The sequence below is a fragment of the Paraburkholderia sp. RL17-337-BIB-A genome, assembly GCF_046025895.1.
GTDB lineage: Bacteria > Pseudomonadota > Gammaproteobacteria > Burkholderiales > Burkholderiaceae > Paraburkholderia > Paraburkholderia fungorum_C.
Genome location: NZ_JARESY010000001.1, coordinates 1838894 through 1896564, shown reverse-complemented (window position 1 = coordinate 1896564; position 57671 = coordinate 1838894). Strand labels below are relative to the sequence as shown.

The 57671-nt window shown below is 62.4% G+C and carries 46 protein-coding genes (2 of these 46 running past the window's edge); 23 read left to right on the top strand and 23 right to left on the bottom strand.

The genetic code is table 11. The annotated features are described in order from the left end of the window. From P0D84_RS08530 to P0D84_RS08505, 6 genes are all read right to left on the bottom strand, one after another. Positions 1–616, bottom strand: the 5' portion of a protein-coding gene (locus tag P0D84_RS08530; protein ID WP_408334815.1) for a LacI family DNA-binding transcriptional regulator. The gene continues 629 nt to the left of window position 1, outside the view; only the first 616 of its 1245 coding nucleotides appear in the window; the start codon lies at positions 614–616; its stop codon lies off the left edge, out of view. Further along, positions 613–1578: a 2-hydroxyacid dehydrogenase gene (locus tag P0D84_RS08525; RefSeq protein ID WP_408334812.1), complete on the bottom strand. Its 966-nt coding sequence runs from the start codon at positions 1576–1578 to the stop codon at positions 613–615. Before P0D84_RS08525 ends, P0D84_RS08530 begins: the two co-directional genes overlap by 4 nt. A gap of 4 nt (positions 1579–1582) precedes the next feature. Continuing rightward, positions 1583–2875, bottom strand: a complete 1293-nt coding sequence (locus tag P0D84_RS08520) for an MFS transporter (RefSeq protein ID WP_408334809.1) — start codon at positions 2873–2875, stop codon at positions 1583–1585. A gap of 388 nt (positions 2876–3263) precedes the next feature. Then, the gene (locus P0D84_RS08515; RefSeq protein ID WP_408334806.1) at positions 3264–4247 is read right to left on the bottom strand and encodes a sugar kinase; all 984 of its coding nucleotides are present in this window, start codon (positions 4245–4247) and stop codon (positions 3264–3266) included. A gap of 264 nt (positions 4248–4511) precedes the next feature. Then, positions 4512–5285, bottom strand: a complete 774-nt coding sequence (locus P0D84_RS08510; RefSeq protein WP_408339730.1) for a sugar phosphate isomerase/epimerase family protein — start codon at positions 5283–5285, stop codon at positions 4512–4514. A gap of 245 nt (positions 5286–5530) precedes the next feature. Then, positions 5531–6523 (bottom strand): LysR family transcriptional regulator, encoded by a 993-nt coding sequence (locus tag P0D84_RS08505; protein WP_408334803.1) that lies wholly within the window; start codon positions 6521–6523, stop codon positions 5531–5533. Between the two features lie 120 nt (positions 6524–6643). Between P0D84_RS08505 and P0D84_RS08500 the strand changes: the two genes are divergently transcribed. The 8 genes from P0D84_RS08500 (at position 6644) to P0D84_RS08465 (ending at position 14327) form a co-directional block, all read left to right on the top strand. Further along, positions 6644–7744, top strand: coding sequence for a YeiH family protein (locus tag P0D84_RS08500; RefSeq protein ID WP_408334800.1), 1101 nt, complete (start codon positions 6644–6646; stop codon positions 7742–7744). Between the two features lie 145 nt (positions 7745–7889). Further along, positions 7890–8627, top strand: a complete 738-nt coding sequence (locus tag P0D84_RS08495) for a glutathione S-transferase (RefSeq protein WP_408334797.1) — start codon at positions 7890–7892, stop codon at positions 8625–8627. A gap of 111 nt (positions 8628–8738) precedes the next feature. Then, positions 8739–10472, top strand: coding sequence for a ClcB-like voltage-gated chloride channel protein (locus P0D84_RS08490; protein WP_408334794.1), 1734 nt, complete (start codon positions 8739–8741; stop codon positions 10470–10472). Between the two features lie 218 nt (positions 10473–10690). Continuing rightward, entirely contained in the window at positions 10691–12028 is a 1338-nt protein-coding gene (locus P0D84_RS08485; RefSeq protein ID WP_408334791.1) for a C45 family autoproteolytic acyltransferase/hydrolase, read from the top strand. Between the two features lie 386 nt (positions 12029–12414). Continuing rightward, on the top strand, positions 12415–12669 hold the full coding sequence (locus P0D84_RS08480; RefSeq protein ID WP_408334788.1) for a hypothetical protein: 255 nt from the start codon (positions 12415–12417) through the stop codon (positions 12667–12669). 24 nt (positions 12670–12693) lie between these two features. Then, positions 12694–12933: a DUF2795 domain-containing protein gene (locus P0D84_RS08475; protein ID WP_408334785.1), complete on the top strand. Its 240-nt coding sequence runs from the start codon at positions 12694–12696 to the stop codon at positions 12931–12933. Between the two features lie 14 nt (positions 12934–12947). Then, on the top strand, positions 12948–13811 hold the full coding sequence (locus tag P0D84_RS08470) for an AraC family transcriptional regulator (protein ID WP_408334782.1): 864 nt from the start codon (positions 12948–12950) through the stop codon (positions 13809–13811). Positions 13812–13937: 126 nt separating this feature from the next. Then, on the top strand, positions 13938–14327 hold the full coding sequence (locus P0D84_RS08465) for a cupin domain-containing protein (protein WP_408334779.1): 390 nt from the start codon (positions 13938–13940) through the stop codon (positions 14325–14327). A gap of 37 nt (positions 14328–14364) precedes the next feature. Here the strand turns inward: P0D84_RS08465 and gvmR are convergent, their stop codons facing one another. Next, positions 14365–15411, bottom strand: a complete 1047-nt coding sequence (gene gvmR, locus P0D84_RS08460) for a transcriptional regulator GvmR (protein WP_408334776.1) — start codon at positions 15409–15411, stop codon at positions 14365–14367. A 253-nt stretch (positions 15412–15664) separates the two neighbouring features. On the opposite strand from gvmR, the gene P0D84_RS08455 reads away from it, so the two are divergent. Further along, entirely contained in the window at positions 15665–15877 is a 213-nt protein-coding gene (locus P0D84_RS08455) for a hypothetical protein (RefSeq protein WP_408334773.1), read from the top strand. Positions 15878–15893: 16 nt separating this feature from the next. Here the strand turns inward: P0D84_RS08455 and P0D84_RS08450 are convergent, their stop codons facing one another. Beyond that, positions 15894–16511, bottom strand: coding sequence for a TetR/AcrR family transcriptional regulator (locus tag P0D84_RS08450; RefSeq protein WP_408334770.1), 618 nt, complete (start codon positions 16509–16511; stop codon positions 15894–15896). Positions 16512–16730: 219 nt separating this feature from the next. On the opposite strand from P0D84_RS08450, the gene P0D84_RS08445 reads away from it, so the two are divergent. From P0D84_RS08445 to P0D84_RS08435, 3 genes are read left to right on the top strand one after another with little or no spacing between them, the layout of a single operon-like run. After that, complete coding sequence (locus P0D84_RS08445) at positions 16731–17930, top strand: efflux RND transporter periplasmic adaptor subunit (RefSeq protein ID WP_408334767.1); 1200 nt, start codon at positions 16731–16733, stop codon at positions 17928–17930. Further along, positions 17927–21070 carry an efflux RND transporter permease subunit gene (locus tag P0D84_RS08440; RefSeq protein WP_408334764.1) on the top strand — a complete coding sequence of 1048 codons (3144 nt, stop codon included), beginning with the start codon at positions 17927–17929 and terminating at the stop codon, positions 21068–21070. The genes P0D84_RS08445 and P0D84_RS08440 overlap by 4 nt, the downstream gene beginning before the upstream one ends. A 4-nt stretch (positions 21071–21074) precedes the next feature. Beyond that, positions 21075–22589, top strand: a complete 1515-nt coding sequence (locus tag P0D84_RS08435) for an efflux transporter outer membrane subunit (protein ID WP_408334761.1) — start codon at positions 21075–21077, stop codon at positions 22587–22589. 1620 nt (positions 22590–24209) lie between these two features. On the opposite strand, the gene P0D84_RS08430 is transcribed toward P0D84_RS08435, so the two are convergent. Both P0D84_RS08430 and P0D84_RS08425 read right to left on the bottom strand, forming a co-directional pair. After that, entirely contained in the window at positions 24210–25088 is an 879-nt protein-coding gene (locus P0D84_RS08430; RefSeq protein WP_459252210.1) for a lipid A biosynthesis lauroyl acyltransferase, read from the bottom strand. 426 nt (positions 25089–25514) lie between these two features. Then, positions 25515–28016 (bottom strand): penicillin-binding protein 1A, encoded by a 2502-nt coding sequence (locus tag P0D84_RS08425; protein WP_408334759.1) that lies wholly within the window; start codon positions 28014–28016, stop codon positions 25515–25517. Positions 28017–28512: 496 nt separating this feature from the next. On the opposite strand from P0D84_RS08425, the gene P0D84_RS08420 reads away from it, so the two are divergent. From P0D84_RS08420 to P0D84_RS08410, 3 genes are all read left to right on the top strand, one after another. Continuing rightward, positions 28513–29127, top strand: a complete 615-nt coding sequence (locus P0D84_RS08420) for a hypothetical protein (protein ID WP_408334756.1) — start codon at positions 28513–28515, stop codon at positions 29125–29127. 460 nt (positions 29128–29587) lie between these two features. Further along, positions 29588–30268, top strand: coding sequence for a PspA/IM30 family protein (locus P0D84_RS08415; RefSeq protein ID WP_408334753.1), 681 nt, complete (start codon positions 29588–29590; stop codon positions 30266–30268). A gap of 160 nt (positions 30269–30428) precedes the next feature. Continuing rightward, the gene (locus P0D84_RS08410) at positions 30429–31610 is read left to right on the top strand and encodes a tetratricopeptide repeat protein (RefSeq protein WP_408334750.1); all 1182 of its coding nucleotides are present in this window, start codon (positions 30429–30431) and stop codon (positions 31608–31610) included. Positions 31611–31730: 120 nt separating this feature from the next. On the opposite strand, the gene P0D84_RS08405 is transcribed toward P0D84_RS08410, so the two are convergent. Further along, positions 31731–32411 carry a TetR family transcriptional regulator gene (locus P0D84_RS08405; RefSeq protein WP_408334747.1) on the bottom strand — a complete coding sequence of 227 codons (681 nt, stop codon included), beginning with the start codon at positions 32409–32411 and terminating at the stop codon, positions 31731–31733. 145 nt (positions 32412–32556) lie between these two features. Between P0D84_RS08405 and P0D84_RS08400 the strand changes: the two genes are divergently transcribed. The 3 genes from P0D84_RS08400 to P0D84_RS08390 all read left to right on the top strand — a co-directional run bounded on the left by P0D84_RS08400 (position 32557) and on the right by P0D84_RS08390 (position 37133). Next, on the top strand, positions 32557–34047 hold the full coding sequence (locus P0D84_RS08400; protein ID WP_408334744.1) for a flavin-containing monooxygenase: 1491 nt from the start codon (positions 32557–32559) through the stop codon (positions 34045–34047). 164 nt (positions 34048–34211) lie between these two features. Beyond that, positions 34212–35201: an alpha/beta fold hydrolase gene (locus P0D84_RS08395; RefSeq protein ID WP_408334741.1), complete on the top strand. Its 990-nt coding sequence runs from the start codon at positions 34212–34214 to the stop codon at positions 35199–35201. Between the two features lie 528 nt (positions 35202–35729). Continuing rightward, positions 35730–37133, top strand: a complete 1404-nt coding sequence (locus tag P0D84_RS08390) for a methyl-accepting chemotaxis protein (protein WP_408334738.1) — start codon at positions 35730–35732, stop codon at positions 37131–37133. A gap of 208 nt (positions 37134–37341) precedes the next feature. Here P0D84_RS08390 and P0D84_RS08385 read toward each other — a convergent pair. The 5 genes from P0D84_RS08385 to P0D84_RS08365 form a co-directional block, all read right to left on the bottom strand. Beyond that, positions 37342–38477 (bottom strand): IS3 family transposase gene (locus P0D84_RS08385; RefSeq protein WP_408333544.1). Its coding sequence is split into 2 segments (ribosomal slippage): positions 37342–38219 and positions 38219–38477, totalling 1137 coding nucleotides; the frame shifts between segments, so codons are not numbered across the junction. A 1090-nt stretch (positions 38478–39567) separates the two neighbouring features. Next, positions 39568–40386, bottom strand: a complete 819-nt coding sequence (locus P0D84_RS08380) for an ABC transporter permease subunit (protein ID WP_408339726.1) — start codon at positions 40384–40386, stop codon at positions 39568–39570. Then, positions 40386–41315, bottom strand: a complete 930-nt coding sequence (locus P0D84_RS08375) for an ABC transporter permease subunit (protein WP_408334735.1) — start codon at positions 41313–41315, stop codon at positions 40386–40388. Before P0D84_RS08375 ends, P0D84_RS08380 begins: the two co-directional genes overlap by 1 nt. Further along, positions 41312–42478, bottom strand: coding sequence for an ABC transporter ATP-binding protein (locus tag P0D84_RS08370; RefSeq protein ID WP_408334732.1), 1167 nt, complete (start codon positions 42476–42478; stop codon positions 41312–41314). Before P0D84_RS08370 ends, P0D84_RS08375 begins: the two co-directional genes overlap by 4 nt. Positions 42479–42570: 92 nt before the next feature. Then, entirely contained in the window at positions 42571–43671 is a 1101-nt protein-coding gene (locus tag P0D84_RS08365) for a polyamine ABC transporter substrate-binding protein (RefSeq protein WP_408334729.1), read from the bottom strand. 493 nt (positions 43672–44164) lie between these two features. Between P0D84_RS08365 and P0D84_RS08360 the strand changes: the two genes are divergently transcribed. The 3 genes from P0D84_RS08360 to P0D84_RS08350 all read left to right on the top strand — a co-directional run bounded on the left by P0D84_RS08360 (position 44165) and on the right by P0D84_RS08350 (position 47407). After that, positions 44165–45469, top strand: a complete 1305-nt coding sequence (locus P0D84_RS08360; RefSeq protein ID WP_408334726.1) for an Nramp family divalent metal transporter — start codon at positions 44165–44167, stop codon at positions 45467–45469. Positions 45470–45703: 234 nt separating this feature from the next. Continuing rightward, positions 45704–47032: a phospholipase A gene (locus P0D84_RS08355; RefSeq protein ID WP_408334723.1), complete on the top strand. Its 1329-nt coding sequence runs from the start codon at positions 45704–45706 to the stop codon at positions 47030–47032. A gap of 171 nt (positions 47033–47203) precedes the next feature. After that, a complete protein-coding gene (locus tag P0D84_RS08350; RefSeq protein ID WP_408223405.1) occupies positions 47204–47407 on the top strand; it encodes a DUF1289 domain-containing protein in 204 nt (67 codons plus the stop codon). Positions 47408–47535: 128 nt separating this feature from the next. On the opposite strand, the gene P0D84_RS08345 is transcribed toward P0D84_RS08350, so the two are convergent. The 3 genes from P0D84_RS08345 to P0D84_RS08335 all read right to left on the bottom strand — a co-directional run bounded on the left by P0D84_RS08345 (position 47536) and on the right by P0D84_RS08335 (position 51236). Beyond that, positions 47536–48195, bottom strand: coding sequence for an OmpW/AlkL family protein (locus P0D84_RS08345; protein WP_408334720.1), 660 nt, complete (start codon positions 48193–48195; stop codon positions 47536–47538). Between the two features lie 70 nt (positions 48196–48265). Further along, positions 48266–49456, bottom strand: a complete 1191-nt coding sequence (locus P0D84_RS08340; RefSeq protein ID WP_408334717.1) for an NAD(P)H-dependent flavin oxidoreductase — start codon at positions 49454–49456, stop codon at positions 48266–48268. Positions 49457–49643: 187 nt separating this feature from the next. Beyond that, positions 49644–51236: an ABC-F family ATPase gene (locus tag P0D84_RS08335; protein ID WP_408339724.1), complete on the bottom strand. Its 1593-nt coding sequence runs from the start codon at positions 51234–51236 to the stop codon at positions 49644–49646. Positions 51237–51651: 415 nt separating this feature from the next. Here P0D84_RS08335 and P0D84_RS08330 point away from each other — a divergent pair, with 415 nt between their 5' ends. Beyond that, the gene (locus P0D84_RS08330; protein ID WP_074283352.1) at positions 51652–51858 is read left to right on the top strand and encodes a dodecin; all 207 of its coding nucleotides are present in this window, start codon (positions 51652–51654) and stop codon (positions 51856–51858) included. 206 nt (positions 51859–52064) lie between these two features. Here the strand turns inward: P0D84_RS08330 and P0D84_RS08325 are convergent, their stop codons facing one another. The 4 genes from P0D84_RS08325 to P0D84_RS08310 all read right to left on the bottom strand — a co-directional run bounded on the left by P0D84_RS08325 (position 52065) and on the right by P0D84_RS08310 (position 56988). Next, positions 52065–53159 carry a BMP family ABC transporter substrate-binding protein gene (locus P0D84_RS08325; RefSeq protein WP_408334714.1) on the bottom strand — a complete coding sequence of 365 codons (1095 nt, stop codon included), beginning with the start codon at positions 53157–53159 and terminating at the stop codon, positions 52065–52067. Positions 53160–53238: 79 nt separating this feature from the next. Beyond that, on the bottom strand, positions 53239–54168 hold the full coding sequence (locus P0D84_RS08320; RefSeq protein WP_408334711.1) for an ABC transporter permease: 930 nt from the start codon (positions 54166–54168) through the stop codon (positions 53239–53241). A 39-nt stretch (positions 54169–54207) separates the two neighbouring features. After that, positions 54208–55305 carry an ABC transporter permease gene (locus tag P0D84_RS08315; protein ID WP_408334708.1) on the bottom strand — a complete coding sequence of 366 codons (1098 nt, stop codon included), beginning with the start codon at positions 55303–55305 and terminating at the stop codon, positions 54208–54210. A gap of 81 nt (positions 55306–55386) precedes the next feature. Then, complete coding sequence (locus P0D84_RS08310) at positions 55387–56988, bottom strand: ABC transporter ATP-binding protein (RefSeq protein ID WP_408334705.1); 1602 nt, start codon at positions 56986–56988, stop codon at positions 55387–55389. 249 nt (positions 56989–57237) lie between these two features. On the opposite strand from P0D84_RS08310, the gene P0D84_RS08305 reads away from it, so the two are divergent. Continuing rightward, a protein-coding gene (locus P0D84_RS08305) for a LysR substrate-binding domain-containing protein (RefSeq protein WP_007181594.1) crosses the window boundary here: on the top strand, positions 57238–57671 show its 5' end (the start). The gene runs 499 nt beyond the window's last position; 434 of the gene's 933 nt are visible here — the first part of the coding sequence; it begins with the start codon at positions 57238–57240; its stop codon lies off the right edge, out of view.

Sequence of the window (57671 nt, the reverse complement as noted above, 5' to 3'; positions counted from 1 at the left end):
GCAGTTGCCGCGAACTGACCTGCTCGAAGGGCTGCACCACAAACCAGATATCGTCAAAGCCGTTTTCGAGCAGATGCCGCGTACCAAGTTCAGCCGCCGCCCGGTTGTCCAGTCCGACCATGTCGGCGACGAGCCCCTCCACCGAACGGTCGACCAGCACCGCCGGAATTCCGCCGCCCCCTACCGGCCGCAGCGTTTCCTCACGCACGCCGAGCGCGTTGACGATCACGCCTTCCACGCGATACGTGGTCAGCAGTTGCAGATAGCGCCGCTCCATTTCGACTTCATTGGCCGCATGGCAGATCAGCGGCATCAGCCCGAGCGCGTGACAAGCGGCTTCCACGCCTTGCAGCACTTCCACGGTATAGGGGTTGGTCAAGTCGGCGAGCAGCATGCCGATCAGGCGGTTGCGGCCGCGCTTGAGGCCGCGCGCCATCTGGTTCGGCTGATAGTCGAGCCGCTCGATGGCCGCCTCGATGCGTGCCCGCAACTCAGGCGACAGCACGCTCATCTCGCCATTCAGATAGCGCGAGATGCTGGTCTTGCCGGTGCCGGCTTCGCGCGCGACGTCGGTAATCGTCGCGCGGCGCGGGGCGGCAAGCGGCGTCGTGCTCATTTCTTCAACACGTCGCGGTTGACGATGTTGGTCGCGAGCGTGCCCTCGAGGGCTGCGACGAGGTTCTCCGCCGCATTGCGCGCCATCGCATGGCGGGTCTCGTGCGTCGCCGAGCCGATATGCGGCAGCGCGACCACGTTCGCCATTTTCAGCAGTGGCGAATCGGCCGGCAGCGGCTCGGTGTCGAACACGTCCAGACCCGCGCCGTGAATCGTGCCGTTTTGCAGCGCTTCGATCAGCGCCTTTTCATCGACCGTCGCACCGCGCGATGCGTTGATCAGAATCGCGCTCTTCTTCATCGATTCAAGCTCTGCCGCGCCGATCATGTGCTTCGTCTCGGGCGTGAGCGGCACTTGCAGGCAGACGAAGTCGGCGCTGGCGAGCAGCTCCGCCAACTCGACGCGGCGCGCGCCGTAAGCCTGTTCCGCCTGCGGGTTCGCGCTGCGGTTCGTGTACAGCACCTTCATGTTGAAGCCGAGCGCCGCGCGCCGCGCGACCGCGCCGCCAATCCGCCCCAACCCGACGATGCCGAGCGTCTTGCCCTGCACCTCGACGCCGAACTGCTCAGGCCCGACACCGTGCTTCCACTGTCCCGCCTTCACCCACTCGGCGAGCTCCACAACCCGCCGCGCCGCGGCCAGAATCAGCGAGAACACCGTATCCGCGGTGGACTCGGTGAGCACGTCCGGCGTGTGCGCGAGCACGATGCCGCGGCGCGTGAGATCGGCGACGTCGAACTGATCGAAGCCCACCGAGATGGTCGACAGCGCCTTCAGCCGGCTCGCGCCTTCGAGCATCGCCGGCGTGATTTTCACGCTCGAACCGATGCCGCCGTCCGCATCCTTCAAGGCGGCGACGAACGTGTCATGTTGCGCGGGGTCGACCTGCACGACTTGCGCATGCTGTTGCAGATACGCGAGCACATCCTCGGGCAACGACTTCCAGGCGACGATCTTCTTCATCAGTTCATTTTCCTTGCAACGGTGTAGCGAGTGAGGCGGCCTTCGTTTGCGGCTGCGTTTGTTGCGGCTTGACGATCAGCGTCAGAATCACCGCGGCGACCAGCGCCACGCTCATGAACGCATACGATGCCGCGGGCGAGCCGGTCGCGCCATTCAGATAGCCGACCACATACGAGCCGACGAACGAACCGAGCGCGCCCATGCTGTTGATCAGCGCCATCGCGCCGCCCGCGACGTTCTTCGGCAGCAGCTCCGGCACGATCGCGAAGAACGGGCCGTAAGGCGCATACATCGCACCGCCGGCGATCACCAGCAGCGCGTACGAGATCCAGAAGTGCGTGGAGCCGAGCGCGTACGAGGCGGCGAAGGCCACCGCGCCGACCAGCAGAAACGGCCACACGAACACTTTGCGGCGGTTGAGTTTATCCGATGCCCACGAAGCTGCAAGCATGGCGATCGTCGCGACCAGGTACGGCAGCGCCGAGAGCCAGCCGGTTTCGACCATACCGAGTGTCGAACCGTTCTTCAGGATCGACGGCAGCCACAGTACGAAACCATACACGCCGATGCTCCAGCAAAAATATTGCGCGCACAATTTGATCACGGCGGGCGTGCGGAATGCTTCGCTGTAATTGCGCACCGGTTTGATCGCGGCCTGTTCGGCGCGCAACGTCCCGGCGAGATCGTCCTTCTGCTGCTGCGTCAGCCACGACACCTGCTGCGGCTTGTCCTGCACGATGAACCACCAGCACACCGCCCACAGGATCGCGGGCACGCCTTCAGCGATGAACATGGGACGCCAGCCAAACGAGTGCACCAGATAGCCCGACACCACCGACATCCACAGCACCGTCACCGGATTGCCGAGAATCAGGAAGGTGTTGGCGCGCGAGCGCTCGCTTTTGGTGAACCAGTTGCTGATAAAAATCAGCATCGCCGGCATCACCGCGGCTTCGACCACGCCGAGCACGAAGCGGATCACCATCAGCGACGGGATATTACTGACCATGCCGGTCAGCGCCGCGCAGCCGCCCCACAGAATCAGGCTCCAGAACACGAGCTTTTTCACGCTGCGGCGTTCCGCGTAAATCGCGCCGGGAATCTGAAAGAAGAAATAGCCGAGGAAGAACAATGCGCCGATCAACGACGACAAGCCTTTGCTGATACCGAGATCCTGGTTGATGCCGGCGGCCGACGCGAACCCGAAGTTCGCACGGTCGAGATAAGCGAGGCTGTACGTGATGAATACGATCGGCATGATCGTCCACCAGCGGCGAATCGCGAGCGATGAAGTCATGGGAGTCTCCTTTGTCGACCAGAGTTGGTGCTTTAGCTGTCGACCAGAGTTAGCGCTTTGGCTGTCGACCGGAGTTAGCGCTTTAGCGCTTACTCCGGTCCCATGCAAAGCACTTAGTCTGGTCCCATTCAAGATAGTTGCTAACGGCTTCCCGAAGCAATGATGGGCGGTCATGGGGCGCTATTCGAGCGCTCTTGCTGTTATCGAACTGGCCGAAGCTGATGGGCTGCTGCTTGCGTTACTTGCGCTGCTTGCTCTACTTGCTCTACTTGCTCTACTTGCTCTACTTGCTCTACTTGCTCTACTTGCTCTACTTGCTCTACTTGCTCTACTTGCTCTACTTGCGCCGGATGCGTTGAATACGACATTCGGCACGGCGTACACGCGCTCAGGCTGCAGCGGCAACCGGCGTCACGTCGGCGCGTTCGAGCGCGTCGAGTTCCGCGCGACTCGGCAGGCCTTCCGAATCGCCGATCACCTGGATCGCCAGTGCGCCGATGCGGTTGCCACGCGCCACCGCCTGCGACAGCGTCCTGCCTTCGAGCAACGCGCTGACCACGCCGACGGCAAAGCCATCGCCCGCGCCGACCGTGTCCACCACCTTCGCGACCGGCTGGCCGGCGATCACGGCGGCATCGTCGGCGGTGCGGAAATACGCGCCTTGCGCACCGAGCTTGATGACCACGCCGCGCGCGCCCTGGTCCAGGTAAAACCTGGCGATGTCGTCCGGCTGCGTGTAGCCGGTCAGGATCTCGCCTTCGCCGATGCCGGGCAGCACCCAGTCGGCCAATGCGGCGAGGGCGTTCAAGCCTTCGACCATCGCGCCGCGCGAGGGCCACAGCGTCGGGCGCAGATTCGGGTCGAACGAAATCGTCTTGCCGGCAGCACGCATTTCTCGCGCCAGATGGAACGCGAGTTCGCGCGAGCTGGCCGAGATCGCCGGCGCCACGCCGGTCAGATGCAAGTGACGCGCCGGCAGCACGTAATCGGCGACGTAGTCGGCCAACGACAGGTGGCTCGCCGCCGAGCCTTTGCGGAAGTACTCGACGGCCGGATCGCTGCCGTCGTCGTTCTTCGACTTCAGTTGAAAGCCGGTCGGGTAGCATTCGTCGGTGGTGACGCAGCGCTGGTCGATGCCTTCTTTCGTCAGCGTGTCGCGCACGTACTGGCCGAATGAATCGCGGCCGACGCGGCTCATCCAGCCCACCTTGAAACCCAGTCGCGACAGGCCGATCGCCACGTTCAGATCGGCCCCCGCGACGCGCTTGGTGAACTGCCCGACGCCGGCGAGCGCGCCGGTTTCGGCAGCCACGAACATGGCCATCGCTTCGCCGTAGGTGATGACGTCGAGTGCCGCGGTTGTGTTGCTCATGCTTCGCTCCTGCGGGTTCCGGTGAGCTGCTTGTGTTGCTTTTTGCTGCTTGCGTTGCTTGTACTGCGTTGCTTGTACTGCGTTGCTTGTACTGCGTCGCTTGTGCTGCGTCGCTTGAGCGGCGCTGTGCACGCTGCCTTGCATGTGCTGTGTCGCTCGCGCTTCTCTGCGTGTGCTTCCGCCCGTTCCGTGTACTTCCTTCTCCAGACGAGCCTCTTGCCACGCAATTTTTTGGGTACTGCTCTCTCAGGTCCTACGCGGCGCTTACGCGCCGGCCAGCCACGCGACGTAGTGCGCCGCGTCCGCATCGATACGACTTGCATCGAACGGAAATTCAATGCCGCGCGGCACGTCGCGCGGCAGCTTGTCGAGCACCGCCATGAAGTGCGGGTCGTCAACGGCCGGGGCGGCCGGAAAGCGTCGTGCGCCCTCGCCCACCGCCGTCTTGCAATGGATGTATTCGACGTGCGCAGCCAGCGGCCCGGCGGCGTCGAGCGGCACGACATCGCGCCATGCCCAGTTGCCGATGTCGAAGGTCATACCGAGCGCGTCGGCGTGGCCCTCGCGCGCCAACGCGTCGAACAATCCGACGAATTGCGCGAGCGAACCGCCTTCGGCCAGTTGACCGTTTTCGACGACGAGCCGCACGTCGGCGCAGCGCATGTAATCGGCGATCACCGCGGCCTTGGCGCCGGAGCCGAACCCGCCGAGTTGCAGTTTCACGAAGCGTGCGCCCAGCGCGATCGCTTCTTCAATCGAGACACGCAATGCGTCGCCGTCGAGCTCGCCATCCGTGGTGTACAGCGACGCAGGCGTCGAGTAGACCGTCCACAGCCCCAGTTCCGCAATCTGCTTGCCGAGCGCGCGCAATGCCTGCGGCGTGGCGTCGGCTTCGTCCGCAAACAATTCGCGGCGAATTTCGAAGCCCATCGCGCCGGCCCGTTTGCTCGCGGCGGCCCACTTCAGATGACCTTCCTTGCGGACCGCATCGATCCCGAAGGCGCTTGCGACGATCACCACCTCAGCTGCATCAACCATGTCGAATTTACTCAAACCTGTCTCAGCATCGGCATTTGGAACCGGTTCCAAACACGTTTCGAAAAAAAGCGCCGAAGCGCTCCGATGCCCGAATAGTGCGCCGAGCCACGTGGCATGCACCATAGTGGAAATCCCCAGGCGGACTTGGCATGAAGCGGAAATTGCGCACGTTGGCTGCGGGCCGCCTTGGTCTCCCGGCCAAGTTCGCCGCTGAACCAGCTCGGTCCCGCGGGCCGAGGTCGCCGCTAAGCCGCACTAGCGCCAGCCCCATCCGCGAGGCATAACGCGAGAAACCGCTCCACCACCCTCGACGGCGCACTCGCGTGAGGCACCAGAATCGATAGCCGCCGCGTCAGCGGCGCTGGGCTCAACGAGAACAGGCACAGCGCGCCGTCTTCATGCCGCATCGACATCGCCGATACGAAACCGATGCCCATTCCCGCACGCACCGCCTCCTTGACACCTTCAACCCCGGCAATCTCCAGCGCCACGCGCATCGGCACGCCCGCGCGAGCAAAGGCCCGCTCGACGATCTGCCGCACGCCCGAACCGGCCTCGCGCAACACCAGCGGATGCGGACCGAATGCCGCGAGTTCCGCCCGGCCGCCGTTCACGCCTGCTCCAACTGCCGCTGCTCGTCCTATCGCGCCTGTTTCTGCCGCCCCCGCGACCGCCACAGCGCTATCCGTCACACCAGCCAACGCCACCGCCAACGGATGCGTGCGCGGCATGATCGCGACGATTTCGTCTTCCCGCCACGCATGCACCGCCGTGTCCGGTGGCAGATCCACACCGACCGGCCCCTCGATCATCGCGATATCCACCGAGCCCAGTGCGCCGACGATCTCCGTGGTGTTGCCATCGGCGGTATGCAGCGTCACCTCTGGGTAGAGGCGATGAAAGTCAGCGATCAGGTAAGGCAGCAGATAGCTCGCCGGCGTGGTGCTCGCGCCGATGCGCAAGGTGCCCTGCTCGAGGCCGCGCAACGCGTCGCGATACGCATGCGCCTGGCGCCACGTGTCGCGCAGCCGGGCCGCATAGCTGGCGAGCTGCTCGCCGGCGGGCGTCAGGCGCACGCCGCGCCCGTCGCGCTGGTAAAGCGGCTCGCCGAATTCGTCCTGCAACTGCCGCAATTGTCCGGAGACGGCCGGCTGCGATAAATGCAGCGCCACAGCCGCCCTGCTGATATTGCGATGCTCGGCGACGGCAGCGAACGTTATAAGTTGGTCCGGGGTCATGAGGTCTAAGTATCCACACAACTGATACTTTACATCCTAAATCATGATTTTTCATATCGATATATCTAATTTAGGATTAGGCCTATCGAATCAAGACCAGTCATAGGAAGGCGCTACGCCATGTCTACTGCTCATCTCACCGCTGCCGCCTCATCCGCCGGTTCTTCGGGGTCCTCCACCCGCGGCCAGCTCAACGGCATTCTGTTCGTCGCGCTGTTCGCCGCGGCCGTGACCCGCATCGCCGCCATCCCGGCCATCGCCGGGTTGGGTTTGAGCCCGCTGATCGTCGGTATCGTGGCAGGCGCCATTTACGGCAACGCGCTACGCGACGGCATGCCCGCAAGCTGGGCGGCCGGCGTCAATTTCTCGGCGCGCAAACTCCTGCGCATCGCCGTGGCATTTTTCGGGCTGCGCGTCAGCTTGCAGGAAATTGCTCAGGTCGGCTTGCCCGGTCTCGCTGAATCGGTATTGATCGTCGTCAGCACGCTGGTGATCGGCACGTGGGCGGGCATGAAAATCATGAAGCTCGACCGCGACACGGCGCTCCTCACGGCCGCGGGCAGCGCGATCTGCGGCGCGGCTGCGGTGCTCGCATTCGAGTCGACGCTGCAATCGAAGCCGCACAAGAGCGCCATGGCGGTGGGTAGCGTAGTGCTGTTCGGCACGCTGTCGATGTTCCTCTACCCGGTGCTGTTCAAGGCGGGCTGGCTGCATCTCGACACGGTCGGCGCGGGCCTGTTCTTCGGCGGCACGATTCACGAAGTGGCGCAGGTGGTCGGCGCGGCCAGCAACGTCAGTCCGGAAGCGACTCACATCGCGACCATCGTCAAGATGACCCGCGTGATGCTGCTGGTGCCGGTGCTGCTGGTCGTCGGCATGTGGGTGAACCGCTCGGCACGCAGCGAAGCCGCTACCGCCACGGCCGAAGACGGCAAGCAACCGGCGCCGCGCAAGCTGGCGATTCCCTGGTTCGCGGTCGGTTTCCTGGCCTTCGTCGTGATCAACTCGCTGCATGTGCTGCCCGAAAGCGCGACCGGCACGCTGAACATGCTCGACACCTTTGCGTTGACGATGGCCATGACCGCGCTCGGCATCGAAACCCGCATCGAGCAGATCCGTCAGGCCGGACCCCGCGCCTTGACCACCGGCTTCATTCTGTATGTGTGGTTGATTGCCGGCGGACTGGGGATCACATGGACCGTCCAGCACCTGTTCGGCTAAGCCGCCCTCGCCTCCCCGCCAACCCCGCCGCGTGCGGGGTTTTGTGCGTTCAGGAGAACCATCCCGCACGCTTGCACGGCATACTGATTGCTGACGTCATCAGTTCGCGCAAACCCGTTCATGCAACCGGAATGAGGATCGATCGATGAGCCTGGAACTTTACTATTGGGACGGCCTGCAGGGCCGTGGCGAATTCGTGCGGCTGGCCCTGGAAGAAGCCGGCGCGGACTATGTGGAAGTGGCGCGTGGCGAGGCCTCGGACGGTTTAGGCACCCACGCGATGATGGCGGTGATGAAGAGCCGCGACGAGCCCTACCCGCCGTTCGCGCCGCCGTTTCTGAAGGACGGCGATCTGGTGATCGCGCAGACCGCCAACATCCTGTTCTACCTGGGCCCGAGGCTCAAGCTCGCGCCATCGGTGGAAAGCCTGCGCTACGTGGCCAATGGCCTGCAGTTGACGATCGCCGACGTGGTGGCCGAAGCGCACGACACGCATCACCCCCTCGCGAGCGGCCTCTATTACGAAGACCAGAAAGACGCCGCCAAAGTGCGCGCGCACGACTTCATCGACAACCGGATTCCGAAGTTCATGAAGTATTTCGAGCGCGTGCTGAAACAGAACCCGGCCGGCGACACCTGCATGGTGGGCGACGCGCTCAGTTACGTCGATTTGTCGATGTTCCAGTTGATCGATGGTCTCCTGTACGCGTTTCCGCGCGCGCTCAAGCGTTTCGGCGAACACTATCCGCGTCTCGCGGCGCTGCACGACGCGGTGATCGAGCGGCCGAACATCGCCGCGTATCTCCAGTCCGAGCGGCGCATCGAGCACAACGAAGCCTGCATCTTCCGGCACTACCCGGAACTCGACAAGGCGGCGACTTGAGCCACGCCGCCCTCCTTCGCGAACCCTCAGCAGCGCGCCCGCTTTCGAGCGCGGCGCGCTGCTGTTGCCGTACGTGCATTTCATCCACCTATCACGCCCTCTACCGCCGACGTGCTTTCATTCCTGCTGAAGCTGCGCACCCGCGCCCAACACCTGTTCCGTCTGTCCGACACTCATACGATGCTGGTCTGGTCGGTGGTGGTCGGCGTCGCGGGCGCCTTCGCGACGATTGCCTTTCGCGAAGGCATCGCGTTGCTGCAACTGGCGACGGTCGGCAAGGCTGGCAGTTTCGTCGAAATGGCGCGCAGCTTACCGTCGACGGTGCGCGTGTGGCTGCCCGCCGCGGGCGGCCTGATCGCCGGCTTCTTTCTGCTAATCGCGCAGCGTCACGTCGACAAGTGCAATCACATCGACTACATGGAAGCGGTCGCCATCGGCGATGGTGTGGTACCGGTCAAGCTGAGTTTGTGGCGCAGCGTGTCGTCGCTGTTCACGATTTCGAGCGGCGGCTCGATTGGCCGCGAAGGTCCGATGGTGCAACTGGCGGCGCTGGCCGCGTCGCTGATCGGCCGCCTGGTGCATTTCGACCCGCCGCGTCTGCGCCTGCTCGTCGCATGCGGCGCCGCGGCCGGCATCACCTCCGCCTACAGCGCGCCGATCGCCGGCGCGTTTTTTGTCACTGAGATCGTGCTCGGCTCGATCGTGATGGAGAGCTTCGGCCCCGTGGTGGTCTCGGCGGTGGTCGCCAACATCACGATGCGCGAATTCACCAGCTACAAGCCGCCGTATGAAATGCCCGTGTTCCCGCCGGTGGCAGGCGCCGAAGTCCTGCTGTTCGTCGCGCTCGGGCTGATATGCGGTGCGGCCGCGCCGCAATTTCTGCGGCTGATGGACCTCTCGAAGGCAAACTTTCGCAAGCTGCCGCTGCCGCTGCCCATCCGGCTGGCGTTGGGCGGTCTGGTGGTCGGCATTCTGTCAGTGTGGACGCCCGAGGTGTGGGGCAACGGCTACAGCGTGGTCAATTCCATTCTGCATTCGCCGTGGACATGGACCGCGCTCGTCCTCGTGCTGGTATTCAAGGTCGTCGCGACGACGGCGACCGTGGGTTCAGGCGCGATCGGCGGCGTGTTTACGCCGACGCTGTTCGTCGGCGCGGTGGTGGGTTGCCTGTTTGGCCAGGGCATGCATGCGTTGTGGCCGCACGGCACCTCGGCGCCGTTCGCCTACGCGATGGTCGGCATGGGTGCGTTTCTGGCCGGCGCCACCCAGGCGCCGCTGATGGCGATCCTGTTGATCTTCGAAATGACGCTCAGCTATCAGGTGGTGCTGCCGCTGATGCTGTCGTGCGTGGTGGCGTATTTCGTGTCGCGCGCGATCGGCAAAACCTCGATGTACGAGGTGACGCTGCGCCGCAATCAGGAGGAGCAGGAGCGCACCCGGCTGCGCGCGACGCAGATGCGCGAACTGATCCGGCCCGCCGAAACCGTCGTGCCGCCGAATGCAACCGTGCAGGACATGACGCGCGTGTTCCTCGAATATCCGGTGAAGTATCTGTACGTTGCCAACGCGTCCGGCGCGTTTCTCGGCGTGGTCGCGCTCAAGGACATCACCTCCGATCTGCTCGACAAGCGCGAGACCGCGACGAAAACCGCCGCGGATTATCTGCAGCCGCATTTCGATGTGCTGACGCCGGATATGCCGCTCGGCGTTGCGTTGCAACACTTCATGGCGTTTCAGGGCGAGCGGTTGCCGGTGGTCGAAAGCACCGCGGATCCGAAGCTGGCCGGGGTGGTCTATAAGACGTCGCTGCTCGATGCGTATTTCCGCATGAATCCGACGCGCTAGGCTGCGCTTCGGGCATTCGTGCGCCGAGTCGTTTGATTGCTGCAGCATGGGTCAAGCCCGCGCGGCATTGCGCGGCGTCTCACCCACGCCGCCTGCGGTCCGGGCCGTGCAAAGCGCGGCAGATTCTCTACAATGAAAAAACCGCTGCAGCGATTGCGAGCAGCGCGCGTTACGCCAAGACGGGCGCACGAGACGCCCGCCCTTCGACCGGAGCGAAGATGAGCGAACCGTCCCTCGATGCCGTGCGCCACGATCACGCGGGCTGGATTTTTCTGCATATCGAAGGCGAGCCGTACGATCGCGGCGAACAGCACGGTCAGTTGCTCGCCACTGAAATCCGCAACGCGATCCACACCGCCCGTTACCTCGCGAAATGGGACACCGGCGAAGACTTCGACACCTTCGTCGATGCCGCCACATCCCAGTTCGCCAACAAGCTCGACACCGAATTCGCCGACGAAATCCAGGGCATCGCCGACGGCGCGAAGCTGCCGTTCGCCGAAGTGCTGGCCTGGAACGGCTACATGGATCTGCTGCAAAGCTGGTGGCCGAGCCACGCGGCGGCCCAGCAACCGCATCTCGGTCTCAAACCGTGGCGCGGGCGCCGCGGTCATCATTGCAGCGCGTTCATCGCCACCGGCAAGGCCACCCGCGACGGCCGCATCGTGATGGCGCACAACTCGTGGGACCGCTACGCCGCGGGCGACGCGTTCAACGTGGTGTTCGACATCGTGCCGGATCGCGGCAAGCGCATCCTGATGCAAGGCTTGCCCGGCTGCATCTCCAGCCTCACCGATTTCTGGGTCACGGAAGCGGGCCTGATGGTCACTGAGACCACCATCTCCAACTTCGTCGGCTACAACGCGGCCGGTGCGCCGGAGTTCTATCGCTCGCGGCGCGCGTCGCAGTACGCCAACGACATCGGCGAATGGTGCGAGATGTTCGCGGTCGCCAATAACGGCGGCTATGCGAATAGCTGGCTGCTCGGCGACACCAAGACCGGCGAGATCGCGCGCTACGAACTGGGGCTGCACTTTTCCGGCTTCGAGAGCACGAAAGACGGTTTCTATAGCGGTTACAACACCGCGACCGATCTGAAGATCCGCAACCAGGAATGCATTGGCGAAGGCGAAGACTATACGGACGTGCGCAAAAATGGCGCGCGACGCTTGCGCTTCATGCAGCTCGAAGAGATGCATCACGGCAAGATCGACATCGAGCTTGCCAAAGAGATGATCGCCGATCATCACGACGTCTACCTCGACCGCAATGACAACCCGTGCTCGCGCACCATCTGCGGGCACCTGGAACTGGACGACGCGCGCTTCGGCGGCACCGACCATGGGCCGTTCAATCCGTGGGGCGCCAACGACGGCAAGGTGGTCGACAGCGAGATGGCGCGCGCCATGGCCTTCGATGCCCGCTGGGGGCATCCGTGCGGGCGGCCGTTCGATGCCCAGGCGTTCATGAAGCGCCATCCGCAGTGGAACTGGCTCAACGGCTATATGCGCGACCGGCCGTCGTGGCCGTGGACGCGGTTCGAAGTGCTGCGTTAGAGGCTCTTTCCCTGGGTGGCTGGCGGGGCTTGGCTGAAAGGCTCCCGGGGCAGTCAGGCAGTAAGGGCCAGTCTCGGGCAGTCAGGCCGGGCCAGGCAGTCGCTCTCGGCAGTCGCTCTCACACCGGCTCGAGCCGATCCCGACCGCGCCGCAGCATAACCGCAGTACGACCGTTCGCGACCGCCTCGGCTTTTTCCTGCCATCATGTGAAATCTACAATTAGGTTTTGTCTCTTTTGCGCGCGCGGCGCCGCAGTTTGCCATCTAAGATGGTAGAAGCATGTCGGCCGCACGCAAGCCGCGTGCAGGTTGCGCCCTCCTTTCGACGCGGGGACGGCACAGCGTTTGCTCAACCGTCAGCGCCGCATGAGCTTAGGAGGTCGGGCGATGAAAACCTCGACACTGTTGACCATGGTGACGCTGTCAGCTTCGTGTTTCGCCGCGCCGGTTCATACCGCGCCGGACAGCACGACCGCCGGTAGCCTTGCCGAACGCGCCAACGCCGCACCGGTCGCCCCCGCGGCGCCGGACGTCGCTGCCACGGACGACAATCGTCCGCAACAATGGCAACACATCGCGCTGCCCAAGTCGCGCCATCTGGAGCGAAGCTTCACAGGCCAGAACGAGCACTTGCAGACCTGAACCAACACCCATAGGAGCGCTTGCATGACCGCATCGGCTATTCCAGGCATTCCCGGCGAATCGATTGATCTGCAGATCGCCGACGTTCTGCGCGAAGTCCGTTTCCCGACTTACAAGGACGCGCTAGTCGACGCCGCGCGCGAAGCCGGCGCGAGCAACGAAGTATTGTCGATGCTCGACGGTTTGCCAGAGCAGGATTACGCCGACGTGAGTTCGGTCACGCGCCTCGTCGGTGGCAATTACGGGCCGGGCCTTGGGGCATGAGCGGAAAGCAGGTCTTGACGCTGAACGCAGTTTCGTCCGATCAGCCGTCTGCCGACTGGATCCACCGCTCGCCGCATGCGTCGGGCACGAGCGGCATCGAACGAATCGAAGCGTTCTTTCATCACGCCGGTTATGCCATGCACCGGCACGATACCTATGCGATCGGCCGCACCCTGGCAGGCGTGCAGAGCTTCCGCTACCGCGGCAGCACGCGTAACAGCTTGCCGGGCGGCACGATGGTGCTGCATCCCGACGAACCGCATGACGGCCAGGCCGGCACCCGCGACGGCTTTCACTACCGGATGATCTATGTCGACCCGGCACTGTTCCAGCAGGTGCTCGGCGGCAAGCCGCTGCCGTTCGTCGAAGGCGGCCTGTCGAACGATCCGCGACTGTTTGCTGCGACCGAGAGCCTGCTGCGCACAATGGATTGCGCAATCGATTCGCTCGAACAGGACGATGCGCTTTACGATCTGGCAATCGCGCTCGACGCTGTGGCGGGCGCGACGACGACGCGGCGTCCGGTGGATTACCTTTCGGCTGAACGGGCGCGCGAGCATATGCTTGCGTCGCTCGATCGTGTAGTGACACTGGACGAACTGGCCGCAGCCGCCGGCCGCGACCGCTGGAGTCTGTCGCGGGATTTTCGTGCGCTGTTCGGCACGAGCCCGCATCGCTATCTGACCATGCGTCGGCTCGATCTCGTGCGACGGCTTGTGGTTCAAGGCGTGTCGCTCGCGGATGCATCGGCGGCAGCCGGCTTTACCGATCAAAGTCATATGACGCGGCACTTCAAGCGCGCCTGGGGCGTTGCGCCGGCGCATTGGCTGAAGATGCTGGGGCCTTCGGCGCGCGGCAGCGCTAGGCAGCCACTCTGACGGATACCGCTGCCTGATAGCCCGCCGCGCGAGCCGCGAGAGCCACGCGCACAAACGTACAAGACCCGATAGCGCCTGCCGCCCTAAGCTCCTGCCGGAGACCTACCGCTCAGGAGGAGCACCTCAATGTCCAACCATCAAACGATTCAACGGCCTCAACGCGCCATCAACTTCGCCGAAAAGCTGTCGCTCTTCAGCGACCAATGGCAAGCGCGCGTCATCGCGGAAATGAACGACTACCAGTTCAAGCTGGTCCGTATCGAAGGCGACTTTATCTGGCATGAGCATACCGACACGGACGAGACGTTTATCGTGCTCGACGGTCAATTGCGCATCGACATGCGCGAGGGGTCTGTGCTGCTCTCGGCAGGAGAAATGTTCGTGGTGCCCAAAGGCACGCAGCACAAGCCGTACGCCGAACGCGAGGTGAAGCTGCTGCTGATCGAACCGCGCGGCGTGAAGAACACCGGCGAAGAAAGCAACGAACGCACCGCTGAAAACGACCTGTGGATCTAGGCGGACACACGCGTTCGCCGCGTTCGCCCCGCTCCTGTCAAAGCGACGACACCACGATTCCCGAGCGCGAAGCCTGGCGCTTCGGCCGCGCTGCCTCGCCCGGCGAGGCGGACACCGGCAGGTCACCGGCATAAACCGGCGAGGCGGCAACCGCACGTCTCGGCATCGTGGCGCGTGGATCGCGCGCGCAAGCATCGGTCTGACTGAAATGCTCGACCAGATGATCGATAAAGGTGCGCACTTTCGCCGGCAAATGAAGGCGGCTTGGATAAGCAATCGTGATTTCGATTTGCGGCAGGCGGTAATCGCTGAGCAACGGCACGAGACGCCCGGACGCCAGATCGCGGCCAATCAGATAGCTCGGCAGAATTGCCACGCCCATGCCCAGCAGGGCGAACTGCCTCAGCATTTCAGTATTGTTCGCCGCAATCGCGTTGGTCGGCCGGACGCGGACTTCGCCCTTGGGTCCGGTGAACACCCGTTCGTCGCCACCTTGCTCGGCGGGCCGGCTCAGACATGGATGCATCAACAGATCTTCCGGCCGGGTCGGCGTGCCGTGCTGCGCGAGATAGGCAGGGGTCGCGCAGACCGTCATATAACCGGTGGTCAGACGCCGCGTGACGATGCTCGCGCTGCGCATCTGCCGCGCGACCATAATGCCGACGTCGAAACCTTCCTCCACCAGATCGACATGGCGATCCGCCAGCGTGACGTCAGGCCTCACATCCGGATAGCACGCGGCGTAAGACTGCACCACCGGCGCGAGGCTATGCAGCCCGAACACCACCGGGGCGACGATACGCAAGGTCCCGACCGGTTCGTGATTGCGTGCCACCACCATCTGCTCGACGCCTTCGAGGTCGTCGAGAATGTGACGCACGCGCTCCAGATAAGTCGTGCCGGATTCGGTCAGCGAGAGACGGCGCGTCGTGCGATTGAGCAGGCGGGTGCCGAGGCGCGCTTCCAGATCGGCAACATGCCGCGTGACGACAGCGGTGGAGAGTTCCAGTGTGCTGGCCGCGCGGACAAAACTGCCGAGATCGGCCACTTTGACGAACACGCGCATCGATTGCAATTGATTCATGGACGACTCCTGCCTCGGTAAAGCCGGGCCGGCGCAACGACGCCTGTGTCGACCCGAGCAGCAAGGTGTGCGCGGGTCTGCCCAACGATCCGATTGTATCGATCCGACCATGTCCCAGCCCTGACCCGAACATGACAATCCAGTCACGTTCCCGAGTCGCTCACGACACGATTGCGAGGTCGACTACGGGAAAATAGCTAGGTATAAACCCTTAGGTGATGGTAATATAGCGCCCGAAAGGAACTTAATCGCTATGCCACACCGTTATCAGCTCTTCGAGAAAATCGCGTTTTCACTGGTTTGCTGGTCCGCCGCAGCCTGTTCGGCCTTCATCGCTTACGAGCGGTGCCCGGACATCAAGGTCGTCTTGCACGCTGGTGAAGAAGCCCTGCGCTACAGCGGGAAGTATTCATACGTCTGCGCCTCGCCCGTTGCGGACGCCTGCGCGCAGTTGCCAACAGACTGATTCGCCGGGATTTGCCTTAAGCGTCGCGCCCGAACACCACGCGCGCGAAAAATCCCGCCAGCACTGATTCGGCCATCTCCGCCGGCACGTTCTGCGGGTCGACCGTGTAGAAGAACTGCACGCCGTCGCACAAGCCCATCAAGCCCATCGCCAATGTCTCCGCCGGCAGCAACAGCGGCGTGCCGACACGCGTCGAAAATTCGCGGATGTACGCGCTCAACTGTTCAAGCTTCTCGTGCATGAACGCGTTAAAGCGCAGCCGGAAGCGGCCGTCGCGCACGGCGAGCAGCTTCGCCTCCACCCACAGCAGGAAGCACTTGTTTTCGCGATGGAGGCTGCTGTAGTAGCGCAGCACGCGCGCTTCCATCTCTTCGCGCGAGGCCGCGTTTTCGAAGATGGCCTGCAACCCCGCCTGCATGGTCTCGTGATCGCGCCGCAATAGTTCGAGGAACAACTCGCTCTTGCTGCGGAAGTTCGAATAGAACGCACCGCGCGTATAGCCCGCCGCCCCGGCGATGTCTTCGACACTCGCCGCGACAAAGCCTTTCTTCATAAAAATCGTTTGCGCAGCGTCGAGCAGACGCTGACGCGTCTGGTCCTTGCTCTGCTCGCGTGTAAGTCGTTGCCGTTTCATGGGCGCAAGTCTAGCACCGAAAAGAATCCCAATTCACTACAACATTCAAATACAGGTGTGTATTAGAATTCAATCGTCCATTCGAAGTCAGGCGCGTATGCCAATTGCATGTCTCGGCCTGTGCGTCTTCGCTGGCGGGCCGCTGCGGCTTGCCGTGTTCGTTCGCTGTCGCCAGTTGGGGTAATTGTGAAGCGTCCCGGTCCTCCCGCATCGTCTGCGATGCGCCAGCAGCTCCATCGATCTGCCCGTCCCGCGCGCTTGCGCCGCGCAGCATTCGCCCTCGCTCTCGCCGGTCTCGTCACGCTAGCCGCCTGCTCGAAGAAAGAACCGGCCGCGCCCACGCCGCGTCCGGTGGTCGCCGTCGCCGTGCATGCGGACGGCAGCGCCACAGCTGCGGCATCGCTGCCCGGCGAAGTGCAGGCGCGCTATTCCACACCGTTATCATTTCGCGTCAGCGGCAAGATCATCGAGCGGCGCGTACGCCTGGGCGACGTGGTGAAGAACGGGCAGATACTCGCCCGGCTGGATCCGGCGGATGCGCAGAAGAATGCCGCCGGCGCGCAGGCCCAACTCGAAGCCGCCCAACACAGTTTCGTGTATGCGAAACAGCAACTCGACCGCGACCAGGCACAGGCAAGAGAAAACCTGATCGCGCCTGCGCAGCTCGAACAGACCACCAATGCCTACGCGTCCGCTGCCGCGCAACGCGACCAGGCTGTGCAGCAGGCGGCGTTGTCGAAAGACCAGTTGCAGTACACCACGCTCATTGCCGATCACGCCGGCGTGATCACCGCCGAACAAGCCGACACCGGCCAGAATGTGTCCGCGGGCCAGGCCGTCTACAACCTCGCATGGAGCGGCGATATCGACGTGATCTGCGACGTGCCGGAAAGTGCGCTGGCCAGGCTCTCGGTCGGGCAAACCGCGAAGATCACGCTGGCCGCGCTGCCAGGCCGCAGCTTCAACGCGCGAGTGCGCGAACTGTCGCCGGCCGCAGATCCGCAAAGCCGCACTTATCGCGCCAAGCTCACGCTCGACAATCCCGGACCGGACGTGCGTCTCGGCATGACTGCCGATATCGCGCTCGCCGGGCCTTCGCCCTCGAACTCAGTTGCCAACTCAGCTGCGAGCCAGAGCAGTGCCTTCACCGTGCCGGCCACCGCGCTGTTTCATGACGGCACGCAGCCGGCCGTGTGGGTCGTGCGTCCTACGGACAATGCGCCGGGCGTCGGTACGCCAGGCGTCGGTACGCTGGAACTGCGCCGCGTGACGGTCACGCGCTATAACGAGCGCACGATCGTGATCGGCCAGGGGCTCAAGGACGGTGAACGCGTCGTGCTGCAAGGCGTGCATACCGTGACCGCCGGCGAAAAAGTCCACGTGATCCCGCCGTTGCATCCCGAGGACTTCGCTTCATGAGCACCACGCATGAAGAAGGACGCTTCAACCTGTCCGCATGGGCGCTGCGCCACCAGGCGCTGGTCGTTTTCCTGATCGCGCTCGCCACTGTATTCGGCATCCTCGCCTATACCCGTCTTGCCCAATCTGAAGACCCGCCCTTCACGTTCCGCGTGATGGTGATCCGCACCTTCTGGCCCGGCGCGACCGCGCGCCAGGTACAGGAACAGGTCACCGACCGCATCGGCCGGAAACTGCAGGAAACGCCCGCCATCGATTTCGTGCGCAGTTACTCGCGCCCCGGCGAATCGCTGATGTTCTTTTCGATGAAAGACTCGGCGCCGGTCAAGGACGTACCCGAAACCTGGTATCAGGTGCGCAAGAAAGTCGGCGACATCGCGGCGACCTTGCCGCAAGGCATTCAAGGCCCGTTCTTCAACGACGAATTCGGCGACGTCTACACCAACATCTGGACGCTCGAAGGCGACGGTTTTTCCCCCGCGCAACTGCACGATTACGCGGACCAGTTGCGCACTGTGCTGCTGCGTGTGCCGGGCGTCGGCAAGGTCGACTATTTTGGCGATCCGGATCAGCACATCTACATCGAGATCGCCAACACGCAACTCACGCGCCTCGGCATCTCGCCGCAGCAACTCGGCCAGGCGATCAATTCGCAGAACAGCGTCGCGCCGGCGGGTACGCTCACCACCAGCGACGACCGCGTGTTCGTGCGCCCCACCGGTCAGTTCCAGGACGTCAATGCGCTCGCCGACACGCTGATCCGCATCAACAACCGCTCGTTCCGTCTCGGCGACATCGCGACCATCAAGCGCGGTTACGACGACCCGGTCGCCACGCAAATGCGCTCCGGCGGCAAGGCGGTGCTCGGCATCGGCGTCACGATGCAGCCCGGCGGCGACGTGATCCGCCTGGGCAAGGCGCTCGATCAGGAGACGGTCAAACTGCGTGCCTACCTGCCCGCCGGTTTGCACCTGGTCGAAGTGTCGAGCATGCCGCACGCAGTGGCGCTTTCAGTCGACGATTTTCTCGAGGCCGTCGGCGAGGCCATTGCAATCGTGCTGGTGGTCAGCCTGCTGTCGCTGGGCGTGCGCACCGGCATGGTGGTCGTGATCTCGATACCTGTCGTGCTCGCCGTCACGGCGCTCTGCATGTATCTGTTCGATATCGGCCTGCACAAGGTGTCGTTGGGCACGCTCGTGCTGGCTTTAGGGCTGCTGGTGGACGACGCGATCATCGCTGTCGAAATGATGTCGGTGAAACTCGAACAAGGCTGGAGCCGTACGCGCGCAGCCGCCTTTGCGTACACCAGCACTGCTTTTCCGATGCTGACCGGGACGCTCGTGACCGTGTCCGGCTTCCTGCCGATTGCGTTGGCGAAGTCGAGCACCGGCGAATACACGCGCTCGATCTTCGAAGTGTCGGCGATCGCGCTGATCGCGTCGTGGCTCGCGGCCGTGGTGCTGATTCCGTTGCTCGGCTATCACATGCTGCCGGAGCGCAAACGTCAGGCACACGAAGCGGACGATCACGAACACGACATCTACGACACGCGCTTCTATAAGCGGTTGCGTGGCTGGATCGGGTGGTGCATCGAGCGGCGTTTCGTCGTGCTGGCGATCACCGTCGTGCTGTTCATTCTGGCCATGGCAGGCTTCACGCTGGTGCCGCAGCAGTTCTTCCCGAGCTCGGACCGTCCCGAGTTATTAGTGGATGTGCGCTTGCCCGAAGGCGCTTCGTTCGACGCAACGTTGCGGCAAGCAGAGCGGCTGGAGAAAGCACTGGTGGGCCGTCCGGAAATCGATCATACGGTGAACTTCGTCGGCACCGGCGCGCCGCGGTTCTATCTGCCGCTCGACCAGCAATTGCCGCAGCCCAATTTCGCGCAGTTCGTCATCACGGCGAAATCGGTGAAGGATCGCGAGAAGCTCGCGCAGTGGCTCGAACCGGAATTGCGCAACAACTTTCCGGCGATCCGCACCCGGCTGTCTCGTCTGGAGAATGGCCCGCCGGTCGGCTATCCCGTGCAGTTCCGCGTCAGCGGCGACGATATCGCCACCGTACGTTCGATCGCCGAGCGCGTGGCCGCAACCATGCGCGCCAACCGCGGCACCAGCAACGTCCAGTTCGACTGGGATGAGCCCGCCGAGCGCTCGGTGCGCTTCGAAGTCGATCAGAAGAAAGCGCGCGAACTCGGCGTCAGCTCCGAAGACATCTCGAGCTTCCTCGCGATGACACTCTCCGGCTACACCGTCACCCAGTATCGCGAGCGCGACAAGCTGATCAGCGTCGATCTGCGCGCGCCCAAAGCGGAACGCGTCGACCCCGCGCACCTCGTCATGTTGGCCATGCCGACGCCGAACGGGCCGGTTCCGCTTGGCACGCTCGGTCATCTCCGCAACGACCTCGAATACGGTGTGATCTGGGAACGCGATCGGCAACCCACCATCACCGTGCAATCCGACGTCGCGCCTGGCGCGCAAGGGATCGACGTCACGCATGCCGTCGATAAAGCCTTGAGCCAGATTCGCGCCACGCTGCCGGTCGGCTACCGGATTGAAATCGGCGGCTCGGTCGAGGAAAGCGGCAAGGGTCAAACATCGATCAACGCGCAGATGCCGATCATGATCATTGCCGTACTGACGCTGCTTATGATCCAGCTGCAAAGTTTCGCGCGCGTGCTGATGGTGGTGCTGACCGCGCCGCTCGGACTGATCGGCGTGGTTATCACGCTGCTGCTGTTCGGCCAGCCGTTCGGCTTTGTCGCGATGCTCGGGGTGATCGCGATGTTCGGCATCATCATGCGCAACTCGGTAATTCTGGTCGATCAGATCGAGCAGGACATCGCTGCGGGGCATAAGCGCTTCGACGCGATCGTCGGCGCGACGGTGCGACGCTTCCGGCCGATCACGCTGACCGCGGCAGCGGCCGTGCTCGCGCTGATTCCGCTGTTGCGCTCGAACTTCTTCGGCCCGATGGCGACCGCGCTAATGGGCGGCATTACCAGCGCGACCATCCTCACGTTGTTCTATCTGCCGGCCCTGTACGCCATGTCGTTCAGAGTGCGCGCCGACGAGCGCGAACCGCAGACGCCGTCCGAGTCCGGCACGACCGCATCCGGCACGACGCATACGGGGAATTGAGATCATGGTTAACTTTGCCTTCCCCCGATACCTGCGCCTCACGTTTCCCGGTGCCGCCGCGCTGACGCTGGCCGCCTGCTCGTTCGGCCCGAACGGCGCGCCGCCCGCCATGCCGCAACCGGCTCACTACGGCGCCGAGGCGCAGCCGACCCAAACCGTGCCCGCACAGGGCATCACCCAGCAATTCGTGGTTGGCGCCAAGCCCGTGCCCGAATGGTGGAAGCTGTATCAATCGGATGCGCTGAACGCGCTGGTCGACGAAGGCTTACGCAACAGCCCGACGCTAGCCGCCACCGATAAGAGCCTTGCCGCCGCACGCGAGCAATTGCGGGCGCAGATCGGCAGTTCGCTGTTGCCGACCATCGACGCCGGTGGTCAGGTGACCCGCAACCGCGCGCTGGCGATACCCGAGATCGGACCGAACACGTTTCTGTACAACGTCTTCGTCGGTCAGTTGCAGGCGCACTATACGTTCGACCTGTTCGGCGCCGCACGTCTCGCCGATGCGGCGCTCGCTGCTCGCGTGAATGTGCAGGCCTATCAGTTCGATGCCGCGCGCCGCGCGCTGGCCGCCAACATCGTGACGGCGGCGATTACGAGCGCGGCGTTGCATGCGCAGATCGACACGACCGAGCGGCTTGTGACGATTGCCAACGATCAGGCGCGCGACACGCAACGGCGCTACACGTTGGGCGCGGTCTCGCACGCCGATCAGTTGAGCGCGCAACAGAGTGCGGCGAGTCTGTCCGCGAGTTTGCCGGGTTTGAAGCAGCAATGGCTGACGACGCGTCATGCTCTGGCAGTGCTGCTCGGCCGCACGCCGGACGCGGCGCCGGACGACCTCGATCTCGCGCAACTGCATGTGCCTGAGCAGGTGCCGGTGGTGGTGCCATCCGAATTGCTGCGCACCCGGCCCGACATTCAAGCCGCGGACGCTGCGCTGAAAGCCGCCGCGGCCGATGTCGGCGTTGCGACCGCGCAGATGTTCCCGAGTCTTTCGCTGAGTGCATCGATGGGACAAGGCGGCTTTAGCTGGCCGGTGGCGCTGTCCGGCGCGGGGGCGATATGGAGTATTGGCGCTTCTTTGTCACAACCGCTGTTTCATGGCGGCGCGCTGTTCGCGCAGCGCCGCGCGGCGATGGACACGTATGACGCCACGGTTTCGCAGTACAAGCAAACCGTGCTGGCTGCATTCCAGAACGTCGCCGATACGCTTGCAGCGTTGCAGCACGACACGCAAGCGCTCGACGCGGCGAACATTGCCGCGCGCTCGGCGCAAGGCATTTTCGACGAGACGTCGGGACGCTACCGGCTGGGCGCGTTGCCGGTAGCGGCGACGCGTTCGAGCGAACAGCAGTTTCGCAATGCGCAGCTTGATGAGATTCGCTATACGAGTGCGCGGCTGACGGACACCGCGGCCTTGTTCCGGGCGATGGGGAATCCACCGGTGGAATCGGAGCCATCTGCGGCGGCGTCGACAGCGGTAGTTCCTGCGACGAACGTGGGCGCTTCTGACTAAACCTGGGATTCCGTATTGATGGGTACGGAGTTATCCCCAGTTTATGTTGATGAGGCTGTTGAAAACTATCTGACAAGCGGGCTAACACGCTGAGCGCGTGGAGTTTTCTGCTCGCGGTGCGGAATGAACCAGGGGTGCTGAAGGTGCCTTCTGTTTCCGGTAGAGGCTGTTGGGATGCCTCAACGTAACCCAGCGTTATCCCCAATTTATGTTGACAGGGTTGTTGATAACTATGGGGCTACGCGCTTAAGTGCTTGATGCAGATCAGTTTGTTGCGCGCGGTGCGACTGGATGCAGTGTTGATCGACGACGCGCCTCGTGAGGACGGGCGTATTCTGGGGGGACGCCTTATCCACAGATTTTGTTTATAGGCTTGTTGATAACGCCTGGACATTCCGCGTAAGTGATTGAGAGATCGAAGGTTTTGCGCGTAGCACGTGGATTGGGTTTTTCCTGCGCGGCGGTTGATTGTCTGTTTGCCTGTGGCGTTGGGCTTTTCTTGATCTGGCTCTTTGGCCTTTCCTTGAATTGTTTGCCTGCGGCGGTGGGTTTGGTTGTTTGTCCGTGGCGGTGGCCTTTCCTTGAATTGATATTGGTCTATTATCGTTGCCCCTGTGCGGGGCGGCACTTACTTTCTTTGCCGCCGCCGCAAAGAAAGATAAGCAAAGAAAGCGCCTCAACCCGCCAGCTCATAGGCGGGTCCCTCGCACAGTCACGGCAGTGGTACAACTGGAATCCGTGCCCTCGCACATTCAACCTTAGCGACAACGCGCTCATCAGCTCCCACTCCGCACCGCGTGCGTCGCGGATCGGTCTGCCTGGGAAACCAGGGGCTTCGTCAGGGCCCGGTGGAAGCCATCTGCTTCGCCTCGGCCAAGCTCCCCCGCACTCATCGGTGAACCCCCACTGCGAATGAAATGTCAACGTCTTGCACTTGCACTTGCACTTGCACTTGCACTTGCACTTGCACTTGCACTTGCAGCCGCACTCGCAGCCGCACTCGCAGCCGCAGCCGTAGCCAGATCCCGACCTCGAGCCAAAGCTAGAGCTAGAGCCAAAGCTAGAGCTATCGCCAGAGTCGGAACCTGAGTCAGAGTCAGAGTCAGAGTCAGAGCTAGAGCCATCGCCAGAGTCGGAGTCGGAGTCGGAGTCGGAGCCTGAGTCGGAGTCAGAAAGGCGGTGGGAACGTAATGACGGGGAACGGTATTAGGCAGAACGCGAGAATTAAGACGTAGCGGGCGGTTTTATGCCGTGCTCTTCGGCGCGCGCAGCGTCGCCGGAAATATGACGGCTGTGTCATTCACGCCAAATGTGCGAGAACACAGATTCCAGATGCACCACTACCGCGACTGCGCGGGGGACCCGCTTATGCGCTGGCGGTGTGAGCCGCTTTCTTTGCTTATCTTTCTTTGCGGCGGCAAAGAAAGTAAGTGCCGCCCCGCACAGGGGCAACGCTAATAGACCAATAACACTTCAAGGAAAGGCAACGCCGTAGGCAAACAACCAAACCCAACGCCGCAGGCAAACAATTCAAGGAAAGGCCAACGCCACAGGCAAACAGACAATCAAGCGCCACGCAAGCAAAAACCCCCACCCCCGCGCCCCGCGCAAAAAAAACCGTCAATAAACCCCCGCCTCGCCCACAGGCCGATTCTTAAACCTCTTATGCACCCAATAATATTGATCAGGAATCCGTCGTACCTGCGTCTCAAGAAACTCAGTAATCCGCCGAGCATCAACAGAAACATCATCCGAAGGAAAATCGCTCAACGCATCAAAAATAGTCAGCTTATACCCACGATAGTCCGGCAGGACCTCAGTCACAAACGGCACAACACGAGCATTCCCCGCGCGCGCCATCCGCGAAACAGAAGTCAGCGTGCAAGCCGGCACGCCAAAAAACGGCACAAACACCGAATCCCGCAGCCCAAAGTCCATATCAGCAGCCAGCATGACTGGCTTACCCTCACGCAAAACACGCAAAGCCCGCCGCACGCTATCGCTGCGCGGAATCATCTCCGTGCCGAAGCGCCCGCGCTGCCGCTTGGCCATCCCGTCGAGCAAAAGGTTCGACATCGGCGTGTACAGCGACGCAACCGGGTGCCGCGTCGAATACATCATGCAGCCCGCCTCGATACCGACAAAATGGAAGCCGACAAAAATCGTCGGCTTGCCCGCCATGTCAGTGAGATCAATCGCGCTCTCCACCTCGACAAGACGCGCCAGCGCCCGCGCATTGCCGAACCATTGCGGCCCGCGCTCGACGTAACTGCGGATCACATGACAGAAATGCGCGCGCGCAAGGCGTTCGCGCGCCTCATCGCTCATGTCGGGAAAACACAGTTTCAGATTGGTATGCACGACGCGCCGGCGGGCGCTCGGAATCCGATACAGCAACGCACCGATGCCGGCGCCGATGCGCGCGACCACGCCATATGGCAAAAGAGCAAACACGCGCAGCAGACCTGTCATCAAACAGATGAGTATTCGACTTTTCACGAGTTCTGGAGACCCTGGTGGATGCTGGGTGTGTAACACCACGGCCGGAGCAACATCGCATTGCTGATGGTCGAGGTGGCATTCGCGCGCGTCAAAGGCGTCTCGCGCGGCGCGAGAGGTGCGAAGGTGGACGTCTCGCTCGCGGCGAAACGTAGCGGTGCCGGCGACCGAAACCGCTTAGGAATCGAGCGTCCGTATGGGACCCAATATTGAGACACCGCAGGCGTGATTAAAACACACTGCGGAGGGCGGGCACAAAATCTGCTCGAACGGCTGTCCCGGGAACATCACGAAATCGGTGAAAGGGCGGCGATTTCCCTGCCCTTTCAAAAACGTAAGCGTGCAGCCGAAGCCGGCCGCACACGCTCACTGCGCCCCCAAGGCGGGCCCACTTGGCGGCCCCCTCGAAGGAAGTCCCGAGCGACATCAAGGCTTGTTCGACTCGAACAGATCCATGATCTGCTTCTTTTCATTCGACGACACGCTCGGCGGCGGCACCGCCGGCGGCGTCATACCCGCCGGCCCGACGCCGCCAATCGCGTCGCTCGCGCCGGCAGTGGGATTCGCCGAATCGAGACCGATGCTGGCCACGAAACCATTGCCCGGCGTCATGTCGGTATAGAACAGTTCGCCGTCGACCGCGGTCACGCCGTCCGGCTGCGGCGGCTCGCCTTGCGGCACGCCGCGCAGCGCGCGCTGCATGTACTCGACCCAGATCGGCAGCGCGAGCTGCGCACCGAATTCGCGGCTGCCGAGGCTCTTCGGCTGGTCGTAACCCATCCACGCCACCGCCACCAGCGATTGCTGATAACCGGCGAACCAGCCGTCCTTCGCGTCGTTGGTCGTACCCGTCTTGCCCTGCAAGTCCGAACGATGCAGCACATTGGTGCCCGCACCCGTCCCGGCGGTGGCAACCGAATGCAGCAGGCTGTTGATGATGTATGCGTTACGCGGTTCGAGCGTACGCGGTGCATCGCGGCCGGCGGTCAGCGGTTGCGCTTTCGAAAGCGGCTCGCCGCGCGCGTCGGTGACTTCGCTGATCAGATACGGATTGATCCGGTAGCCGCCGTTCGCGAACACCGAATACGCGCCCGCCGATTGCAGCGGCGTGACAAGCCCCGCGCCAAGCGCCAGCGGCAGATACGGCGGGGTCTTGTCGGCGTCGAAACCAAACCGCTGCGTGACAAAATCTTGCGCGTACTTGGTGCCGATGAACGACAGAATGCGGATCGACACCAGGTTCTTCGACTTCTCCAGCGCGACGCGCATGGGCATCGGCCCCTCCGGCTGGTCGTCGTCCTTGGGCTCCCACGCGTCGCCGCCCGGCGTGCTCGGCGGGAAGTACAGCGGCGCGTCGTTGATGATCGTGGCCGGTCCAATACCCTTGTCGAGCGCCGCCGAATAGATGAACGGCTTGAAGCTCGAACCCGGCTGGCGCCACGCCTGCGTGACGTGGTTGAACTTGTTCTTGTTGAAATCGAAGCCGCCCACCAGGGCGCGAATCGCGCCGTCCTGCGGCGTCAGCGAAACCAGCGCGCCTTCCACCTGCGGAAGCTGCGTGATCTGCCAGTTGCCCTTGTCGTCGGCGACGAGGCGCACGATCGAACCCGGCTTGATCTTCGTGGCCGCCGTCGCGCGCGCGCTCAGCGCGCCGGCTGCGAAGCGCAGGCCGTCGCCGGTGATCGTCACCTCGGTGCCGTCGACCAGTTGCGCCTTCACCTGCTTCGGATTCGCGTCCGTCACCACGCCGGCGATGATTTCGCCGTTGTCGGGGTGATCGGTGAGCGCGTCGTCGATGGTCTGATCGCGGTCGTCGCCCGGTGCGGGCAGTTGCACGAAACCCTCCGGTCCGCGATAGCCGTGGCGCCGCTCGTAATCCATCACGCCCTTGCGCACCGCGCGATAGGCTGCGTCCTGGTCGGCGGAATCGATCGTGGTGGTGACGTTCAGGCCGCGCGTATACGTTTCGTCCTTGTACTGCGCGTACATCATCTGGCGAACCATTTCAGCGATGTATTCAGCATGCACGCTGTACTCGTTGCCCGGGTTCTTGGTGTGGATCTCTTCCTTCACCGCCTGGTCGTACTGGTCCTGGCTGATGTATTTCAGCTCGAGCATGCGCTTCAGAATGTATTCCTGACGGATCTTCGCGCGCTTCGGATTGACCACCGGGTTGTACGCGGACGGCGCCTTCGGCAAGCCGGCCAGCATCGCGGCTTCAGCCAGCGTGATGTCTTTCAGATCCTTGCCGAAATACACGCGCGCGGCGGCAGCAAAACCGTACGAGCGCTCGCCCAGATAAATCTGGTTCATGTAGACCTCGAGGATCTGGTCCTTGGTCAGCGCGCGCTCGATCTTGTACGCCAGTAACATTTCGTAAATCTTGCGCGTGTAGGTCTTCTCGCTCGAGAGGAAGAAGTTGCGCGCTACCTGCATGGTGATCGTGCTCGCGCCCTGCGAGGCGCCGCCGTGCGTGATGTCGGAAACGCCCGCACGCAGAATGCCGACGAAGTCGACACCGCCGTGCTCGTAGAAGCGATAGTCTTCGATCGCGAGCACGGCTTTTTTCATCTGGTCCGGAATGTCCTGGAAGCGCACGATGCTGCGCCGTTCTTCGCCGAACTCGCCAATCAGCACGTGATCCGCGGTGTAGACACGCAGCGGCACTTTCGGGCGATAGTCGGTCAGCGCGTCGAGCGACGGCAGTTGCGGGCCCATCACCACGAGCGCGTAACCGACGATCAGCGCACCCACCACGGCGAGGGTCGCCAGCAAACTGACAAACCAGATGACGATGGTCACGCCGATCGAACGGCGGCCCGCCTCCGCGTCGCGCGAAGCAGCGTTGCGTCCTGGAGTGCGGTGGTAGGTGTCCCGGTCTTCACCAGCCGGAGAATTCGAAGAATGCGGTCGTTTGATGATTGGCATGACTGGAATAGTGGGCGCGTAACTGAACGCCTTTCTGCACACGCTCCTGGCGCGTGCATGGATCGTGGTCGAGCATCGTGGCTTGAGGCGCTAAACACCGCGCGCCCCTATGCCCCCGGGCAGCCACACGGCACGCCTGAGACATCGTCCGGCGCAACGTAACAGCGCATTTTAAAGAAATCAAGCGACGTCCAAGACAGTTTTTTTGTAAGAATTCCCTTCGCGCCTTGTCATGATCGTGGTTCGCGGCAGGCTCACAAACATGCGACGAGGCTCGCCAGGGTTATCAACAGAAAGTGTTGAAAGGCCTGTGGACAAGGCTGCCGGAATCGCTACAACTCGTTGATGTCACGGGATTTTCATGTTGCGCCCGTTCCGCATCGGTGCAACTCGTCATATGATGGACTCGGCGCGCGAGTCAGCACCGACGTGCGCGACGGCGTACGCCAGATAAAACGCCTTGAACAGCCCATGCCAACAAGTATGCGAGCCGACTATGAACAAGCCCAGCGAACGCATCGTCGTATTCGTCACGACCGCGCAGAAACGCGCGATCGCCGCCACCGCCGAGAACCTGGGCATTAGTGTCAGCGAACTGATGCGGCGCGCGGTATTGAGTTTCGGCGCGACCAGCGAGCAGGTGAAAGCGGCCAGCATCGTCGACCGGTTGCGTGCGCCGCGCGCGCCAGACGCGCTCGACGCGGCGCTGCAGCGTGTCGCGCGCGGCACGCGGCACGCACGGGCAGCACTCCCGGCGGCCTTGCAAACCCACAAGGACAACGCATCCGCTGCGCCGGCGGAAAGTGCACCCGCAAAGCATGCGGATGAATTGTTGGGCACGCCCGCAGGTTCAAGCCCTGCACCCTTGCTGCCGGCCGGCGTGATGGCCGCCCTCACCGCTACCGCCGAGGAACAGGCGGCGGCCGCCGCGGCCGAAGCCGTAGCGCGCGTCGCGGCGGCCAAAGCGGCATCTATCGCGGACTTGGCGCAGGAACCGGGTGTCATGGACGCGCAGTTGCGCAACGTGCTCAAACGCCCGCGCGTCGACGCCGCACGGGATGAAGACGATCCGCAAAGCGATCCGAGCACGGAAGGCGGCCGCTTTGCGTGAACGGGAAGCGATGGGGGACCAACATCTCCATCGATTCACGCGATCGAGCGCTCAGTGTCGCAAACGCAGGGGTTCGAGAGGTGTCGCTCACACAGGAGCAGCGGCACTGCTAACGCACACTCATGCCTCCCGCCCGCCACGCTCATTCCCCCCGCGACACTCGCCGCGCACATGGTTTGGCGATTGCGCCATCGCGCCCTTTAAGTCGGTTTTAAGAGAAGGCGTGGTGTAATATCCCCGAGCAGCTAAATGACTGGCCGCGCGTTTTAACCGCCCGGATTGTTTGCAATCCGGTTTTCAAAACCTAAATTTACGGCGCCGCTATTGCAATCGGCGCGGGCGCCCCGAACTCCGGTCCCGAACGTTGCGCAGCTTCTCGCGCAGCGGCGTAAAGTAGCATTTGAAAGCAGTTAAAGCGCGTGGGAATTACCAGCGCCGATTTCATTCTTTGGAGGTTTTCATGTCGCTTTTTGACAGCATTTCGCGCACGCTTAAAGGTCTCCTGAACGACGCAGCCGATTCCGTGCAAGACCCGTCGCGCGATTCGCGCCAGATCGTGCGCGAGCTCGACGAGAGCATCGCCAAAGCCGAGAGCTCGCTGATCGAGATTCAGGCACAAGTCGCCACGCAGCAAAGCAAGCGCGATGTCGCCGCCGACAAGGCGAAAAAGTACGAAGACGGCGCGAAGCGCGCGCTGCAATCCGGCGACGAAGCGCTCGCGCGCGAAGCCCTCGGCGCGCAAGCCACGGCCGAAGCCGAGCGCGATGCGCTGGCGAGAGAACTGGTCACGCTGGAGCCGTCGGTGGCGCAGTTGAAAAGCCAAATCGACGACATGCGTGGCCGTCGCAACGACCTCAACGCGCGCTCGAACATTCTGCAAGCCAAGCAGCAGATCGCTCAGGCCAAAGACGTTGCAGCCACTGCCTTGGGCGGTATCGGCGGCAAGAACCTGTCCGAAGATTTCCAGAAGCTGGAAGACAAGGTGGCGTTGTCGAATGCCCGTTCCGACGCGCGTCTGAATTCGGCCGACGTGAAGAGCGGCAAGGCGCTCGACGACAAGCTCGCGGATCTGAACCGTGGCCCGTCTGTCGAAGATCGTCTCGAAGCGTTGAAGAAGCAGATCAACACACCGGCCCAGTAATTGCGACGGCAGTGAACCGGCTGCCATCATGATGTGCGCAACCGGAACACCGGCCGCCGGAATGTCGGCCACCGGAATGCCGGCCACCGGATCGCCGGGCGCCGGATCGCCGGCCGCCGGATTCGCAGAAGGAGACGGGCGCAGCGCGCCCGGTCCGTAAATGAAAAAATTTCTCGCAAGCGCATTCGCCTCACTGCTGTTCGTGTCGGCCGCGGCGTTCGCTGTACCGACAGTCCAGCAGATCGAATCCGCCATGTCGCAAGGCAACTGGCAGCAAGCCGACGCCGGCTTGAGCGAGGTGCTGCAGGCGCATCCGAACAACGCACGCGCGCACTACCTTTACAGCCAGGTGCTCGATCGCGAAGGCCGTTATGCCGACGCCCTCGCCCAGGTGCAACAGGCCAAGACGCTCGACCCGCAAATCCGCTTCACCGACCCGAGCCGGTTCGCGCAAACCGAAGCACGTATCCGTAAAGACGCGGAACGTGCCGGCGGCAACACCACGAGCCGCGCGGCCAATCCATTCGTGCAGCAGAATTCGCCGGCGGTGCAGCAGCAGTCGGCCATGGTGCCGCAAGCGCCAGAGCGGCATGGTCCCGGTGTCGGCATGTGGATCGGCATCATTCTCCTGATCGGCGTGATCGCGCTCGTGCTGCGCTGGACCTTGCGCCGCGCCCGCTCGCAAGACGATTCGCGCGCCGACGACGATCGGCGCGTGCAGCTCAAACGCGCGACCGAGATGCTCAACGCCGTGCGCTCGTTGAAGCTCGACGTGAAGCTCTCCACCGCACCAGGTCACGAGGCGCTGGAGAAGGAAGTCGAAGCGGCCGAGGAACAGTTGCGCGGTCTCCTCGAAACGCTCTCGAACAGCAAGAATCCGGTGCCGCCGTATCAACTCGACGAACTCGAGCAACGCATCGGCAGCATGCGAGCCCGTGCCGATGGGCGGCCCGATCCGTATGCCGCGTCGGCCGCCGGCACGCAGCAGTCGCCATATGCGCAGGAAGCCGAACGTTTCGGCAACCCGCCGCAAGCGCCGTATCCGCAGCAAGGACCGTATCAGCAGCCGCCGGTTATCGTGCAGCAAGGCGGCGGTGGTTTCGGCGGCGGCATGGGCGGTCTGCTGACCGGCGTGCTGCTCGGCGAGGCGCTGAATTCCGGGCGTGAGCGGGTTGTCGAGCGCGATGTGATTGTCGATGACGAAGCGCGTCGCCGAGGCGGTGACGGCGGCAATGGCGGCGGCCTCGACTTCGGCCAGGGCTCGAACGACTGGAGCGACAACAGCGGCGGTGGCGTCGACATGGGCAGCAACGACGATTCCGGCGGCTGGAGCGATACTTGACACGATACCTGCACGCAGCACTGCTTGAGATGCAGCCAATCAAACGCTAATCGATCAAGCTGTGATAAAAACAGGCTCCTGCATGGAGCCTGTTTTTTTATGTCCATACCTTGTATGCGGTCACTGAGGCGGCGCCCTCGCCGGCTCATGCTGCGCCAGCAGGATCGAACCCGCGAACAGCCGGACGATGAAACGCTCCGCATAGGCGACCAGCGCCTCCCGGCGCGCGGCATCCGCGTCGATATACTCCGCCGACAGATGAAACAGCTGCAGCACGATCTGCGTGCAGACTTCGTCGACGGTTGCGCGGGCGAGCGTCGGCATCAACTCCAGTTGCTCGACGTCGTCCGCCATTTCCGCCGACACCTCGTGGAGGTTCGCCCGCACCGCCTTGCGCAGCGCCGGCGAGGTGCCGTGATACTCGGCCAGCGCGCTTAGAAACGCCTCGCGGTTCTCCAATGCAAACGCAAAAAACGCCACGCACGCGCGACGTGGCACGCTCTGCGGCTCGTCGTGCGCGGCCAGCCAGCGCTCGCGCCGCAGCATCGGCCGCAAGCGGCGGCTCACCGACTCAACCGCCTCGCGCGCCAGCTCGTCGAGCGTGTGGAAATGGCGGTAGAACGTGTTCGGATTCAGTCCTGCTTCGCGCGCCAGTTCGCGTAGGCCCAGGCTGGCAAAACTGCGGCCGCCCGCGGTCAGACGTAACGCGGCTTCGATCAGTTTGCGTTTGCCGGGCGGCAGGTCCTGCCCGGCAAACGCACGAGGGTCAGTGGCGGGAGCCGCCGCAGGTACGGGTTTCATGAGCTTTAATCAGAGCGCGGCTGGTGCGTTTAATAGTCGTACTCTAAACGATCTTGACGCGAAGTGTACAGTTGTCTACCCTGCGCGTTATGCCAGTGTAGACATGTGTAGACACCCGAATTTTTTCCTTCTCCGGAGACCCGCTGTGACGCCAGCCGCATCTGCCCAACCCGCCGCGCCGCGCATTGCCATTGTCGGAAGCGGTTTTGCGGGCATCGGCATGGCAATCCGCCTTCAGCAGACGGGCATCATGTCGTTCACGGTTTACGAGGCCGCCGGCGACATCGGTGGCACGTGGCGCGACAACACCTATCCCGGCGCCGCCTGCGATGTACCGTCGCACCTGTATTCGTTTTCGTTCGAGCCGAATCCGGCGTGGTCGCGTGCGTTCGGCGCCCAGGCGGAGATCCTCGCTTACCTCAAGCATTGCGCGCGCAAATACGGCGTCGATCGCTATGTGCGTTGCAATGTGCGCGTTGCCTCATGCCGTTTCGACGAAGCGCGGCAGACGTGGCACGTCGAAATCGATTCGAACGGTACACGCGAAAGCATCGAGGCCGATGTGGTGATCGCGGCGAGCGGTCCGCTGTCGCGGCCGGCCATGCCGCAGATCGCGGGGCTTGACCGGTTCGAAGGCAAGCTGTTCCATTCGGCGCGCTGGGATCATGACTATCCGCTCGAAGGTAAGCGCGTCGCGGTGATCGGCACCGGCGCCAGCGCGATCCAGTTCGTGCCGCAGATCCAACCGCGCGTTGCGCGACTCGAACTGTTCCAGCGCACCGCGCCGTGGATCATGCCGAAGCCCAATAAGCCGATCGGCCCGCGCGCGCATTGGCTGTTCCGTCATCTGCCGTTCACGCAGCGCTTCGTGCGCAATGCGATCTACTGGCAGCTCGAATCGCGCGCCATTGCATTCGTCGTCAATCCGAAGCTGATGAAGTTGCCGATGAAGTTCGGCATGAGCTACCTCGAACGGCGCGTCAAGGATCCCGCGCTGCGCGCCAGGCTGACGCCGAACTACCGGCTCGGTTGCAAGCGCGTGCTGCTGTCGAGCGATTACTATCCGGCGCTCAGCCAGCCGAACGTCGACGTGGTGACCACCGGCATCCGCGAAATCGTCACCGACGGCATCGTCACTGAAGATGGCGCGCATCACCAGGTCGACGCGATCATCTGCGGCACGGGTTTCCAGGTCAACGACGTGGGCGCGCCGTTCGATGTCACCGGTATCGACGGCGCCGATCTCGGCGCGCTGTGGTTGCGCGATGGACCGGAGGCCTACCTTGGCACCAGCGTCGCCAACTTCCCGAACTTCTTCATGATCGTCGGCCCGAATACCGGCCTGGGTCACAACTCGATGGTCTACATGATCGAGTCGCAAGTGCAGTACATCGCCGATTGCCTGCGCGTATTGCACCGACGCAAGGCACGCACGATGAACCTGCGGCCCAACGTCCAGCGCGACTTCAATGAGCGTTTGCAAAAGGAGATGCAGCACTCCGTATGGGTCAGTGGCTGCCATAGCTGGTATCAGACGAAGAGCGGCAAGGTCACGGCGCTGTGGCCCGGCTTCACGTTCAGTTTTCGCAAACGCACAAGACGTGTGCGGCCGCATGACTATCGATTCACGCCTTGAAGCGGGATGCGGCGGCTGAGGGACGCGCGCGTGGCGGAGCGGCCGAAACGCCTGGCGGGCGGTGTGGAGGCGGAAGAGGCAATGCGGAGGCAGATGCGAGCCCGAAGCAGATGCAGATGCTGGCACAGAGACGATCTAATTCGAACTAAAGGGAGACAACAACCATGGCAAGCATCGAATCCGCAGCGCACGCTTCAACTGTGGCACTGCCGCCGCGCTCCCTTGCCGCGCGCCTCGGCATCACCAGCGTGCCGCGCGCCGAATTGCAGCGGCGCTACATGCAAAGCGGTTCGAAGTTCGTCAAGATCATGGGTGCCGACGTGCACTATGTCGATGAAGGCAGCGGCGATACGATCGTGATGATTCACGGTTTCGCGTCTTCGTTGCATACGTGGAATCGTGTCGCCGATGAACTCAAGCACGAGCATCGCGTAATCCGCCTCGATTTGCCGCCGTTCGGCGTGACCGGGCCGCTGCGCTCGAACTCCGGCGAAATCGAAACAATGAACCTGCCAACCTACCGGCGTTTCATCGACGCGTTCATGCAAGCGCTCGGCATCTCGCGCGCGACGCTGATCGGCAACTCGCTCGGCGGCCTGATTTCGTGGGATTACGCTGTGCGCCATCGCGAGGCCGTCGACAAATTAGTATTGATCGACTCAGCCGGCTTTCCGATGAAGCTGCCAATTTACATCGGCCTCTTCAATAGCGCGCTGGTGCGAGTCAGTTCGCCGTGGTGGCTGCCCGACGTCATTATCAAGAGCGCGGTGCGCAACGTGTATGGCGATCCGCGCAAGATCGAGGCGGTGACGCTGCGGCGCTACGTCGAATTCTTCCACGGTGAAGGCACGCGCACGGCGATCGGCAAGATGGTGCCGACGCTCGATTTTAAGGACGTCGACACTGACGTGCTGAAAACACTGAATGTGCCGTCGCTGGTGCTGTGGGGAGCGAAGGATCGCTGGATTCCGACGGCGCATGCGGCCGAATTTGCGAGCCGCATTCCGGGAGCGAAATCGGTGATGTATCCGGGGCTCGGTCACATTCCAATGGAAGAAGCGCCCGAGCGCGTGATGGTTGATTTGCGCGAATTTCTCGGCTCACATGCAGCGGGGGTGGCGGTGTCCGAAGACATGGGCAGTACGCCGGTCTGACCTTCTGTAACGCGCAACGCGACGGACGTGTCGCTGTGTCGCTGTGTCGCTGTGTCGCTGTGTCGCTGTGTCGCTGTGTCGCTGTGTCGCTGTGTCGCTGTGTCGCTGTGTCGCTGTGTCGCTGTGTTGCCGTGTTGCCGTGTTGCCGTGTTGCCGTGTTGCCGTGTCGCCGTGTCGCCGTGTCGCCGTGTCGCCAGCAACCCGGAGCAGGCACATCACGCCCCTTCAACCGCCGCCCAGCAACCGCAACAACCCCCAGAGAAACTTGCAGAGCATCACAATCAGCTCCCACAGATGATAGAGCTGTTGCCAGCCCGAAACGTGCGCGAAAGAGTCGATCATGGATTGCCGGTGAAAGAAAAGAATGGCTGCGGACTTGCAAGCTGAACGCTCATGATACCGATTGACTGCGGGATACCCCGTATCAAGTCCTTTGCAAGCTTGCCGTAAATCTATCGAGAAGACGCGACATCCGCACTGGATGAGCGCGCCCATTGACTGCGCGAGGCGCACCATCAGGAGACCAGCATGACGCGTTTCAGCTTTCGCCGGGCCGGCCGTTCGCAAGCGCTCGTTGGCGATATCGCCGCGCAAGCCGGCAAACTGGGAATCGAAATCTGCGACGCATTGGGTCACGTCGAGGAAGTCGCCGCGCGCGTGCAGCGCCAGGCGCAGGTATGCCGCGCGCTGCGCGAATCCGCCGCACAAACGCTGGCGGGCAATCATCGCATTGCCATTGCCGCGCGGGAAATGCGCAGCGTATCGGCCGAAGCCGCGACCGGCGTGCAGGAATCGCAGCAGACGCTGAAGACGTCGCTGGCCGACATCCACGGGCTGGTGGAAGGCGTGACCGTCATCGAGAGCCAGATCGGTGCGCTGCGCAGCGCGCTGGCGCACGTGAGCCGCGTCTCGGAGGAGATTTCGCTGATCGCTCGCCAGACGCATCTGCTGGCGCTAAATGCTGCGATCGAAGCCGCGCGCGCCGGCGACTCCGGCAAGAGTTTCGCGGTGGTGGCAGCCGAGGTGAAGAACCTGTCGGCCAAGACCGCACAGGCGACCGGCCAGATCGAGACGACCCTGGCGCAACTCACTCGGCAGACCGAGCAATTGATCAACGAGGGCTCGGTGAACACGGCGCGCGCGCATCGGGTACGCGAAGGCACCCGCAAGATCGGCGACGTCGTGCACGCGACGGGCGATGCGATTACACAGCTCAATGAGGAAGCTGGGCAGATTGCCGCTCTGACCGGTGATATAGAAACGCAATGCAATGGGCTTGAGGCACAGGTGCTGGAAATGGCGAGCGGCGTCGAGGATTCGAGCGAGAACTTTGTGCAGGCGAAGGACCGGCTGGGGAATTTGCTCGGCGTGTCCGAGACGTTGATCGAGCTAACCGCGGCGGCGGGGGTTGAAACTGGGGACACGCGCTTTATCGAAGCGGTACAGCACGCTGCGGCGACGGTGAGCAAGCTGTTTGAAGCCGCTGTTGCTCGCGGCGAGATATCGATTGATGATCTGTTCGATCAGAACTATGTGTCCGTGAGCGGCAGCAATCCTGCTCAATTCATGACCCGGTTTACTACGTTTACGGATCGCGTGTTGCCTGCTATTCAGGAGCCTTTGCTTGGGCTCGATCCACGCGTGGCGTTTTGCGCCGCTGTCGATGTGCGTGGCTATTTGCCGACTCACAACCTCAAGTTCTCTTTGCCGCAGCGCGATGATGCGGTGTGGAATATGGCGAATTGCCGGAATCGGCGGATGTTCGATGACCGGACCGGGATTGCGGCTGCTTCGCATACGAAGAAGTTCTTGCTGCAGACTTATCGCCGCGATATGGGCGGCGGCCAGTTTGTTTTGATGAAGGATGCGTCGGCGCCCGTGTTTGTTGCCGGGCGGCATTGGGGTGGGGTTCGGATTGGGTATGAGGTTTGATCGGTTTTTTTTGCCTGCTCGGCGCTTTGTTGGCTGTTTGCCTATGGGGTTGGGCTTTTCTTGAGTTGTTTGTCTGCGGGGCGCTTATCGTCTGTCTGCCTACGGCGTTGGCCTTTCCTTGAATTGTTATTGGTCTATTGGCGTTGCCCCTGTGCGGGGCGGCACTTGTAGTGGTCAAGTAAAATTGGACACCCGGAAAGGGGCATTTCTAAAAAAGTGACGCTTCACATCGTGCCGGCGGTTGTCCGCCTGCTGCAGAATGGATGCGACGGTGGTTATAAAAGTCGTCGATGTAAGCCTCAATGTCGCGTTCGGCATGCGCGTGATCACGGTACCCTTTGTCGTCGATCCATTCGCCTTTCAGGCTTCTAAAGAAACGCTCCACCGGCGCGTTATCCCAGCAGTTCCCCTTTCTACTCATACTCTGGACGATGCCGTTTGCCTTCAGTTCGTTCGTGAAGTGCGCGCTGGTGTACTGGCATCCCTGATCCGAGTGGAACATCAGGCCTGGCGACGGACTGCGCCGCTCCAGGGCCTGCTGCAACGCCCTGATCACCAGCGCTGTATCAGGCATCAGCCCCAACGACCAGCCGACGATACGGCGCGAATACAGGTCCATCACGATGGCAAGATAAGACCAACCCTGAAGCGTCCTCACATACGTAATGTCGCCTGCCCATACCTGATTGATGGCCGGCGGCTCGAAGTTACGGTCCAGCAGATTAGGCACCACCTGCGCCTGCTCATTGCTCTTCGGATAGCGATGTGTGCGCTTTCTGGTGACCACCAGTTGTGCCTGCCGCATCAGCGTGCCGGCACGATAACGACCTACCGCGTGACCACGTTTTCGCAACTCCTGCGACATCCTGCGGCTCCCATAACTGCCGCGGGTTTCGCGATGAATTTCCCGTGCGGCCGCTATCTGCTGGCAAGGCGCCGCACTCTTCGACGTGCGCCCGGCAAACGCGTAATAGCTGCTAGGCGCAACATTCATCACCCGGCACATCGCCCTCACAGGCCAGACCTTCTTCAGTGACTGGATCACTTCGGGAAGCGATCCATTTCCTTGACGAAGAAGGCCGTGGACTTTTTTAGTATGTCGCGCTCCCGTTCCAGATCGGCGACCCGGGCTTCGAGTTCGCGGATGCGGCGCGCATCGGCCTCTATCTCCAGTTGTGTACGCGGCGCTCTGACCTGCTCAGCGCGCCACAGCGTCACCCAGCGGCGCAACGCCGTGTCGCCCACGCCCAGCGCCTCACACGCCTGCGCATAGGAATAGCCCCTGCTGACCACCAGCTGGACCGCTTCTGCCTTCAATTCGTCGGGAATGTTCCGTCTGCTCATTTCTCACCTCAGTTGGAGAATTATCCCCTTTAGAGGTGTCCAGGATCATTGAACCACTACAACTTACTTTCTTTGCCGCCGCAAAGAAAGATAAGCAAAGAAAGCGGCTCACCCCGCTAGCGCATAAGCGGGCCCCTCGCGCAGTCACGGTAGTGGAGCATCTGGAATCCGCGCCATCGCTCATTCAGCGTTAGTGACCAGGCCGTCATCAGCTCCCACTCCGCACTGCGTGCGTCGCGGATGGGTATGCATGGGAAACCAGAGGCTTCGTTCACGCGCGGTGGGAGCCGTCGGCTTCGCCTCGGCGATGCACCTCCGCACTCATCAGCGAACCCCCGCTTCGAATGAAATGTCGAGGTGTCGCACTCGCACTCGCATCCACACTCGCACCCACAGCCACAGCCAAAGTCAAAGTCGAAGTCGAAGTCGAAATCGAAATCGAAATCGAAGCCGAAGCCGAAGCCGAAATCGAAGCCGAAATCGAAGCCGAAATCGAAGTCCAAGTCCAAGTCCAAGTCCAAGCCGAAGCCTCAGCTAGAGCTAGGCTAGGGCGGCAATGGCAATGGCAATGGCAATGCAATGCAATGCAATGCAATGCAATGCAATGCGGCGCGAGAATACTAGGCGGAACGCGAGGGGCAAAACGTAGCGGGCTGTTTTATGAAGTGCTCTTCGGCGCGCGGAGCGCCGTCGGAAGTATGACGGCCTTGTCACTCACGCGGAGTGTGCGAGAACACGGATTCCAGATGCACCACTACCGCGACTGTGCGGGGGACCCGCTTATGCGCTGGCGGTTTGAGCCGCTTTCTTTGCTTATCTTTCTTTGCGGCGGCAAAGAAAGTAAGTGCCGCCCCGCACAGGGGCAACGCTAATAGACCACCAACAAATCAAGGAAAGGCCAAAAAGTCAATTCAAGGAAAGGCCAACCCCGTAGGCAAACAACCAAACCCACCGCCGCAGGCAAACAATTCAAGCAAACGCCAACATCACAAGCAAACAGACAAAACGCGCCGCATCGGCAAACAAAATCAAGAAAAGGCCCAACGCCGTAGGCAGACAGACAATAAGCGCCGCACAGGCAAAAACAAACCTACACCGCCATCACAGCCCTCTTCCTCTCCGCCCGCTGCATAAAACAATTAGCAACCACAACCCCAACAGTAACAACCGCAATAAACAGCGTAGCAAGCGCATTCATCTCAGGATTCAACCCAAGCCGCACTCGCGAAAAAACAACCAGCGGCAGCGTCGTCGACCCAGGCCCGGACAGAAACGCCGACAACACCAGATCGTCGATAGACAAAGTAAACGACAACAACCACCCAGAAACCAGAGCCTGCGAAATCAACGGCAACGTGATAAAGAAAAACACCTTAACCGGCGTAGCCCCAAGATCAAGCGCCGCTTCTTCAAGAGAAGGATTCAACTCTTTCACCCGCGACTGCACGATGATCGCCACATAAGAAATACACAACATCACGTGCCCGATCCAGATCGTGAAAATGCCGCGCCCAGCGGGCCACCCCAACCACTTGGCCATTTCGATGAACAACAGCAGCAGCGAGATCCCCTGAATCACTTCGGGAATCACCAACGGCGCATTGATCATCCCGGTATAAAGCGTAAACCCACGAAACCGCCCCATCCGCGCCAACACAAACCCGGCCCACGTGCCAATAATCACCGAAGCAAACGCCGTCAACAACGCCACCCGCAGGGACAACCACGCAGCCGCGATCAACTCATCGTCCTGCAACAACGCCGCATACCAGCGCGTGGAAAACCGCGTCCACACCGTGACCAGTTGCGATTCGTTGAACGAATACACAATCAGACTCACGATCGGAATGTAGAGAAACAGAAACCCGATCCCCAACGCGATAAACTGCAAAATCCGGTTCGGCTTCATTAGCGCCTTTCCTCCATCGCCTTCGCCTGCGCGTACTGGAAAAACGCCATCGGCACCAATAACAACAACACCATCGCGCACGTCACGGCAGATGCCATCGGCCAATCGGCATTGTCGAAGAACTCATTCCACATCACGCGGCCAATCATCAGCGTGTTCGCGCCACCCAGCAATTCCGGAATCACGTACTCCCCCACCGCCGGAATGAACACCAGCAAACAACCGGCAATGATGCCGTTCTTCGACAGCGGCAAGGTGATCTGCCAGAACGCCCGCCACGGCTTCGCGCCGAGGTCGTAGGCGGCTTCCAGCAACGTCATGTCCATCTTCACCAGGTGCGCATACAGCGGCATGACGAGAAACGGCAGATACGAATACACCATGCCGATATAGACCGCGGTATTCGTGTGATACAACTCGATCGGCGTATGGATCAGCCCGGTCGACATCAGAAAGTTGTTCAGCAAACCGTTGTTCTTCAGAATACCGATCCACGCATACACGCGAATCAGAAACGACGTCCAGAACGGCAACATCACGGCCATCATCAGCAGATTGCGGCTCGCCGGATTCGATCGCGCAATGTAGTACGCCATCGGGTAACCAATCAGCAAACACAGCAACGTGGAGATCGCCGCGACCACCACTGAATTCACATAAGTCGCGAAGTACAGACTGTCGGTCAGCAGAAACGCGTAATGCGACAGGTCCAGCGCGACGTGAATCACGCCATCCGAGAATGTGGTGAGTTCCGTATACGGAGGAATGCCAAGCCGCAAATCCGCGAAGCTGATCTTCACGACCAGCAGGAACGGCACGAGGAAAAACAGCAGCAGCCAGATGAACGGGCCGGCCACCACCGCGGTGCGGCCGGTCAGATTGAAACGGCGCACCGGCCACGATGCCATGGAACTGAGCGAGCGCTTCATGAGGTCAGCACCACGCCGGCCGATGCGCTCCAGCGCACATAGACTTCGTCGCCCCAGCTGGGCGACTCGATCTCCGTCAATGCAAGGCTCGTCACGTTGGCGATCACCGTTTTGCCGCCGTCGAGCTTCACGTGATACAGCGAATAGCCGCCCATGTACGCGATATTCGTGACGACGCCCTTGCCCCAGTTGTACGCGCCTTCGGGCGGCTTGCGGGTGAGCGCGATGCGCTCGGGCCGCACCGAGATCGTCACCGGCATGCCGAGCGGCCCGGTAATGCCGTGACTCACGTAAAGGCGAACCGGCAGGTCGGGTGTTTCAATGAATACGTGATCGGGTTCGTCTTCGACGGTATGGCCTTCGAACAGATTGGTCGAGCCGATAAACTCGGCCGAAAAACGGCTGTTCGGATATTCGTACACTTCGTGCGGCGTGCCGAGCTGGATGATCTCGCCTTCACTCATCACGGCAAGGCGGTCCGCCATGGTCATGGCCTCTTCCTGGTCGTGCGTCACCATCATGCAGGTCACGCCGACCTTGTCGAGAATGTTGACCAGTTCGATCTGCGTGCGCTGACGGATCTGTTTATCAAGTGCGGACATCGGCTCGTCGAGCAACAACAGCTTCGGCCGCTTGACGAGCGAACGCGCGAGCGCCACACGCTGCTGCTGGCCACCGGAAAGCTGATGCGGCTTGCGCTTCGCAAAGCGGCCCATCTGCACGAGATCGAGCGCGTTCTGCACGCGGTCTTTCAGTTCGGATTTCGGCACGCCTTCCTGCTTCAGGCCGAAGGCGACATTGGCCTCGACCGTCATATGCGGAAACAGGGCGTACGACTGGAACATCATGTTGACCGGCCGACGATAAGGCGGCAATTGCGCGAGGTCCTCGCCGTCAATCAGAATCTTGCCCGACGTGATCGATTCGAGTCCGGCCAGCATGCGCAACAAGGTTGATTTGCCGCAGCCGGAACTGCCGAGCAGCGCAAACAGCTCGCCCTTTTTCACCGACAGGTTGACCCCTTTGACCGCCACGGTGTCGCCGAACTTCTTCACAACGTCGACGATCTGGATGAAATTCTCTGCCGCATCGCCCGCTTTGGCGTTCAGGCCCGGGAACGGCGCGGCGGCCCCTGCCAGCGCGCCCGACTGGTCACTACTCATCACAATGCATTACTCCGGCGTTTGACGAACAAAGCCCCCGGTGGACACCGAGGGCTTCATGATGATGCTTACCCGTTCACTCTGGCCGCGCTTCAGCGGCCGGACTTGAATTCAGTCCACAGGCGCGTTTGCAGCCGCTGGATTTCCGGCGGCAGCGGCTTCAACAGGAACAGCGTCTTGATGACTTCGGGCGACGGGTACACGGCCGGGTCGTTCGCCACGTCCTTGTCCACGTACTTGCGCGCTTCGAGGTTGGTGCTCGGATAGTAGACGGCGTTGGTGATCGCCGCGTGCACCTGCGGCGTTTCGATGTAGTTGATCCACTCGAGCGCGGCTTCCTTGTTTTTCGCGTCTTTCGGAATCGCCATCACGTCGAACCACACCGGCGCACCGCCCTTCGGAATGTAGTACTCCACCTTGAACGGCTTCTTCGCCTCGACCGCGCGATGCTTGGCGATCACGACGTCGCCCGACCAGCCGTAGGCGAAGCATACGTCGCCGCCAACCAGGTCATTGATGTAGCCCGACGAGTTGAACTGCGTGATGTACGGGCGGATCTTCTTCATCATCTCGAGCGCGGCGCGATAGTCGGCCGGATTCGTGCTCATCGGATCCTTGCCGATGTAGTGCAGCGCGGCGGCGAACATCTGATCCGGCGCGTCCAGCACGGACACGCCGCAGGCCTTCAGCTTCGAGATGTTTTCCGGCTTGAAGAGGATGTCCCAGTTGTCGAGCGGCACATTCTTGCCGAGGATCTGCTGCGCCTTGGTGACGTTGTAGCCGAGACCGGTCGTGCCGTATGCCCAGGGCACCGTGTACTTGTTGCCCGGATCGGCGCCGGCCACGAGGGCCATCAGCGAGGGATCGAGGTACTTCAGGTTCGGCAGCTTCGATTTGTCGAGCGGCGCGAAGATGCCGGCGGCGATCTGCTTGCCGGCGTAATTGCTGGTCGGCACGACAATGTCGTAGCCGGAATTGCCGGTGAGCAGTTTGGCTTGCAGCGTGTCGTCGCTGTCGTAGTTGTCGTATTTGACCTGGACGCCGGTCTGTTTGGTGAAGTTCGGAATGGTGTCCTTAGCGATGTAATCGGACCAGTTATACACGTTCAGCTGCGTATCTTTCGCAGCGGCCGTCAACCACGGCGTCGCGCACAAGACCAGCGCCGCCACCTGCCCCACTACCCGTCTTTTCATTCCGTTCTCCGATCCTGACCGGCTCGAGCCGATTCCTCACTCACGCCGCGGCATACCGCACGCAGCTCCCCTGAAAAAAACGAAAACTACCATTAATTATTGCGCGCACCAAAAAAAATGCCGAGCTGTCGCGCAAACGGTACAGCGTAAGCCGCGCCGCTACAAAATGGGCGCAATTTTAGCGGGTTATCGGCGCGTGTCCACCCAAAAAAAACGCCAGTGGCGACTCAGTGTTAGCTGACTGTCAAGTTGCGGCAGCGACACCTCGCCCGATCCGCATCAGGGTGGCTGCCAGCGAAGCGTTCGGCGAATCTCATGCCTTACGGTTAACCTCGATGCGAGCCAAGCCAGTGGTCGCGCTACGGTGCACAATAGCTCCGACAGACCTGAAAACGGCACCACGCTGGCGTGCCTTGGCCTCGCTGTGTCCTGTGCCAGTTCGCCGCGGGCATGTCACTTGCGAATGGGTGCAATCTCACACCTCCAGGGATCCATGAACACGAATCCGTCCGCGTTGCGACCGAACCGCCGTCGGCGTCTGCCGGAAGACGGGCCGGCACGTCCGGCGCACTGGTTTTCGTTCGTCGGCGCGGGGGCGCTGATCGCGGTCGGCTATATCGATCCGGGCAACTGGGCGACCGCGCTCGGCGCCGGTGCGGGCTACGGCTACCGGCTGCTGGGCATGGTGCTGCTGGCAAGCCTGATGGCGATGCTGCTGCAGTGGCTGTCGTCGCGGCTGGGTGTGGTCACCGGGCGCGATCTCGCGCAGATCTGCCGCGAACGCTCGAGCCGCCGCGTCACGCTCTTCCTGTGGTTGACGAGCGAGGTTGCGATCATCGCCTGCGACGTCGCCGAGGTGGTCGGCAGCGCCGTTGCGTTGCAATTGCTACTCGGCGTATCGCTGACGGTCGGCGTGCTGATGTCGGCGGTCTGCACCTTCGCGCTCTTGGCGCTCCAGCAGAAAGGCGGCCGCAAGCTCGAATTCGTGATCGCGTCGCTGATCGGGTTTGTCGGCCTGTGCTTCGTGATCGAACTGGCGCTGGCGCGGCCCGACTGGCACGCCGCGCTCGCCGGCACCGCGCCGAGCCTCCATCTGCTGCGCAATGCGGGCATGGTGTGGCTCGCGGCCGGCATCGTCGGCGCGACGGTGATGCCGCACAACCTGTATCTGCACTCCGCGCTCGTCAAACACCACGCGCCGGAAGGCAGCGACGTGCAGATCAAGGCCGCGTTGCAGGTCGTGAATCTGGATACGTTCGGCTCGCTGTCATTTGCGTTCGTGATCAACGCGGCGCTACTGATTGTCGCGGCGGCGGTGTTCTACGCGAGCGGCCATCGCGACGTCACCGATCTCGCTGACGCCCATCGGCTCCTTGCGCCGCTCGTCGGGACGCATTGGGCGGCCATCCTGTTCGCGGCGGCGCTGCTCGCCTGCGGCCTGAGCGCGACCGTCACGGGCACGCTGGCAGGTCAGGCGGTGATGGAGGGTTTTCTGCGCCTGCGCCTGCCGCGCTGGAAGCGTGCCCTGCTCACCCGCGCGCTGGCAATCGGCCCGGCGCTTCTGGCGGTCGCGCTATTCGGCCAGCACGGCTCCAATCAGCTGCTGGTGGCAAGCCAGGTAGTGCTGAGTCTTCAATTGCCGCTCGCGGTGGTGCCGTTGATCCGCTACACGTCGGACGCCGGCCTGATGCGCGGCTGGCACGTGCGCGGCGTGCCGCTCGTGCTGGCCTGGCTGTCGGCGGTGTTCATCATCCTGCTGAATGTGGCGCTGCTATGGCAGTTGGCGTTCGGCGGATGAAGTGGTTTGCCGACCGCTCCATGCATTGTGTTAGCGAATGAAGCCTGTTTGTAAGCATTCTCTTAGTATTTCCCGATGACGGGCGATGCCGCTGTCTTACGGTCTCGCCGTCTCACCGCGTTGCCGTCTCGCCGCGCGTTGCCGTCTTGCTGTCTTGCTGTCTTGCTGTCTTGCTGTCTTGCCGCCTCGCCGCCTGCCGCCTCGCTCACGCCCCTGCTCCCTGGACGACAGCCCATGCGCTTTTACGCTTCGCTTGCCCGCCTCGCCCTCGATACGTCACTTCAAAGTCAGCGCGCCGTCCGGCGCATTTCACGCACCGCCCTGCTGTCCACGCTCGTCGCCATCGCCGCCTTCTCTGGCGAGGCCCGCGCGACGGTCGCGATGCTGCAGCCGGCGCGCGTCGCCGCTGCCAACGAGCCATTGCAAATCACGCTGCTCTATTCCGCCGACGACACCCGCGCCCTCACCGTCACCGTCCCGCCGACTATCCGCGTCACCTTGAACGGCGCCGAAGAGTCGCCGCAGCCGCTCGACTTGCAGCGCGAACCCGGCGTGCCCGACACGCTGCATCTGCGGCCAGGTCAATTCCGCAAAGTGCGTTTCTCGGCACCGTGGCCGCAGTCGGCACGCGGCGAAGTGCGCATCGATCCAGTGGGCTTCGACGCGTCGCCGGCACTCGTCGCGATCAATCGCGGGCCGCAGCAGGACGCCATTGCCCAGGCAGAACGAGCGGAAAGCCAGGCGGCCACGCCTGCCCAGGCCGCCGAAACAGCCGCGGCCGTGGGCGGCCCGACAGGCGACGCGATGTCGCCTCCCGGCGACTCGCTGTCCACCACCGGACGCGGCGTGCTCGCGCACGTCTCCTACTACGAGCCGATGTACATCGCCTTCGGCCACAATGGCGACACGAACGCCCGGCTGCAACTGAGCTTCAAATACCGCATCCTGATGCCGGACGATCTGCGCTCGAAGGCCTTCCTCGACAACCTGTACTTCGCCTATACGCAGACCTCGATCTGGGATCTGTCCGCCGACTCGCGGCCGTTCCGCGACACGACCTACTCCCCGCAGTTGTTCTACTACGTGCCGGACACCGGTTGGCATAGTCCGTTTTTCACGCGCATGGGTTTTGCGGCGGGTATCTCGCATGAATCGAACGGCAAGGCGGGCACCGACTCGCGCAGCATCAACATGCCCTTCATCCGCCCGACATGGGAATTCGGCGATCTGACGGGCAACCATCTAACCGTCTCGCCAAAAATCTATTACTACCTTGGCACTAGCAGCAACCCCGATATCGCCGACTATCGCGGCTACGTCGACCTGCTGGTCAAATACGGCAGCCCGGACGGCTGGCAACTCGCAACCACGCTGCGCAAAGGCACCAAACACTGGTACGGCAGCGTCGATTCGCAATTCACCTATCCGCTCGCCAAACTGCTCGGCAGCAAGTGGGGCGGGTATCTCTGGATCGGATACTTCAACGGTTACGGCGAGGATCTGCTTGATTACAACAATCGGCAGCACTGGATAGCGCGGGTCGGGTACAGCATCGCGCGCTGAGGACGGTCCCGGTTGGGAGCTGATGATTTTGAAGCTGTCGGGTTCGGGTCAAAGCACCGCCGGATGCTGCCATTCGTCCATGGTTCCTGGCCATGGTGTTGACTGCGCCGAGGCGCGACCGCCGCATCGGTTAACATAGCGGAACTTCGCTTCTGCGCTCCAAGGTTTCCGATGGCTTCGAATCTCCACGATCTTCCCGACAGCCCGTGTATCGGCGTCTGTTCCACGCTGTTCGACGAGGTCTGCAAAGGCTGCGGCCGCACCGCCACCGAAGTATCCAACTGGGTGTTCCTGAGCGACGAGGAAAAGCGCGCCGTGTGGGTACGCATCGAGCAGGACGGCACGGCCATGCGCTTCAGGAACGACAAGCTATAGCCGGATCGCGCCGCGGGACGCGTATAGGCCCTGCTGTCGGCGAGCGTGTCTCCCGATTGGAATTGCAATAAAAAACGCCGGAATTCCGGCGTTTTTGCATCATGGGCGCAGCTGCTCCAGCGCGTAAATCAGAACCGCATACCGACACCCAACCCGACCACCAGCGGATCAATATTCAGACGGCCGAGCGGCTGAGCGCCAAGCGAGGCGTCGGTGTGCATCCAGATTTTCTTGATGTCCGCGTTGACGAACAGCGACTTGGTCACCTGCACGTCCACACCTGCCTGCAAGGCGGGGCCAAAGCTGTGGTTGGTGATCGAGATCGGCTGACCGCCTGCGTTCAGACCATTGTTATAGAACAATGTGTAATTCAGACCCGCACCGACATACGGACGGATACGCCCTGCGTGGTTGAAGTGATATTGCAGCAACAGCGTGGGCGGCAACACGTTCACGCCGCCGAGATTGCCGAGGCTCGAACTCAATTGATGGCGCGACGTGCCGAGAATCAGCTCGACGCCGAGGTAATCGCGGATCATGTAGGTCAGATCCAGTTCCGGCACGATGGCGTTGTTGACGCCCACGTTGAGCGCCGACAGCGACTGGCTGGTTCCCACGTCCGGCATGATGCTGATTGCGCGCAGACGCACCAGTATGTCGCCGGCGTGTATGCCGTTCATCTGGTCGTTGCCGGCAGCCTGAGCGTGCGCCGCCGGCGGCGCGCCTGTGCATAGCAGACACGACGCGACGGCAGCGGCCTTGATTCTGTTCCTGAGCGAGTGCTTCATGTGCTTCCCCGAGTGGTTGTTTGCGTGCGGGGATTGTCGAAGTTCTCGCGAGGCTTCACGTTGACCCGCATCAACCGAGCGAGAACGCCCATCGCCCTGCGACAGCCGGTCGCGTCACGCCGGTCAGGAGCAGTTCGATCAGGTCGTGGACGCTGCGGATAGCGGTGCCGAACGGCAACGCTTCGCGGCCGCGAAAGAACAGACCGTTGGCCACGTCGCCGCGCAATGCCGCGGCGAGCCGCGTGTCGATGCAGAAGTGGCCGAACTTCTCGACACCATCGCGCCAACCGCAGACACTGAGACATTCGAGCGCGGTCGGACATACGTGTTTGAGCGTGCCGATCTTCTCGCGGATTTTCGCTTCGTGGCGCAGATAGCGCATCAGCCACGGCGTCTTCACGGCGCGCGCCGGCAGCCCCGTCACGCTGACAAATTCGACGATGTCGTCGGGCGTCGCGTCGGCCAGCACGCGCTTGAAGTTCGGATGCGCGTCGCCTTCTTCCGTGACGGCGAACGGTGTGCCGAGCTGCACACCGCTGGCACCCGCGGTCAGTAACTCGCGTACGGCTTCGTGACTATTGATGCCGCCCGCGACGATCAAGGGCACATCCTGGCGACTCAAACCGAGCGAGATGAATACCGCATGGAGTTCCTCGAGGACACGCAGGAAATCGAAGCGCGGGTCGTGCAGATCGGCGAGGTTTGTCACGCCGAGATGGCCACCTGCGTGGGCCGGATGTTCGATCACGACGGCGTCGGGCAAGCGGCCCTTCTTCAGCCACTTCTTCAGCACCAGTGCGACGCCGCGGCTATCCGACAGGATCGGGATCAGCGCGATGTCGTGGCCTTGCGTCATGTCCGGCAAATCGAGCGGCAGGCCCGCGCCCATGACGATCGCGTCGGCGCCGCTTTCGCAGGCGACGCGCACATAATCTGCTTGCGCATTGACTGCTTTCATCACGTTGACGGCGATCATGCCGCGGCCATCGCTGAGCGCTTTGGCAGCGTGGATTTCACGGGCCAGCGCGGTGAGGTTCGCCTGTTCGAGCGTAGCCCGATCAGGCGCTTGCCGACAGAGCGCGATCAGATCGCGATGGTGATGACGCAGATCGATGCTGGCGATGGTACCGAGTGCACCCTCGCGGGCGACGCTGCCGGCCAGCCGGTGCGCCGAGATACCGACGCCCATGCCGCCTTGTACGATCGGCAGCAGCGAGCGGCCGCGGATAACGAGCGGTGGGAATGAGTGAGAGGTGTGCATTGACGAGCCGAGGGAGGGACGAACGAAGCGGTGATAATCGGTCGTTGAGCGCGGCTTGCGTTGCGTTGGGTCAATGAGCCTGTTTGACGGTTTGGTTTCGCGTCGGGTTGGTTGATCTTGGTCATGAAAAAAGCCCGCTTCGAAGAAGCGGGCTTTGCTTTACGCTGCGCCGTGAAGCGAGGAGCGCTTACTGCACGCCCTGGCTCAACAGGAAGTCTTCATAGTTGCCGCCGAAGTCGTTCAGCGTGCCGTTGGTCTTCACTTCGATGATGCGGTTCGCGAGGCCGCTCACGAACTCACGGTCGTGCGACACGAAAATCAGCGTGCCTTCGAACTTGTCGAGCGCGATCTGCAGCGACTCGATCGACTCCATGTCCATGTGGTTGGTCGGCTCGTCCATCAGCAGCACGTTGTGGCGGCCCAGCATCAGCTTGCCCCAGATCATGCGGCCCTTCTCGCCACCGGAGAGCACTTTCACGGACTTGCGGATGTCGTCGGCATTGAACAGCAGACGGCCGAGCGTGCCGCGCACCATCTGCTCGTCGTCGCCTTCCTGGCGGTAGCCGTCGATCCAGTCCATCAGCGTGATGTCGTCCGGAAACTCTTCATACGTATCCTGCGGCATGTACCCGACGTTGGCGTTTTCCGCCCACTTCACCGTGCCGTGATCCAGCGTGAGCCTGCCGAGCAGCGAGCGCAGCAGCGTGGTCTTACCCGCACCGTTCTCGCCGATGATCGCGATCCGCTCGCCAGGCTGCACGCTGATGCTGAAGTCGTTGAAGATCGAGCGCTCGTACTTCTTCGAGATCTTGTCGGCCACCACGGCAATGTTGTGCAGCTTCTTTTCGTACTCGAAGCGGATGAACGGGTTCTGCCGCGACGACGGCTTGAATTCCTCGATCTTGATCTTGTCGATCATCTTCAGACGGCTGGTAGCCTGACGCGCCTTCGACTTGTTCGCCGAGAAGCGGCGCACGAAGTCCTGCAGGTCGGCGACACGTTCCTTCGCCTTGGCGTTGGCGTTCTGCTGACGCTCGCGCGCCTGCGTGCTGGCCAGCATGTAGTCGTCGTAATTGCCCGGATAGACCTTCAACGTGCCGAAGTCCATGTCGGCCATGTGCGTGCACACCTGGTTCAGAAAGTGGCGATCGTGCGAGATGATGATCATCGTCGAGTTGTACTGGTTGAGCACGTCTTCCAGCCAACGGATCGAGTTGATGTCCAGGTTGTTGGTCGGCTCGTCCAGCAGCAGCACGTCCGGCTTCGAGAACAGCGCCTGCGCGAGCAGCACGCGCAGTTTCCAGCCAGGCGCCACATTGCTCATCGGGCCGTTGTGGTCTTCAATCGCGATGCCGATGCCGAGCAGCAGCTCGCCGGCACGCGCTTCGGCGGTGTAGCCGTCGTACTCGGCGAACTTCGCTTCGAGTTCGGCCGCATGCATGTAGTCGTCGTCGGTGGCGTCCGGGTTCGCGTAGATCGCGTCGCGCTCGGTCATGGCGGCCCACATTTCGGCGTGGCCCATCATCACGACGTCGAGCACGCGCACCTCTTCGTACGCGAACTGGTCCTGGCGCAGCTTGCCCAGACGGATATTCGGTTCGAGCATCACGTTGCCGGAGCTCGGTTCCAGATCGCTGCCGAGGATCTTCATGAAGGTGGACTTACCGCAGCCGTTCGCACCAATCAGGCCATAGCGGTTCCCTCCCCCGAACTTGACCGAGATGTTCTCGAAGAGGGGCTTTGGCCCGAATTGCATGGTGATATTGGCGGTAGACAGCACGGCGCGTCCTTTGAAGGTGATATCGGCGAACAACCCGATATTTTAGCAGGTTATCGCGAATTCAACCCCCACACGCGCCATGCTCGCCCGTTTTGACGCCTCGCTCGAGCTTCGCGCGGGCTTCGTCCATGCCCGCTTCGCGCCGCCTGGCTGTCTTCCAGCCACTGCCCGGCGCGTGCAAAACGTCGATGAAGGCCGACAGATCGGCCTCTCCTGGCCCCGTCGCCGGGACGCAGCAGTTGCTGGACCGTCGGCGAAACCGGCATCGCCTGCCGGTTTTGTATGCCGGGGAGGCGGCATACCGGGCACGGGACGTGCGGGATGGCTCGCGCGCACAAAGGACATCGACAGGACGTCGGCCGCGATCCATTGCCTATACTTTTTGCACACCAACGAAGATCAAAGGAGGAAGTTCATGTCAGAACACGTCTACAAACAAATCGAACTGACCGGCTCATCGACCAAATCGATCGACGACGCCATCAGCACCGCGATTACAAAAGCGTCGAAGACGCTGCGCAATTTGCACTGGTTCGAAGTGACGGAAACGCGGGGCCAGATCGAAAACGACAAGGTCGCCTACTGGCAGGTGACCATCAAGGTGGGGCTGCGCATCGACTAGCGCGTCGGCTGAAACATCTTCGACACATGATCCGAAACGAAAAAAAAGCTGCGTCCGTACCGGACGCAGCGTCTCAATGCAGCGGTTGCTGAAACCGCCGCCTGGTCGATAGCGACCTTCGATTGTTATTCAGTCAATTGTTGCTCGCCCGATCGCGACCTGCTCGACAGTGACACGATCGGCTCGCAATGACCGCGACAGCCGGATTACTTCGGCAGCGAACCGTCCACGCCTTCCACGTACCAGTTCAGACGTTGCAGTTCGGGATCGGTCAGCGTCTTGCCCGCCGGCACCTTCACCGCGCCGGACTGGTCCTTGATCGGGCCCGTGAACACGTCCCACTTACCGCCTGCCAGTTGTTCGCGCTTCGCCGCGACCTGCTTCTGCGCGTCGGCTGAAATCACCGACGTGTTCAGGTCTTCAAGATTGACGGCCTTCTGCGGAATGCCCCACCACACCGGATCGTTTTTCCACTTGCCGTCCAGCACCTGCTGGATCGCCGCGCTGTAATACACGCCCCAATGCCCGACCACCGAACCGAGGTGCGCGTCAGGACCGAACTTCTTCATGTCCGAATCCCAGCCGAATGCATGCACGTGCTTTTCCGATGCGGTCGCGAGCGTCGCGCTCGAATCGGTGTTTTGCAGCAGCACGTCGGCGCCCTGGCCGATCAGCGTTTCTGCGGCCTGCTTTTCCTTGCCCGGATCGAACCAGCTGTTGATCCAGATGACCTTGGTGTGAATCTTCGGATTCACCGAACGCGCGCCGAGCGTGTACGCGTTGATGTTGCGGACCACCTCGGGAATCGGCACCGACGCGACAAAGCCCAGCGTGTTGGTCTTCGTCACATAGCCCGCGGCCACGCCTGCGAGGTACGCGCCCTGGTACATGCGCACGTCGTAGGTGCCGAAGTTCGGCGCCTTCTTGTAGCCGGTTGCGTGCAGGAACACCGTGTCCGGGAAGTCCTTCGCGACTTTCAGTTCGAAGTCCTGATAGCCGAAGCTCGAACCGATGATGATCTTGTTGCCCTTGTTCGCCAGATCGCGGAACACGCGTTCCGAGTCGGCCGATTCAGGCACGTTCTCGATGCGGGTGATCTTGATCTTGTTGCCGAACTTTGCTTCCGCTTCCTTCGAGCCCTGATCGTGCGCGAAGGTCCAGCCCGCGTCGCCCGGATTGCCGAGGTAGACGAATGCGACGCCCGGCGCGTCAGCCGCTTGCGCGGTTTGCGCGAGCGGCGCGGCGAGCGCCAGCGAGGCCGCGCCCCATGCGAATGCGGTCAGCAGATTTCTTCTCTTCATGTTTTTTCCTGTCGTGTTTGTCGATTGATTTGAAACGTGTGGTCGGTCACGTGCGAATAGGCTAGCGAACCCATCCACGTCAGCCCGCCGAGAAAAACGGTTTGCCGAGCGATGCGGGTGCATTCAGACGAATCGTGTTCGGGTTGCGGGAAATCAGCACCAGCACGACGACGGTCGCGACATACGGCAACATCGCGAGGAACTGCGTCGGCACCGGCACGCCAATGGCCTGCGCGTAAAACTGCAGACCGGTCACGGCGCCGAACAACAGCGCGCCGATCAGCAGGCGCCCCGGGCGCCACGTCGCGAACACCACCAGCGCGAGCGCGATCCAGCCGCGGCCGGACGTCAGCTGTTCCTGCCACAAATGCAGATTGACGATCGAGTAGTAACCGCCTGCGAGCCCCGCCATGCCGCCGCCGAAGGCGACCGCGCCGTAACGCACGCCGACCACCGGAAAGCCGACCGAATGCGCCACTTGCGGCGATTCGCCGACCGAGCGCAGCACGAGGCCCGCACGCGTGCGATACAGGAACCACCAGATCACCGCGAACATCAGGAACGCGAGGTAATCGAGCGGCGTGAGGCTGAAGAGCGCGGGTCCCAGCACCGGAATCTTCGAGAGACCCGGAATGGTCCACGTGTCGATCGTGGCGCGCACCGCTGCCGACGTGTACGGTTTGCCGACATAGGCCGACAAACCAATGCCGAAGATCGTCAGCGACAAGCCCGTGGCGACCTGATTGGCGAGCATGGTCAGCGTGAGGAACGCGAATAGCAGCGACATCGCGAGGCCCGCGCCGATCGCGGCGACCACCCCGAGCCACGGGCTGCCGCTAATGGCGGTGACCGCATAGCCGGTCACGGCGCCCATCAGCATCATGCCTTCGACGCCGAGGTTGAGTACGCCCGACTTCTCGGTGACGAGTTCGCCTGCGCCCGCGAACATCAGCGGAATCGCGGCGGTGACGGCGCTCGAGGTGAGCGCGCTGGCTTGTTGAATATCCATGGAGATCCGGCGGGAAAAATCAGTGGCGAATGAGTGGACTTACGCGGCGACCGAGCGCCGGCGCACGCGATAGTTCACGAACAGGTCAGCACCCAGCAGGCAAAACAGCAACAGCCCCTGGAACACGCCGGAGAGCGCCTGCGGCAATTGCATCGAGGTCTGCACCGCTTCGCCGCCCAGATACAGCAGCGCCATCAGAAGGCTCGCGAGCACGATGCCGACCGGATGCAGCCGGCCCACGAACACGACGATGATCGCGGTAAAACCGTAGCCCGGCGACCACGTCGCCTGCAACTGGCCAATCGGACCCGCGATCTCGCCCATGCCGGCGAGACCCGCCAGACCGCCGCTGATCAGCAGCGACGTCCAGATGGTTTTCTTGTCGGAGAAACCGGCGTAGCGCGCGGCGAGCGGCGCGAGACCGCCAACGTTCATGCGGTAGCCCGCAAAGCTCTTGCGCATGAACAGCCACACGCACGGAATCGCGATCAGCGTGACGAACACGGAGGCGTTCAAACGCGTGCCGCGCAGCCATTTCCAGTGCCAATCGCCGGAGAACGTCGGATAGAGCGCGTCGCCGCTGAACATTTCGGAGAGCGGAAAATTCATCCCCTGCGGATCGCGCCACGGGCCGCTCACCAGATAGATCAGCAACTGCGTGGCCACATACGTGAGCATCAGGCTGACGAGAATCTCGTTGGTGTTGAAGCGGCTTTTCAGGAGCGCGGGGATCGCCGCCCATGCCATGCCGCCGAGCACGCCGGCGATCATCATGGTCGGCAGAATCCACCAGCCGGTGGCCTGATCGAAATAGATCGCGACGCCGCTCGCGGCGATGCCGCCAAGCAGCATCTGCCCTTCAGCGCCGATATTCCAGACGTTGGCGCGATAGCCGATCGCGAGACCGAGGCCGATCAGGCACAACGGCGAGGCCTTCAGCAGTAGTTCGGACCAGCCGTTCACAGTGGAAAGCGGGTCGATGAAAAACGCGTGCATGGCTTCGAGCGGATCGCGGCCGACCAGGCTGAAGATCAGGAAGCCGATCGCGAGCGTGAGCAACGCGGCGATCAGCGGCACGGCAAGCTGCATTGTGCGCGAGGGCGTCGTGCGTGCTTCGAGTCGATACGGAAGAATCATGGGAGCGTGTGGTTATAGCGGGTTCTTGTGTTTAGCGTCGATGCGAAGCGGCCGATGCAAAGTGGTCGATCCGGCTTCGGCTCAGGCATGCGCCGGCTGTTCCGCCGAAGGCGCCGCGCCCTCGCGGTCGCCGAACAGGCCTGCCATCCAGCGGCCGATTTCCTCCGCGTTGGTCGCCCCCGTGGCACGCACCGGCGAAAGTCTGCCACCGGCGAGCACCGCGATGCGATCGCAGATGTCGAACAACTCTTCCAGTTCCTCGGAAATCACCAGAATCGCCACACCGCGCGCGGACAAGTCGAGCAGTTGCTGGCGAATGAACGCTGCCGCGCCGACGTCGACGCCCCAGGTCGGCTGCGCGACCACCAGCACCTTGGGCGCCTGCAGAATCTCGCGTCCCATGATGTATTTCTGCAGGTTGCCGCCGGAGAGACTTTGCGCCAACGCTTCAGAGCCGCCGCAACGCACGTCGAAGGCTTCGATGCAGCGCCTGGCGAAGGCGCGCATCGCGCCGGCCTTGATCCAGCCGGAACTCACCATCTGCTGACGATGCGCGGTGAGCAGCGCATTTTCCGACAGCGTCATCGCCGGCACAGCGCCGCGGCCCAGGCGCTCTTCCGGCACAAAACCGAAGCCGAGCGCGCGCCGGCCGCCTGCGCCAAGGCGCCCTGCCTGCTTGCCGCAGATCGTGACCGCGTCGGCGCGCGCGCCGCGTTTTTCACCGGAGAGTGCCGACAGCAATTCGGCCTGCCCATTGCCCGACACGCCCGCGATACCGAAAATCTCGCCGGCATGCACACCGAACGAGACGTTATTGAGCGAGGTGCCGAACGGATCGTCGCTTTCCACCGACAACTGCTTCACGTCGAGCAGCACCGCACCGGGGGTGTGTTCACGTCGCGTGTAATCCGGCAGCGAATGGCCGACCATCAACTGCGCGAGCGATGCATGAGTTTCTTCTTTCGGCGTCACGTGACCGGTCACGCGGCCGCCGCGCAGCACCGTGGCGGTGTCGCACAACTCCTGGATTTCGTCGAGCTTGTGGCTGATGTAGAGAATGCTGCAGCCTTCGGCCGCGAGACGCCGCAGCGTCTCGAAGAGCTTGCGGACCGCTTGCGGCGTCAGCACCGAAGTCGGTTCGTCCATGATCAGCAGACGCGGATTCTGCAGCAGACAGCGCACGATCTCCACGCGTTGCCGCTCGCCCACGGTCAGGCTATGCACGTGACGTTGCGGGTCGATGTCGAGGCCGTAGTCGGCGGAGACTTCGCGGATACGCTTGGAAAGCGTCTTCAGATCGAACGGTTCGTCGAGCGCGAGCGCGATGTTTTCGCCGACCGTGAGCGTCTCGAACAGCGAAAAATGCTGGAATACCATGCCGATGCCGAGCTTGCGCGCCGCCGCTGGGCTGGCGATCTCGACCGGGTGACCTTCCCAGCGGATCTCGCCCGCGTCGGGCCGCACCGCGCCGTAGATGATTTTCATCAAGGTGCTTTTGCCGGCGCCGTTTTCGCCGAGCACGGCATGGATTTCACCCGGCGCGACGATCAGCGTGACGTCGTCGTTGGCCCGCACGGCCGGATATTGTTTGGTGATGCCCTGAAGCATCAACCGGGGCGCCGCCTGTTCCGGCCTGTTTGCCGGCTGCGCGGCGGCGCCGTCGCTATAAGAAGAGTTGCTCATGTGATTCCGTAGTACGTCAGAGACTGCCGCCGCGGCGCGTCCGCCGCCCTGTCAGCAAGCGATCCGTCACCACAACCGGATGACAATACCTAATTCGACCCACTCAGTCGAGCCGCCAAAATTCCCCGCAAACCCGCGCCGCAGCGTGCTCTGCGGGTATCCCACTCTTGACGTGAATTTGTGTTCATATTAAAAGTCATATACACCCACGCCCGTTCGATCAGCCAGAACATATATTTCGGAGAAGTCATGAGTCAGCAACGCGAGGCGATCGATACATACCTGTTACGCGTCTTGCACACCCTGCTGATGGAGCGCAGCGTCACGCGCGCGGCCGTCAAACTGAATCAATCGCAACCTGCTATCAGCGCGGCACTGCGCCGATTGCGCGACATCACCGGCGATCCGCTGCTGGTGCGCGGAAAGTCCGGCATGGTGCCGACCGAGTACGGCCTGCGCCTGCTCGAACCGGTGCAGAACGCGCTGCGCGAGATCGAACGCATCAAGTTCCAGCAGCACAACTTCGATCCGGCCACCTCGATCCGTTGCTACCGGATCGGCTGCCCGGACTACCTGAACGTGCTGTTCGTGCCGACGGTGGTCGAACGTTTTCGTCAGGCCGCGCCGAACGCGACGCTCGAATTTCACTCGCTCGGGCCTGCCTTCGACTACGAACTCGCGCT

Coding starts and splice junctions, on each gene's coding strand:
- P0D84_RS08525 (WP_408334812.1), bottom strand. CDS start 1,578: ATGAAGAAGATCGTCGCCTGGAAGTCGTTGCCCGAGGATGTGCTCGCG.
- P0D84_RS08520 (WP_408334809.1), bottom strand. CDS start 2,875: ATGACTTCATCGCTCGCGATTCGCCGCTGGTGGACGATCATGCCGATC.
- P0D84_RS08515 (WP_408334806.1), bottom strand. CDS start 4,247: ATGAGCAACACAACCGCGGCACTCGACGTCATCACCTACGGCGAAGCG.
- P0D84_RS08510 (WP_408339730.1), bottom strand. CDS start 5,285: ATGGTTGATGCAGCTGAGGTGGTGATCGTCGCAAGCGCCTTCGGGATC.
- P0D84_RS08505 (WP_408334803.1), bottom strand. CDS start 6,523: ATGACCCCGGACCAACTTATAACGTTCGCTGCCGTCGCCGAGCATCGC.
- P0D84_RS08500 (WP_408334800.1), top strand. CDS start 6,644: ATGTCTACTGCTCATCTCACCGCTGCCGCCTCATCCGCCGGTTCTTCG.
- P0D84_RS08495 (WP_408334797.1), top strand. CDS start 7,890: ATGAGCCTGGAACTTTACTATTGGGACGGCCTGCAGGGCCGTGGCGAA.
- P0D84_RS08485 (WP_408334791.1), top strand. CDS start 10,691: ATGAGCGAACCGTCCCTCGATGCCGTGCGCCACGATCACGCGGGCTGG.
- P0D84_RS08480 (WP_408334788.1), top strand. CDS start 12,415: ATGAAAACCTCGACACTGTTGACCATGGTGACGCTGTCAGCTTCGTGT.
- P0D84_RS08475 (WP_408334785.1), top strand. CDS start 12,694: ATGACCGCATCGGCTATTCCAGGCATTCCCGGCGAATCGATTGATCTG.
- P0D84_RS08465 (WP_408334779.1), top strand. CDS start 13,938: ATGTCCAACCATCAAACGATTCAACGGCCTCAACGCGCCATCAACTTC.
- gvmR (WP_408334776.1), bottom strand. CDS start 15,411: ATGAATCAATTGCAATCGATGCGCGTGTTCGTCAAAGTGGCCGATCTC.
- P0D84_RS08455 (WP_408334773.1), top strand. CDS start 15,665: ATGCCACACCGTTATCAGCTCTTCGAGAAAATCGCGTTTTCACTGGTT.
- P0D84_RS08450 (WP_408334770.1), bottom strand. CDS start 16,511: ATGAAACGGCAACGACTTACACGCGAGCAGAGCAAGGACCAGACGCGT.
- P0D84_RS08445 (WP_408334767.1), top strand. CDS start 16,731: ATGCGCCAGCAGCTCCATCGATCTGCCCGTCCCGCGCGCTTGCGCCGC.
- P0D84_RS08440 (WP_408334764.1), top strand. CDS start 17,927: ATGAGCACCACGCATGAAGAAGGACGCTTCAACCTGTCCGCATGGGCG.
- P0D84_RS08435 (WP_408334761.1), top strand. CDS start 21,075: ATGGTTAACTTTGCCTTCCCCCGATACCTGCGCCTCACGTTTCCCGGT.
- P0D84_RS08425 (WP_408334759.1), bottom strand. CDS start 28,016: ATGCCAATCATCAAACGACCGCATTCTTCGAATTCTCCGGCTGGTGAA.
- P0D84_RS08420 (WP_408334756.1), top strand. CDS start 28,513: ATGAACAAGCCCAGCGAACGCATCGTCGTATTCGTCACGACCGCGCAG.
- P0D84_RS08415 (WP_408334753.1), top strand. CDS start 29,588: ATGTCGCTTTTTGACAGCATTTCGCGCACGCTTAAAGGTCTCCTGAAC.
- P0D84_RS08410 (WP_408334750.1), top strand. CDS start 30,429: ATGAAAAAATTTCTCGCAAGCGCATTCGCCTCACTGCTGTTCGTGTCG.
- P0D84_RS08405 (WP_408334747.1), bottom strand. CDS start 32,411: ATGAAACCCGTACCTGCGGCGGCTCCCGCCACTGACCCTCGTGCGTTT.
- P0D84_RS08395 (WP_408334741.1), top strand. CDS start 34,212: ATGGCAAGCATCGAATCCGCAGCGCACGCTTCAACTGTGGCACTGCCG.
- P0D84_RS08390 (WP_408334738.1), top strand. CDS start 35,730: ATGACGCGTTTCAGCTTTCGCCGGGCCGGCCGTTCGCAAGCGCTCGTT.
- P0D84_RS08380 (WP_408339726.1), bottom strand. CDS start 40,386: ATGAAGCCGAACCGGATTTTGCAGTTTATCGCGTTGGGGATCGGGTTT.
- P0D84_RS08375 (WP_408334735.1), bottom strand. CDS start 41,315: ATGAAGCGCTCGCTCAGTTCCATGGCATCGTGGCCGGTGCGCCGTTTC.
- P0D84_RS08370 (WP_408334732.1), bottom strand. CDS start 42,478: ATGAGTAGTGACCAGTCGGGCGCGCTGGCAGGGGCCGCCGCGCCGTTC.
- P0D84_RS08365 (WP_408334729.1), bottom strand. CDS start 43,671: ATGAAAAGACGGGTAGTGGGGCAGGTGGCGGCGCTGGTCTTGTGCGCG.
- P0D84_RS08360 (WP_408334726.1), top strand. CDS start 44,165: ATGAACACGAATCCGTCCGCGTTGCGACCGAACCGCCGTCGGCGTCTG.
- P0D84_RS08355 (WP_408334723.1), top strand. CDS start 45,704: ATGCGCTTTTACGCTTCGCTTGCCCGCCTCGCCCTCGATACGTCACTT.
- P0D84_RS08350 (WP_408223405.1), top strand. CDS start 47,204: ATGGCTTCGAATCTCCACGATCTTCCCGACAGCCCGTGTATCGGCGTC.
- P0D84_RS08345 (WP_408334720.1), bottom strand. CDS start 48,195: ATGAAGCACTCGCTCAGGAACAGAATCAAGGCCGCTGCCGTCGCGTCG.
- P0D84_RS08340 (WP_408334717.1), bottom strand. CDS start 49,456: ATGCACACCTCTCACTCATTCCCACCGCTCGTTATCCGCGGCCGCTCG.
- P0D84_RS08330 (WP_074283352.1), top strand. CDS start 51,652: ATGTCAGAACACGTCTACAAACAAATCGAACTGACCGGCTCATCGACC.
- P0D84_RS08325 (WP_408334714.1), bottom strand. CDS start 53,159: ATGAAGAGAAGAAATCTGCTGACCGCATTCGCATGGGGCGCGGCCTCG.
- P0D84_RS08320 (WP_408334711.1), bottom strand. CDS start 54,168: ATGGATATTCAACAAGCCAGCGCGCTCACCTCGAGCGCCGTCACCGCC.
- P0D84_RS08315 (WP_408334708.1), bottom strand. CDS start 55,305: ATGATTCTTCCGTATCGACTCGAAGCACGCACGACGCCCTCGCGCACA.
- P0D84_RS08310 (WP_408334705.1), bottom strand. CDS start 56,988: ATGAGCAACTCTTCTTATAGCGACGGCGCCGCCGCGCAGCCGGCAAAC.